56 protein-coding genes and 2 riboswitches (3 of these 58 only partly in view) are annotated in these 57,671 nt (G+C 45.6%); of the genes, 50 read left to right on the plus strand and 6 right to left on the minus strand.

Annotated features, from left to right (window positions below; translation table 11 throughout):
* Positions 1-6, plus strand: partial view of a BMC domain-containing protein gene (locus tag BMW45_RS08420; protein WP_025230277.1) — the 3' end only. 300 nt of this gene lie to the left of the window's left edge; 6 of the gene's 306 nt are visible here — the last part of the coding sequence; its start codon lies beyond the left edge, outside the window; its stop codon occupies positions 4-6.
* A protein-coding gene (locus tag BMW45_RS08425; protein WP_025230276.1) for a EutN/CcmL family microcompartment protein crosses the window boundary here: on the plus strand, positions 1-263 show its 3' portion. The gene continues 1 nt to the left of window position 1, outside the view; the window shows 263 of its 264 coding nt (coding positions 2-264); only part of the start codon is in view: it crosses the left edge, with 2 bases visible at positions 1-2; the stop codon is at positions 261-263. Before BMW45_RS08420 ends, BMW45_RS08425 begins: the two co-directional genes overlap by 7 nt.
* Before the next feature lie 15 nt (positions 264-278).
* Positions 279-908: a cupin domain-containing protein gene (locus BMW45_RS08430; protein WP_092242208.1), complete on the plus strand. Its 630-nt coding sequence runs from the start codon at positions 279-281 to the stop codon at positions 906-908.
* An 11-nt stretch (positions 909-919) separates the two neighbouring features.
* Complete coding sequence (locus BMW45_RS08435) at positions 920-1,525, plus strand: BMC domain-containing protein (RefSeq protein WP_092242209.1); 606 nt, start codon at positions 920-922, stop codon at positions 1,523-1,525.
* Between the two features lie 26 nt (positions 1,526-1,551).
* Positions 1,552-3,099, plus strand: coding sequence for an acetaldehyde dehydrogenase (acetylating) (locus tag BMW45_RS08440; RefSeq protein WP_092242211.1), 1,548 nt, complete (start codon positions 1,552-1,554; stop codon positions 3,097-3,099).
* A gap of 24 nt (positions 3,100-3,123) precedes the next feature.
* Positions 3,124-3,759: a phosphate propanoyltransferase gene (locus tag BMW45_RS08445; protein WP_092242214.1), complete on the plus strand. Its 636-nt coding sequence runs from the start codon at positions 3,124-3,126 to the stop codon at positions 3,757-3,759.
* 42 nt (positions 3,760-3,801) lie between these two features.
* Positions 3,802-4,086 (plus strand): ethanolamine utilization microcompartment protein EutM, encoded by a 285-nt coding sequence (gene eutM, locus BMW45_RS08450; RefSeq protein ID WP_025230271.1) that lies wholly within the window; start codon positions 3,802-3,804, stop codon positions 4,084-4,086.
* Positions 4,087-4,285: 199 nt separating this feature from the next.
* On the plus strand, positions 4,286-4,621 hold the full coding sequence (locus BMW45_RS08455) for an AtpZ/AtpI family protein (RefSeq protein ID WP_025230270.1): 336 nt from the start codon (positions 4,286-4,288) through the stop codon (positions 4,619-4,621).
* 15 nt (positions 4,622-4,636) lie between these two features.
* A complete protein-coding gene (locus BMW45_RS08460) occupies positions 4,637-5,038 on the plus strand; it encodes an ATP synthase subunit I (RefSeq protein ID WP_025230269.1) in 402 nt (133 codons plus the stop codon).
* Positions 5,039-5,086: 48 nt separating this feature from the next.
* A complete protein-coding gene (gene atpB / locus BMW45_RS08465; protein ID WP_092242216.1) occupies positions 5,087-5,788 on the plus strand; it encodes a F0F1 ATP synthase subunit A in 702 nt (233 codons plus the stop codon).
* 35 nt (positions 5,789-5,823) lie between these two features.
* The gene (gene atpE / locus BMW45_RS08470; protein ID WP_013274565.1) at positions 5,824-6,081 is read left to right on the plus strand and encodes an ATP synthase F0 subunit C; all 258 of its coding nucleotides are present in this window, start codon (positions 5,824-5,826) and stop codon (positions 6,079-6,081) included.
* 73 nt (positions 6,082-6,154) lie between these two features.
* Positions 6,155-6,670, plus strand: coding sequence for a F0F1 ATP synthase subunit B (atpF, locus tag BMW45_RS08475; RefSeq protein WP_092242218.1), 516 nt, complete (start codon positions 6,155-6,157; stop codon positions 6,668-6,670).
* Positions 6,658-7,206: an ATP synthase F1 subunit delta gene (gene atpH, locus BMW45_RS08480; RefSeq protein ID WP_092242220.1), complete on the plus strand. Its 549-nt coding sequence runs from the start codon at positions 6,658-6,660 to the stop codon at positions 7,204-7,206. Before atpF ends, atpH begins: the two co-directional genes overlap by 13 nt.
* Before the next feature lie 122 nt (positions 7,207-7,328).
* Positions 7,329-8,831 carry a F0F1 ATP synthase subunit alpha gene (gene atpA / locus BMW45_RS08485; protein ID WP_092242223.1) on the plus strand — a complete coding sequence of 501 codons (1,503 nt, stop codon included), beginning with the start codon at positions 7,329-7,331 and terminating at the stop codon, positions 8,829-8,831.
* A gap of 16 nt (positions 8,832-8,847) precedes the next feature.
* The gene (atpG, locus tag BMW45_RS08490; RefSeq protein WP_092242226.1) at positions 8,848-9,702 is read left to right on the plus strand and encodes an ATP synthase F1 subunit gamma; all 855 of its coding nucleotides are present in this window, start codon (positions 8,848-8,850) and stop codon (positions 9,700-9,702) included.
* Between the two features lie 57 nt (positions 9,703-9,759).
* Complete coding sequence (atpD, locus tag BMW45_RS08495; protein ID WP_092242229.1) at positions 9,760-11,154, plus strand: F0F1 ATP synthase subunit beta; 1,395 nt, start codon at positions 9,760-9,762, stop codon at positions 11,152-11,154.
* Positions 11,155-11,165: 11 nt separating this feature from the next.
* The gene (gene atpC / locus BMW45_RS08500; RefSeq protein ID WP_025230261.1) at positions 11,166-11,564 is read left to right on the plus strand and encodes an ATP synthase F1 subunit epsilon; all 399 of its coding nucleotides are present in this window, start codon (positions 11,166-11,168) and stop codon (positions 11,562-11,564) included.
* A gap of 181 nt (positions 11,565-11,745) precedes the next feature.
* A complete protein-coding gene (locus BMW45_RS08505; protein WP_092242236.1) occupies positions 11,746-12,675 on the plus strand; it encodes a sugar phosphate nucleotidyltransferase in 930 nt (309 codons plus the stop codon).
* Positions 12,676-12,795: 120 nt separating this feature from the next.
* Positions 12,796-13,512: a hypothetical protein gene (locus tag BMW45_RS27425; protein ID WP_143057019.1), complete on the plus strand. Its 717-nt coding sequence runs from the start codon at positions 12,796-12,798 to the stop codon at positions 13,510-13,512.
* 574 nt (positions 13,513-14,086) lie between these two features.
* Positions 14,087-16,564 (plus strand): hypothetical protein, encoded by a 2,478-nt coding sequence (locus BMW45_RS08515; protein ID WP_092242238.1) that lies wholly within the window; start codon positions 14,087-14,089, stop codon positions 16,562-16,564.
* Between the two features lie 107 nt (positions 16,565-16,671).
* Entirely contained in the window at positions 16,672-17,964 is a 1,293-nt protein-coding gene (locus tag BMW45_RS08520) for a UDP-N-acetylglucosamine 1-carboxyvinyltransferase (RefSeq protein ID WP_092242240.1), read from the plus strand.
* 43 nt (positions 17,965-18,007) lie between these two features.
* Here BMW45_RS08520 and BMW45_RS08525 read toward each other — a convergent pair whose 3' ends face one another.
* The gene (locus BMW45_RS08525; RefSeq protein WP_025230255.1) at positions 18,008-18,916 is read right to left on the minus strand and encodes an AraC family transcriptional regulator; all 909 of its coding nucleotides are present in this window, start codon (positions 18,914-18,916) and stop codon (positions 18,008-18,010) included.
* Positions 18,917-19,083: 167 nt separating this feature from the next.
* Between BMW45_RS08525 and BMW45_RS08530 the strand changes: the two genes are divergently transcribed.
* The 5 genes from BMW45_RS08530 (at position 19,084) to BMW45_RS08550 (ending at position 23,728) form a co-directional block, all read left to right on the plus strand.
* Positions 19,084-20,013, plus strand: coding sequence for a nucleotidyltransferase family protein (locus BMW45_RS08530; protein ID WP_092242242.1), 930 nt, complete (start codon positions 19,084-19,086; stop codon positions 20,011-20,013).
* Complete coding sequence (locus BMW45_RS08535) at positions 20,013-21,125, plus strand: phosphotransferase enzyme family protein (RefSeq protein ID WP_092242244.1); 1,113 nt, start codon at positions 20,013-20,015, stop codon at positions 21,123-21,125. Before BMW45_RS08530 ends, BMW45_RS08535 begins: the two co-directional genes overlap by 1 nt.
* A gap of 50 nt (positions 21,126-21,175) precedes the next feature.
* Positions 21,176-22,192, plus strand: coding sequence for a UDP-glucose 4-epimerase GalE (galE, locus tag BMW45_RS08540; RefSeq protein WP_092242246.1), 1,017 nt, complete (start codon positions 21,176-21,178; stop codon positions 22,190-22,192).
* A gap of 164 nt (positions 22,193-22,356) precedes the next feature.
* Positions 22,357-22,716: an acylphosphatase gene (locus BMW45_RS08545; RefSeq protein ID WP_092242249.1), complete on the plus strand. Its 360-nt coding sequence runs from the start codon at positions 22,357-22,359 to the stop codon at positions 22,714-22,716.
* 193 nt (positions 22,717-22,909) lie between these two features.
* Positions 22,910-23,728 carry a hypothetical protein gene (locus tag BMW45_RS08550; protein ID WP_092242252.1) on the plus strand — a complete coding sequence of 273 codons (819 nt, stop codon included), beginning with the start codon at positions 22,910-22,912 and terminating at the stop codon, positions 23,726-23,728.
* 65 nt (positions 23,729-23,793) lie between these two features.
* Here the strand turns inward: BMW45_RS08550 and metF are convergent, their stop codons facing one another.
* Both metF and BMW45_RS08560 read right to left on the minus strand, forming a co-directional pair.
* Entirely contained in the window at positions 23,794-24,657 is an 864-nt protein-coding gene (gene metF / locus BMW45_RS08555) for a methylenetetrahydrofolate reductase [NAD(P)H] (RefSeq protein WP_092242254.1), read from the minus strand.
* Positions 24,658-24,885: 228 nt separating this feature from the next.
* Positions 24,886-25,794, minus strand: a complete 909-nt coding sequence (locus BMW45_RS08560; RefSeq protein WP_092242257.1) for an AraC family transcriptional regulator — start codon at positions 25,792-25,794, stop codon at positions 24,886-24,888.
* 236 nt (positions 25,795-26,030) lie between these two features.
* Between BMW45_RS08560 and BMW45_RS08565 the strand changes: the two genes are divergently transcribed.
* The 3 genes from BMW45_RS08565 to BMW45_RS08575 all read left to right on the plus strand — a co-directional run bounded on the left by BMW45_RS08565 (position 26,031) and on the right by BMW45_RS08575 (position 29,216).
* Positions 26,031-27,341, plus strand: a complete 1,311-nt coding sequence (locus BMW45_RS08565; RefSeq protein WP_092242260.1) for an ABC transporter substrate-binding protein — start codon at positions 26,031-26,033, stop codon at positions 27,339-27,341.
* Between the two features lie 81 nt (positions 27,342-27,422).
* Entirely contained in the window at positions 27,423-28,328 is a 906-nt protein-coding gene (locus tag BMW45_RS08570; RefSeq protein ID WP_025230246.1) for a carbohydrate ABC transporter permease, read from the plus strand.
* A gap of 12 nt (positions 28,329-28,340) precedes the next feature.
* Positions 28,341-29,216, plus strand: coding sequence for a carbohydrate ABC transporter permease (locus tag BMW45_RS08575; protein WP_092242263.1), 876 nt, complete (start codon positions 28,341-28,343; stop codon positions 29,214-29,216).
* A gap of 116 nt (positions 29,217-29,332) precedes the next feature.
* Here the strand turns inward: BMW45_RS08575 and BMW45_RS08580 are convergent, their stop codons facing one another.
* Complete coding sequence (locus BMW45_RS08580; protein WP_092242266.1) at positions 29,333-30,718, minus strand: alanine/glycine:cation symporter family protein; 1,386 nt, start codon at positions 30,716-30,718, stop codon at positions 29,333-29,335.
* A 106-nt stretch (positions 30,719-30,824) separates the two neighbouring features.
* Positions 30,825-30,917: riboswitch (glycine riboswitch) on the minus strand.
* 213 nt (positions 30,918-31,130) lie between these two features.
* Positions 31,131-31,259: riboswitch (SAM riboswitch) on the plus strand.
* Positions 31,260-31,348: 89 nt separating this feature from the next.
* Here BMW45_RS08580 and metK point away from each other — a divergent pair.
* The 10 genes from metK (at position 31,349) to BMW45_RS08630 (ending at position 44,031) form a co-directional block, all read left to right on the plus strand.
* Positions 31,349-32,536, plus strand: a complete 1,188-nt coding sequence (gene metK, locus BMW45_RS08585) for a methionine adenosyltransferase (RefSeq protein ID WP_025230243.1) — start codon at positions 31,349-31,351, stop codon at positions 32,534-32,536.
* Positions 32,537-32,857: 321 nt separating this feature from the next.
* Positions 32,858-34,252 (plus strand): PTS mannitol transporter subunit IIBC, encoded by a 1,395-nt coding sequence (locus BMW45_RS08590; protein WP_092242268.1) that lies wholly within the window; start codon positions 32,858-32,860, stop codon positions 34,250-34,252.
* A 246-nt stretch (positions 34,253-34,498) separates the two neighbouring features.
* Positions 34,499-35,845, plus strand: coding sequence for a PTS sugar transporter subunit IIBC family protein (locus BMW45_RS08595; protein ID WP_092242270.1), 1,347 nt, complete (start codon positions 34,499-34,501; stop codon positions 35,843-35,845).
* Positions 35,832-37,937, plus strand: coding sequence for a BglG family transcription antiterminator (locus BMW45_RS08600; RefSeq protein ID WP_092242272.1), 2,106 nt, complete (start codon positions 35,832-35,834; stop codon positions 37,935-37,937). Before BMW45_RS08595 ends, BMW45_RS08600 begins: the two co-directional genes overlap by 14 nt.
* 164 nt (positions 37,938-38,101) lie before the next feature.
* On the plus strand, positions 38,102-38,572 hold the full coding sequence (locus BMW45_RS08605) for a PTS mannitol transporter subunit IIA (RefSeq protein WP_092242273.1): 471 nt from the start codon (positions 38,102-38,104) through the stop codon (positions 38,570-38,572).
* Entirely contained in the window at positions 38,569-39,504 is a 936-nt protein-coding gene (gene pfkB, locus BMW45_RS08610; RefSeq protein WP_092242274.1) for a 1-phosphofructokinase, read from the plus strand. Before BMW45_RS08605 ends, pfkB begins: the two co-directional genes overlap by 4 nt.
* 29 nt (positions 39,505-39,533) lie before the next feature.
* The gene (locus BMW45_RS08615; protein WP_092242275.1) at positions 39,534-40,808 is read left to right on the plus strand and encodes a zinc-binding dehydrogenase; all 1,275 of its coding nucleotides are present in this window, start codon (positions 39,534-39,536) and stop codon (positions 40,806-40,808) included.
* 261 nt (positions 40,809-41,069) lie between these two features.
* Positions 41,070-42,584 carry a sensor histidine kinase gene (locus BMW45_RS08620; protein WP_207649063.1) on the plus strand — a complete coding sequence of 505 codons (1,515 nt, stop codon included), beginning with the start codon at positions 41,070-41,072 and terminating at the stop codon, positions 42,582-42,584.
* On the plus strand, positions 42,581-43,270 hold the full coding sequence (locus BMW45_RS08625; RefSeq protein WP_025230235.1) for a response regulator transcription factor: 690 nt from the start codon (positions 42,581-42,583) through the stop codon (positions 43,268-43,270). Before BMW45_RS08620 ends, BMW45_RS08625 begins: the two co-directional genes overlap by 4 nt.
* Positions 43,271-43,272: 2 nt before the next feature.
* Complete coding sequence (locus BMW45_RS08630) at positions 43,273-44,031, plus strand: DUF6062 family protein (protein WP_092242281.1); 759 nt, start codon at positions 43,273-43,275, stop codon at positions 44,029-44,031.
* A 2-nt stretch (positions 44,032-44,033) separates the two neighbouring features.
* Here BMW45_RS08630 and BMW45_RS08635 read toward each other — a convergent pair whose 3' ends face one another.
* The gene (locus BMW45_RS08635) at positions 44,034-44,879 is read right to left on the minus strand and encodes an AraC family transcriptional regulator (RefSeq protein WP_092242284.1); all 846 of its coding nucleotides are present in this window, start codon (positions 44,877-44,879) and stop codon (positions 44,034-44,036) included.
* 122 nt (positions 44,880-45,001) lie between these two features.
* On the opposite strand from BMW45_RS08635, the gene BMW45_RS08640 reads away from it, so the two are divergent.
* The 7 genes from BMW45_RS08640 (at position 45,002) to BMW45_RS08665 (ending at position 51,050) form a co-directional block, all read left to right on the plus strand.
* Positions 45,002-46,021 carry a Gfo/Idh/MocA family protein gene (locus BMW45_RS08640; protein WP_092242287.1) on the plus strand — a complete coding sequence of 340 codons (1,020 nt, stop codon included), beginning with the start codon at positions 45,002-45,004 and terminating at the stop codon, positions 46,019-46,021.
* Between the two features lie 3 nt (positions 46,022-46,024).
* Positions 46,025-47,179 carry a Gfo/Idh/MocA family protein gene (locus tag BMW45_RS08645; protein WP_092242290.1) on the plus strand — a complete coding sequence of 385 codons (1,155 nt, stop codon included), beginning with the start codon at positions 46,025-46,027 and terminating at the stop codon, positions 47,177-47,179.
* 76 nt (positions 47,180-47,255) lie between these two features.
* On the plus strand, positions 47,256-48,104 hold the full coding sequence (locus BMW45_RS08650; protein ID WP_092242292.1) for a sugar phosphate isomerase/epimerase family protein: 849 nt from the start codon (positions 47,256-47,258) through the stop codon (positions 48,102-48,104).
* A 113-nt stretch (positions 48,105-48,217) separates the two neighbouring features.
* Complete coding sequence (locus BMW45_RS08655) at positions 48,218-48,907, plus strand: FadR/GntR family transcriptional regulator (protein WP_166433304.1); 690 nt, start codon at positions 48,218-48,220, stop codon at positions 48,905-48,907.
* 116 nt (positions 48,908-49,023) lie between these two features.
* Positions 49,024-49,797 (plus strand): SDR family oxidoreductase, encoded by a 774-nt coding sequence (locus BMW45_RS08660; RefSeq protein ID WP_092242296.1) that lies wholly within the window; start codon positions 49,024-49,026, stop codon positions 49,795-49,797.
* Positions 49,798-49,809: 12 nt separating this feature from the next.
* A complete protein-coding gene (locus tag BMW45_RS27780) occupies positions 49,810-49,965 on the plus strand; it encodes a hypothetical protein (RefSeq protein ID WP_166433305.1) in 156 nt (51 codons plus the stop codon).
* Between the two features lie 2 nt (positions 49,966-49,967).
* The gene (locus BMW45_RS08665) at positions 49,968-51,050 is read left to right on the plus strand and encodes an iron-containing alcohol dehydrogenase family protein (protein ID WP_092242302.1); all 1,083 of its coding nucleotides are present in this window, start codon (positions 49,968-49,970) and stop codon (positions 51,048-51,050) included.
* 133 nt (positions 51,051-51,183) lie between these two features.
* Here the strand turns inward: BMW45_RS08665 and BMW45_RS08670 are convergent, their stop codons facing one another.
* On the minus strand, positions 51,184-51,960 hold the full coding sequence (locus BMW45_RS08670; RefSeq protein ID WP_025230226.1) for a DeoR/GlpR family DNA-binding transcription regulator: 777 nt from the start codon (positions 51,958-51,960) through the stop codon (positions 51,184-51,186).
* Positions 51,961-52,317: 357 nt separating this feature from the next.
* Here BMW45_RS08670 and BMW45_RS08675 point away from each other — a divergent pair, with 357 nt between their 5' ends.
* The 4 genes from BMW45_RS08675 to iolD all read left to right on the plus strand — a co-directional run.
* Positions 52,318-53,166 (plus strand): class II fructose-bisphosphate aldolase, encoded by an 849-nt coding sequence (locus BMW45_RS08675; protein WP_092242305.1) that lies wholly within the window; start codon positions 52,318-52,320, stop codon positions 53,164-53,166.
* 77 nt (positions 53,167-53,243) lie between these two features.
* Positions 53,244-54,767, plus strand: a complete 1,524-nt coding sequence (locus BMW45_RS08680; protein WP_330390715.1) for a CoA-acylating methylmalonate-semialdehyde dehydrogenase — start codon at positions 53,244-53,246, stop codon at positions 54,765-54,767.
* Between the two features lie 117 nt (positions 54,768-54,884).
* Positions 54,885-55,919 carry a 5-dehydro-2-deoxygluconokinase gene (iolC, locus tag BMW45_RS08685; protein WP_092242308.1) on the plus strand — a complete coding sequence of 345 codons (1,035 nt, stop codon included), beginning with the start codon at positions 54,885-54,887 and terminating at the stop codon, positions 55,917-55,919.
* Positions 55,920-55,940: 21 nt separating this feature from the next.
* A protein-coding gene (iolD, locus tag BMW45_RS08690; protein WP_092242311.1) for a 3D-(3,5/4)-trihydroxycyclohexane-1,2-dione acylhydrolase (decyclizing) crosses the window boundary here: on the plus strand, positions 55,941-57,671 show its 5' portion. The gene runs 201 nt beyond the window's last position; the window shows 1,731 of its 1,932 coding nt (coding positions 1-1,731); it begins with the start codon at positions 55,941-55,943; its stop codon lies off the right edge, out of view.

A 57,671-nucleotide genomic window follows, 5' to 3' on the forward strand; every position in this document is an offset into this window, starting at 1 on the left:
TGGTAGCGGCCAGATTGATTGATAACATATGGGCCACCAGAAAAGCGGAGTCCTTAAATGGGTATAAATTTATGCTTGCCGAGATCATTGGAGGCACACGGGAAGGCGAGCGGCTGATTGTAGCAGATATCATCAGCGCGGGAATCGGTGACCGTGTGATCATTTCCACCGGCTCTTCTGCCAGGCGGATGCTGGGAAGCGATGAGATTCCAGTCGATGCCGTAGTAATTGGGATCATTGATGAAGATTGCCAATTTATATAGAAGGGAAGTGATCATATGAAGCAGTTGATTTGTGCAAAAGATGTAGAAAAGTTAAATGCTGAGGGAAAAAAGGTATTTTACGTGGAAACCGGAAGTATCATCACTCCGTCTGCTAAGGATGCAGCAGATTCATTCGGTATCAAATTCTGCGATAAGCCAGAAGAGCAGACACAGGCTCCGGCTGCTTTCGCAGCCATGGATATGGACAGCGAGAAAATTTATATGGTACTGAAGACTTTAATGGAAAAGGGTTTTTTAAATGATATTTTAAAACCCTACGAGTCTGAAAGCCATGGAAACGGTCTCAAAGTGGTTCGTGGAAGTTCTGTGAAAATGGATGTATTTGATACAGGAGATCCATCTGTCAAAGCTTACTACCAGGAGCTGGTAAGCAAAGAGGAATCCCATATCAGTGCAGGTTTCCTTGTGATCGACCATTCCAGCTTTGAATGGGAATTGACCTATGAAGAGATCGACTATGTAATCGAAGGAACCTTAACCGTTACCATTGACGGAAAGACCTATACGGCAAAAGCCGGAGATGTGCTCTTTGTACCGTCAGGCTCCAAGGTAATCTGGGGTTCCCCAGATAAAGCAAGAGTATTTTACGCAACGTATCCGGCAAACTGGGCTGATTTGGTTTAAGGAGGTAAACAATGCAGGCACTTGGCTTTATAGAAACAAAAGGCGTGCTGGTGGCTATTGAGGCGGCAGATGCCATGTTAAAGGCGGCAGACGTGTCTCTTCTGGAAAAGACCAAAGTCGGCGGAGGTCTCGTCGCTGTTACGGTGACCGGCGATGTGGCGGCAGTAAAGGCAGCGGTGGACGCCGGAGCAGCAGCGGTAGAACGCATAAACGATGCTGCTTTAGTAACACGCCATGTTATCGCCAGGCCTCATGATGAGCTGACGGCTGTAATCGGCGGAGGTACTCCTGACGAACCGGAAAAAGAACCAGTTCCGGAAACCGCAGAAGAACCAGCAGCTGAGGTACCTGAAGAGATACCGGCAGAAGAACCAGTCGAAGAATCTTCCAATGAACCGGAAACGGTGGATACCATAAAGCGGGAAACCGTGGACTTGTGGATGAAGCAGGACGGTCTGGAAGAGACCATGAAGATACTTGAAGATATGAAGGTAACAGAGCTTAGGACACTTGCCAGAGAATATCCGGAATTCAGTATAGCTGGACGAGAGATTTCAAAAGCAAATAAAACCCTGCTGCTGGAAGAATTCGGGAAGTATTATGGACAGAATGATTAATATTTTTAGAAAGGGAGAACGGGAACATGGAAAATTTTGATTTTGATTTACGTTCCATCCAGGAAGCAAGGGATTTAGCCAGATGCGGTGAAGCAGCCGCAAAAAAAATTGCCGGATTTACGGCAGAACAAATTGACACCATTCTTAAGAGTATGGCAAAGGCAGGAGAGGAACACGCTCTTTGCCTGGCAGAGATGGCTGTAGAAGAGACAGGCTTTGGAAAGGTCATGGACAAGGCATATAAGAACCATGCTGCTTCCACTCTTTTATATGAAGAAATAAAAGATATGAAGACAAGAGGAATCCTTGCAGAGGATACCGTGAATAAGACCATTGATGTGGCAGAACCGGTAGGACTTGTAATGGGTATCGTTCCATCTACAAATCCAACCTCAACTGTATTTTTTAAATCCATGATCGCCATTAAATCCGGAAACGCAATCGTATTTTCTCCCCATCCTTCTGCTGCAAAATGCACTCTGAAGGCTGCGGAGGTTATGAGGGACGCTGCAATTGCAGCAGGAGCACCGGAGGGAATCATCGGCTGTGTATCCATGCCTTCCATGGGGTCTACCAATGAACTGATGAAGTGTAAGGAAGTCTCCGTTATCATTGCAACCGGCGGCCCGGGTATGGTAAAAGCTGCATACAGCGCAGGAAAGCCAGCCATCGGCGTAGGTGCAGGAAACTCACCGGCTTACATAGAAAAGACGGCAGATGTGAAGCAGGCAGTAAAGACAATCCTTGCCAGCAAGACGTTTGACTATGGTACCATCTGTGCTTCCGAGCAGTCCATTATTTGTGAGGAGAGCAATCACGCAGAAGTTGTAGCAGAGTTAAAAAGCCAGGGCGGTTACTTTATGACAAAGGAAGAAACCGACAAAGTCTGTGCCCTGTTATTTAAAAACGGCCATAACATGAATGCCAAATTTGTTGGCCGTTCTCCTCAGGTGATTGCCCAGGCAGCCGGAATCCAGATTCCGGAAGGGGCCAAGGTCCTCATCGGAAAACAGGAAGGTGTCGGAGAGGGATATCCATTATCCTACGAAAAGCTGACAACTGTACTTGGTTTCTACACAGTAAAGAACTGGGAAGAGGCCTGCGGCTTAAGCATCCGCCTTTTACAGAACGGAATCGGACATACCATGAGCATTCATACCCAGGACAGGGATATGGTTCTTAAGTTCGCTGCAAAGCCTGCTTCCAGAATCCTTGTAAATACAGGCGGAAGCCAGGGTGGAACCGGAATCAGTACAGGCCTTCCGATTTCCTTTACATTAGGATGCGGAACCTGCGGAGGAAGCTCTGTTTCCGAAAACGTGAGCCCGAAACATCTCCTTAATGTGAAAAAGGTTGCTTTTGGTATTAAAGATTGCTCCACTATCGCAGCAGATGATCCAACCTTTACCTGGAAAGACAAAACCCAGGATGCTTCCTTTAGCCCTGCTGATTTCGTAGCTTCTTTTGATAAAAAAGAAGATGTGGCCTCTTCTGCCTGCCAGGGAGGAAACGATGACAATGAGAAGCTGGCAGCTCTTGTAAAAGAGATTGTACTTGCCATGAAAGGCCAGTAAAAACAGCAAGGAAGGAGAACAGGAATGGATAAGTATGAAGCGGTAATCAAACTCTTAATGGAAGCCGTGAAAGCGGAATCCGGAACAGATGAGTTTCGAATACCAGTTGGCGTTTCCAACCGCCATGTACATTTGTCCCAGGAAGACTTGGATGCTCTTTTCGGTAAGGGATACGAACTGACCAAGATGAAGGAGTTATCCCAGCCGGGTCAGTATGCATGCAAGGAAACGGTTACCGTATGCGGCCCTAAGGGAGCCATTGAGAAGGTCCGTATATTAGGTCCGGTCAGAAAACAGACTCAGGTCGAGGTTCTGGCAGCAGACTGTTTTAAGCTTGGAAAGAAATCTGAGCCTAAAATGTCCGGTGAATTAACCGGAACGCCAGGGATCACCCTGGTGGGACCAAAGGGTTCCGTTCAAACAAAAGAGGGCTTAATCATCGCCCAGAGACACATTCATATGACTCCTCAGGATGCCTTGAAGTTCGGCGTTCATGACGGTCAGACAGTTAGTATTCAGACAGAGGGGATCCGCGGCGGTATTTTTCATCATACGGCAATCCGCGTAACCGAAACATCAAGCCTGGAATGCCATCTTGATACGGAAGAAGCAAATGCCATGGGACTTGGCAGCTCTTCTGGCGTAACCATTGTAAAATAAGTGAACCATTAAAAATTAATTATAAATCAGGAGGATTTAAAAATGAAATATGATGCATTAGGAATGATTGAAACAAAAGGTTTAATTGGATCCGTTGAAGCAGCAGATGCTATGGTCAAAGCAGCAAACGTTACCCTGATCGGTAAAGAATTTGTAGGCGGCGGTCTTGTTACTGTTATGGTAAGAGGCGATGTAGGTGCTGTTAAGGCAGCTACCGATGCAGGTGCAGCAGCAGCTCAGCGTGTTGGTGAGCTTGTATCTGTACATGTAATCCCACGTCCACATGCAGAAGTTGAAACAATTCTTCCAGGTACAAAAGAAGCATAATTAATAAATTTGATAAGGTCTGTTTTTTACGGGTTCTTCCTGCAAAAAACAGGCCTTTTTTCAACATTTTTTTTAAAAATGTACAAAAATAGAAAGTTTATTGGAGTGTCAAGTTAAATTTCCGTATATAATAGACAAAATATGTTTTTTTAGGTATAATACCAATTATATGTGCAGGATGCAGAAAGCAGGTGTAATTATGCGACATAAAAAGAGCGTAATGAGAAGTTTCATGATGGTGACCCAACTGGGGATCAGTGTCATGGTACCTGTATTTGTATGTATTCTTGCCGGTTACTATATTGACCGGTATGCTGGGACAAAGCTGATATTATTATTTATGGTTCTGGGGTTTCTGGCTGGGGGATTCAATGCCTATAAGCTGGCAAAGGCTACACTGGCCATGAATGAAAGGGAGGAGTGGGTTGAGGATCAGAAGGAGCGCGTGGAGCGGCAAGCAGAGGCTGGACCCAAGGTGCATAAACCGAAGCAGCCAAGCCGCGTGAAAGGACATGATGATGAGAAACTTTCGTAGACAGGAGGATTTGTAATGGGGAAGGAAACAAAGAATCTGATGCTTGAGGTTTCTGCCGGAATTGTTATTTTCACGGCAGTGGCTATGCTAGGTGCATTATTTATGTATCCAAGTCGTGCTGTTTTTGCAGGACTGATTTTGGGAATGGTGTTAGCTCTGGCCATGTTTTTATCCATGGCTATGGTGCTTGAACGTTCTATGAAGACGGAAGATCCAAAGGCTGTTCAGAAGCAGAGTATTATTAGTTCAGTCCTTCGCTATCTGCTGCTTATTGTCATACTGGTGGCAGTTATTGTCCGGTTTTCGAACTGGTTCAATCCGGTCGCAGTAGTAATCGGAGTCCTCGGACTCAAGGTTGGAGCATTTTCTCAGCCTATTATCCACAAGATCGTGGCCAACAGGACAAAGGGAGAGTAATCTCCTTTGCGGTCAAGTGGGATCTCTTAAGAAAGGAGGCTTAAGCGTATGGTCGTTGCGAGTGCCAATAATGTAGACTTTATGATCAAAGGCGTTACAAAGTTTCAGGCGTTTGGTCAGGAACTTTGGGTTACAACCACGGAAATAGGCCTTAGCATCGTGACAATCGTAATCCTGATTATCGCAGTGATTGCCAACCGAAATATGAAACGGGCAACAGAAGTACCCGGCACCTTCCAGAATATTGTGGAGTTTGTCGTAGAGGCGCTTGATAACATGGTAAACGGTACTATGGGTCATAACGCAAAAAAATTTGTTAATTATATTGGAACAATATTTATTTTCATATTGTTCTGCAATATTGGCGGCTTATTTGGTCTTAGGACGCCAACCGGAGATTTCGGTGTGACATTTATGCTTGGTTTGTTTACCTTCGGCATAGTGCAATACCAGGGTATTAAGAATCACGGGATCGGTCATTTTACAAGTTTATTTCAGCCGTTTCCGGTTTTGTTCCCGATTAACGTAATCGGTGAGATTACAAACCCATTATCCCAGGCGCTTCGTTTGTTCGGCAATATGATGTCAGGCGTAGTTATTATGGGATTGTGGTATGGGATGATGCCTATCTTTGTAAAGATCGGTATCCCATCGTTTTTACATGTATATTGTGATGTATTCTCAGGCTGTATCCAGACATATGTTTTCTGTATGCTGACTATGGTATATGTCAATGATAAGATGGATTAAATTTCAATAATATTAAATTCAGGAGGAATTTTTCTATGAACGGATTTTCAGGACAGGATTTTATCTTAGGCTGCTCAGCAATCGGTGCAGGTCTTGCGATGATCGCAGGTATTGGACCTGGTATTGGACAGGGTATCGCAGCAGGCCATGCTGCAGCTGCAGTAGGACGCAATCCGGGCGCAAAGTCTGATATAACATCTACCATGCTTTTAGGACAGGCCGTTGCCGAGACAACAGGTCTTTATGGTTTCGCTGTTGCTGCTATCCTCATGTTCTTAAAGCCATTCAGCTAAAGATCAGAATGGCGGGAGGCATAAGCCTGCCCTCAGAATGGGGAAAGAATAAAGAGCGAAAGGAGGCGAAACCTTGGATCGATTATTGGGATTTGACCCACAGCTGCTTTTCGATTCGTTTGTAACAGGCATCAATATATTCATCCTGTTTTTTGCGTTATCCTATATGCTGTTCAATCCGGTACGGGAAGTGCTGGAAAAAAGAAGACAGAGGATTGCGGGAGAATTAAAGAACGCTGCCGACGATAAGGAAGCAGCGCGGGCAATGAAGGAAGAATATGAAGCCAGACTTCTTGAAGTTAAGAAAGAGGCAGAAGGAATCTTAGAGGATGCCAGAAAAAGAGCGAAACAGCGTGAGGCAGAGATTATTACAGAAGCCAGGGAAGAAGCGGACCGCATTGTTACGCGGGGCAGCCGTGAGGTGGAACTGGAGAGAAAGAAAGCACTTGATGATATGAAGGATCAGATCATATCCATCGCTTCTGTTATGGCCGGCAAGGTCGTAGCTGCTTCCATTGACACTACGGTGCAGGATGCCCTGATTGACGAGACTTTGAAAGAGATGGGTGAAAGCACATGGCAAAGCTAGTATCAAAGGTATACGGCGATGCATTGTTTGAGGAAGCTCTTAATAAGCAGGAAGTGGACGCTTTGTTTGAGGAAGTGAAGAGCCTGCAGGTGATCTGGCACGAGAATCAGTCATTGGCGGAGCTTCTTAATAATCCGAAGATTGTAAAGGAAGATAAAATCGGCATTATTAAGAATATTTTCGGCGGACGCGTATCGGATGACCTGATGGGTTTTCTGGCAGTCATTGTCGACAAAGGCAGGCAGAAGGAGATTCCGGCAATCTGTGAATACTTCATTAACGCTGTCAAGGAATATAAGAAGATCGGCGTGGCCCATGTGGCCAGCGCTGTTGAATTAAATGAAGGGCAGAAGGCCCGGCTGGTAGAAAAGCTGTTAAATACAACTCAGTACGTAGATTATGAGATGGATTATCAGGTTGACCCGTCAATCATTGGCGGTATGGTAATCAGGATCGGAGACCGGGTGGTGGATTCCAGCATTAAAACGCAGATTTACGAACTGCGCCGCAGCCTGTTAAAGCTGCAATTGACCTGATTTCCACTTTACTGCTCATGTTTTTTACATGAAGGTAAGCCTGAGTTTAGGAAATCAGTTGTCCGGAGAGCCGTTAGGTGAAACGGACACATTATAAACTTAGAAAGAAGGTGCAAACCTTAATGAATTTAAGACCAGAAGAGATCAGTTCTGTCATCAAGGAACAGATTCAAAGATATTCTACGAAACTGGATGTCTCTGATGTTGGTACAGTCATTCAGGTAGCGGATGGTATTGCCCGTATCCATGGCCTTGAGAATGCCATGCAGGGAGAGCTGCTTGAGTTCCCGGGAGAAATCTACGGCATGGTGCTTAACCTGGAAGAGGATAACGTTGGTGCGGTTTTACTTGGTACCGGCGCTATCAGCGAGGGTGATACAGTTAAGACTACCGGACGAGTGGTGGAAGTACCTGTTGGTGATGCATTGACTGGACGTGTTGTTAATGCTTTAGGACAGCCCATCGATGGAAAAGGACCGATCCTGACAGACAAGTTCCGCAAGATTGAGCGTGTGGCTCATGGAGTTATTGACAGAAAATCAGTAGATACTCCCCTTCAGACCGGTATTAAGGCGATTGATGCCATGATTCCTATTGGAAGAGGACAGCGTGAGCTGATCATTGGTGACCGCCAGACCGGAAAGACGGCGATTGCCCTTGATACGATTATTAACCAGAAGGGCCAGGGAGTTAACTGTATATATGTTGCTATTGGACAGAAGGCATCTACGGTAGCCAACATTGTTAAGACACTGGAAGAGTACGGTGCCATGGATTATACCACCATCGTCGTGTCAACGGCATCTGATTTAGCGCCTCTTCAGTATATTGCTCCATATTCCGGATGCGCCATAGGAGAGGAATGGATGGAAAACGGGGAGGATGTATTAGTTGTTTACGATGATTTAAGTAAACATGCAGCCGCTTACCGTACCTTATCCCTGCTGCTTAAGAGACCGCCGGGCCGTGAAGCTTACCCGGGTGATGTTTTCTATCTGCATTCCAGACTGCTGGAGAGAGCCTCAAGGCTTTCAGAAGAGCTGGGAGGAGGTTCTTTAACAGCCCTTCCGATCATTGAAACACAGGCAGGCGACGTATCCGCGTATATTCCGACGAATGTTATTTCTATTACAGACGGGCAGATTTACCTGGAGACAGAGATGTTTAACGCAGGTTTCCGTCCAGCCATCAACGCAGGCCTTTCCGTATCCCGTGTAGGCGGCTCTGCCCAGATCAAGGCTATGAAGAAGATCGCAGCTCCTATCCGCGTGGAACTGGCGCAGTACCGCGAGCTTGCAAGCTTCGCACAGTTTGGTTCCGAGCTTGATAAGGAGACAGCAGAACAGCTTGCCCAGGGCGAGAGGATTAAAGAGGTATTAAAGCAGGGCCAGTATCAGCCGATTCCGGTTGAATACCAGATCATCATAATCTTTGCAGCGACAAAGAAGCTGCTTTTGGATATCCCTACCGGGAAAATCCTTGATTTTGAAAAGGCTTTGACCAGTTTTATTGACACCAAATATTCTGAAATTCCCGCAAGCATCCGCGAGACAAAGCAGATCACGCCTGAGACAGAGGAATTGCTTGTAAAGGCAATTAACGAATGCAAAGCAGGTGTTTTTTAAAGGCAGGTGAACAATCATGGCATCCATTAGGGATATCAAACGAAGAAGAGACAGTATTTCCAGTACCGAACAGATTACGAAAGCCATGAAGCTCATATCTACCGTTAAGCTGCAGAAGTCCAAGGCTAAGGCAGAGGAATCCAAACCCTATTACGAAATGATGTATGATACCATAGGCTCCATGCTGCGCAAATCCGGCAGCATAGACCATAAGTATTTAAAGGCAGGAGATTCTAAGAGAAAGGCAGTCATTGTCATCACTTCAAACCGTGGACTGGCAGGAGGCTATAACAGTAACATTGCCAAGATGGTTCATGGAGATGAGAGGCTTACGCCGGAACTTACGGATGTTTATGCCATTGGGAGGAAAGGGAAGGAAGCACTGGTAAGAAAGGGATATACGATCGCCGAGGATTATTCTGAGGTGATCAATGAACCGATCTACCGCGATGCGGCCGATATTACCATGGAGCTTCTGGATGCATTTGGACAGAACCGGATAGGTGAAATTTATCTGGCTTATACATCTTTTAAGAATACTATGACCCAAGTACCGACTCTTAAAAAGCTTCTCCCGGTTGAAATGGAAAAGGGAAGCGAAAAAACGGATCTGACTTTAATGAACTATGAGCCGGATGAGGATCAGGTATTGGATTCCATTATTCCTAAGTATATGAGCAGCATGATCTATGGCGCTTTGCTGGAAGCCGTTGCAAGTGAAAACGGAGCCAGAATGGCGGCCATGGACTCTGCGACCAATAATGCGGAAGAGATGATAGAAGAACTTGGACTGGCATATAACCGGGCAAGACAGGGGTCTATTACCCAGGAGCTTACCGAGATCATAGCCGGAGCCAATGCGATTTCATAAGGTAATCGAACTTCATTTTAGCAGGAACGAGAGAAATATATAAGAAGGAGAAACAAGATGGCAGGACAAAATATTGGTAAGATCACTCAGATCATCGGTGCCGTACTGGATATCAAGTTCAGCCAGGGCAAGCTGCCCGATATCAATGAAGCCATTGATATCACTGCAAAGGATGGCAGCAGACTGGTTGTAGAAGTATCCCAGCATCTTGGCGATGATACGGTAAGATGTATCGCCATGGGATCCACCGATGGACTGGTACGTGGTATGGACGCGGCGGCTACCGGCGCTCCGATTACCGTACCGGTTGGAGAGGAGACATTGGGACGTATATTTAACGTTCTGGGTGATCCGATCGATAATAAACCGGCACCGGAAGTAAAAGAGCATTTTCCGATTCACAGATCGGCTCCCACCTTTGAGGAGCAGTCCACGGAAACTGAGGTTCTTGAAACCGGTATCAAGGTCGTTGACCTTCTCTGCCCTTACCAAAGGGGGGGTAAGATCGGCCTTTTCGGTGGTGCCGGAGTAGGTAAAACCGTATTAATTCAGGAGCTGATCCGTAACATAGCCACAGAACACGGCGGATATTCCGTATTCACCGGCGTTGGCGAGCGCACCCGTGAAGGAAATGACCTTTATCACGAGATGCAGGAATCAGGCGTTATTAATAAAACAACCATGGTGTTCGGACAGATGAATGAGCCGCCGGGCGCACGTATGAGGGTAGGCCTTACCGGCCTTACCATGGCTGAGTATTTCCGTGACCAGGGCGGAAAAGATGTACTGTTATTCATTGACAACATTTTCCGTTTCACCCAGGCAGGTTCCGAGGTTTCCGCTCTGCTTGGACGTATGCCTTCCGCAGTAGGCTATCAGCCGACGCTGCAGACCGAGATGGGCGCTCTTCAGGAGAGGATCACTTCCACGAAGAATGGTTCCATTACATCGGTTCAGGCAGTTTACGTTCCCGCCGATGACTTAACGGACCCGGCTCCGGCCAACACATTTGCTCATCTGGATGCAACCACGGTTCTTGACCGTTCCATCGTGGAGCTGGGTATTTATCCGGCGGTTGATCCCCTTGGTTCCACATCCAGAATTCTTGATCCCCGTATCGTAGGTGAGGAACACTACCGTGTTGCCCGCGGGGTTCAGGAAGTGCTTCAGAAGTATAAAGAGCTTCAGGATATCATTGCCATGCTGGGTATGGATGAGCTTTCTGAAGAAGATAAGATCACGGTGGCCCGTGCAAGAAAGATCCAGAGATTCTTGTCTCAGCCTTTCTTCGTTGCAGGACAGTTCACCGGACTGGAAGGCCGTTATGTGCCGCTTTCTGATACCATTCAGGGCTTTAAGGAGATTTTGGAAGGTAAGCATGATGACATTCCGGAGAGCTATTTCTTAAATGCAGGCAGCATTGAGGACGTTCTTGCCCGTGTGAAAAAATAGGGGGTGGGAATATGGCTGATTTATTCAAACTGCAGATCATTACTCCGGAACGGAAGTTTTACGAGGGAGAGGCTTCCATGGTGGAGCTTACTACCACGGAAGGGGATATCGGCGTATACCGGAATCATATCCCCATGACTGCCATTGCTGCCCCGGGAGTCTTAAAGATTCACGAGGAGGGCGGAGTGAAGAATGCGGCCCTGATGTCTGGTTTTATTGAGATTTTACCGGAGAAGATCGTCATTATGGCGGAAGTTGTGGAATGGCCGGAAGAAATCGATACAAGCCGTGCAGAGGAGGCTAAGATTCGTGCAGAGCGCCGCTTAAAAGAACAGAGCGGAAAAATTGATAATGCAAGAGCGGAAGCTGCTCTGAGAAGAGCTCTTATAAGGCTTTCACTTACAAAGTAACGAAAAGGGATTTGAACCTATTAAAACAGGTTCAAATCCTTTTTTATTGACCTGCTGGGAAGCGTTATGGTATCATTATTGCAGTTAAAATGCAGGAATTTGGGATAATCCGGCATTTATGGATTAAACCTTTTTTTTGTGGTATACTATTAGGCAGATTATACAAACAGGGGGATAAATTATGAAGAAAACATCATTAGTGATTATGGCGGCGGGCATTGGAAGCCGGTTTGGCGGAGGAATCAAACAGCTGGAACCGGTAGGACCAAGCGGTGAGATTATCATGGACTATTCCATATACGATGCACTGAATGCCGGATTTGACAAAGTTGTGTTCATCATAAGAAAGGATCTGGAACAGGATTTTAAGGAGATCATAGGAAAGAGGATCGAAAAGATTGCTCATGTGGAGTATGCTTATCAGGAACTTGATGACCTTCCAAAAGGTTATACAAAGCCAGCCGAAAGAACAAAGCCATGGGGAACCGGCCAGGCACTTTTATGTGCCAAAACGGTGATTCATGAACCTTTTGTCGTCATCAATGCGGACGATTATTATGGAAAAGAAGGTTTTATAAAGATTCATGAATACCTGGTGAATGAGATGGATCCAATGTCAAAGCCTTTTGATATCTGCATGGGAGGATTTGTTCTTGGCAATACCTTAAGCGAAAATGGAGGAGTAACCCGTGGAGTATGCCAGGTGGATGAAAGAGGAATCTTAAAAGGGGTTACAGAGACGTACGAGATCAGGCAATGCGATGACTGGGCGGAAGGCCGCAGTGAGGAAGGAACCCCGGTGAGGATCCCTTTGAACCAGAATGTTTCCATGAATATGTGGGGGCTTTCCCCTGCGTTTCTTGAGGAACTGGAGGGAGGATTCCCCGGATTTTTGGCCGGTTTAAAAGAAGGGGATGTGAAAACGGAATATCTGCTTCCTAAGATCATCGATAAGCTTGTCGGGGCCCAGAAAGCGCAGGTAACGGTGCTTGAAACAAGAGACCGGTGGTTTGGCGTGACCTATAAAGAGGACAAGCCCGCTGTGGCGGCGGCTATCCGAAACCTGGTTTCCGAAGGTGTATATCCGGAGCGCCTGTTCGATGTGAGGTAATAATAATAAACGGTTTTCTGATCGGTTGTCTATCAGAAAACCGTATTTTCATTTAAGGGGATTTTGCACTTTCCCTTTTTGCTTTGCATATTATAGTGTTGTATAAGCAGAAAGCAGGGAGTGATAACAGCCGTGCCGATTAACCCGGATTATACTTATGGAAACAGATTTCAGGAACTGGAGCCATATATGCTTTATGGCGATAGGAGTGCCGCAGAGCGTTCCTTTGAAAGAAAAGATTCCATTGTACAGGATTTGGAATATTTACAAGGAATGTACCCAGGACATATGAAACGTTTGCAGGAATACGTAGTTTCAGCGTGTGATCATCTGGATTATAAAAACAGTCCCATGTATGACGAATATCCGGATCGTTTGATGATCAACCAGGTCTGCGATTCCATCTGTGACCAAATACGCAGGGATGGTATCCTAATTGATGAACTGGCAGCAGAACCAGTAGACACAGAACAGTCGGCTGCAGAGCAGGAAAGTGCAGAACAAATGGAGTGGGGAGCAGACGAGATGGATGAATCGGATCTGTTGTCTCAGGACCGTGATTCGTCATGGGATCAACCGTGGGGGCCAAGAGGTCCGAGAGGTCCAAGAGGTCCAAGAGGTCCAAGAGGACCGTGGGGGCCAAGAGGGCCATGGGGACCCTGCGGACCATGGGGGCCATGTGGTGGACCGAGAGGACCGTGGGGACCATGGGGGCCATGGGGACCGAGAGGACCTTGGGCCCAGAGTCTCGATGATGGTTGGTTAGATGGCGTTGTTAATGTACTTCTGCTTAATGAAATGCACCGCAGGAGATGCCGCAGCGGACTTTGCACATAGGGAGAAGAGAAGCAGCAGCTAAATCAATGTCAGTAAGTTAAGCTAAAAATCAACGTCATAATAATTTACAAAACAGTTGAAAGATTATAACTAGTTCTTTCAACTGTTTTTTTGCATCTGAATAAGACAGATCAAAAATCTGCTTTATTCATACCGGATCCCCCTAATATTTAACCAAGAAGCATTGGTTTATCTTTTTCTGCAATAATTCTTGCTAGAATAATTGTAAAATATCCCAAATTGTTTATTAAGATTTTTTTAATATTACCACCTAATCCTTATACTCATTTTCATATACAGTAGTCGTAGCACTACCAATAATTCGCACTAACATTATACCACGACAACATTTTAACGAAATATAGTCGTAATTATCGCGTTTTTTTTCTTCCTAAACGTAATTTTTTTTTCATTAGCCACAATTCCCAAGATTATACATTACCTCATATCTATGATTTGCAGCACCGGATGCCCGGCGTTTAACGAATGTTTAAGAAATTTTTCATTGTAGTTTTGGATATTATTGTATACAATAAAGAAGACAAGGTTGAAGAAAAAACAGAGGAAATTCAGGATGAATCGATTAGTTAAAAAAATAGGAATCTTATCTGCGGTTTTTATTGCGGCAATCGCAGTTTATTTTATGTGGAATCAGAAAGATACAGAAAAAAGTGATGTTATGGTGTATACCTCCATGGAGGAGGCGGCTTTGCCTGTGGTATATTCCGATATGTACGGAAGAAAGATGAACCTTCTCCATGGGTACACCCAGGATATGAAGCAGGCAGTTTCCAGGGAAGCCCTTACCGTCCTTCCTGCAGACAGGTCTATGAACATACAGATCTCGGATTATAAAGGCAGCATCCAGGGGATTGAGTATGAAGTCCGAAGTATGGATCTGGGACGTCTGGTGGAACGGACAGAGGTAAATACATGGAACGAGGGAGAGGGAGGTGTCACGGCCACGCTTCCGATTCAGAACCTTTTGACAAAGGATAAGGAATACCTTCTCATCCTGACGCTGGATACCTCCGGGAATGGGAAGCTGCTTTATTATACCCGCATTATATGGACGGACAGCACCAATGCAAAGGATATGATCGATTTTGCAGTTGATTTTACGACCCGGACCTTTGATTATGATCAGGCCCGGCAGCTTACCACTTATCTGGAAACCAGCGAGGGAGAGGATAACAGCTCCCTTGGCCATGTGACCATTCGCTCCAGCTTTTCCCAGCTCACATGGGGAGGGCTTTCCGTGAAACCGGAAGGAGACATAAGGGTTACTCTGAAAGACTTAGATGGAGTCATGTGCAGCGTGAAACTGGACTATGAGGTGACCAGGAACGGAGAAGATGATATTCAGGAGTTTTATGAGGTGGAAGACAGTTTTACCATGAAATGGGACAGCAGGCGTATCTACCTTATGGATTTTGAACGCAATACCAATCAGGTGTTTTCCGGCCAGAAAGGATTGTTCTCCGGTAAACGGATTATGCTTGGGATTACAAACCCGGATGAAATACGAACGGCTAAAAGCCCGTCAGGGGATTGCCTGGCCTATGTGGTAAACCGTGATCTCTGGGCCTTTGACCAGAACCGTGAGCATGCGGTAAAGGTGTTCTCCTTCCGAAGCGGCGAAGACGATGGGCTTCGCAGCGGCTACAACCAGCATGATATTAAGATATTGTCGGTCAAAGATAACGGGGATGTGGATTTTCTGGTTTATGGGTATATGAACCGTGGGATTCACGAGGGAAGCTTAGGTGTCGCCATGTATCAGTACAGCAGTCAGGACAACGCCACCACGGAGCGTTTCTTCACTCCCGTGACCCTGTCCTTTGAGGTACTTAAGGAAGACATCGACCAGCTGGCTCATGTGGGAACCAATGGGATGCTTTATCTGATGTCGGACCGGGCGGTTTACGGTATTGATTTAAACAGCAATGAATATATGGTCCTGGCGGACTCCCTGGTTGAGGGCGGATATGCGGTCAACAGCAGGTCGAGCCGTTTTGCTTGGCAGGAGAGCAGTGAACTTTATGGAGCCGGAGTGGTTCATCTCATGGATCTGGATACCGGAGTGAAAAGAGAGATAACCGGCGGCGAGGATAATATTTACAGGCCCCTTGGATTTGTAGGGGATGATTTCATTTATGGAATTGCCCGAAAAGGCGATGTGTGGGTGCAAAACGGAAGGACAAAGGATGCTCCCATGTACCGGATCGAGATCATGGACCAAAGCGGAAAGATCGTTAAGGAATATGAACATGAGAATGTTTATATTGCAGATGTGTCCGTGGATAACAGCAGGATCCATCTTACTCAGGTATCAAAATCCGGTGATCAGTCTTATGTGGCTTTTAAACAGGATACCATTGTCTGTAATCAGGAACTTGCAGACGGAGAGATGGAAGGCATTGGCTGGTATGCCTCGGAGGACAGGAGAAAGCTGTATTTTGTCCAGCTGGATAAAGACGCGGTGAGCCGGGAAATAAAAATTGCGGTTCCCAAAAAGGTAGCCTATGAAACCACGGAAGTGGTGGAGCTAAAGGGGAATTCCAGAAACCAGGAAAACCTGTTTTATGCCTATGGGGGAGGCCATTATCTCGGAGGCAGCCGAAGCTTTACGGATGCCCTTGCCCTTGCCTATGACAAGATGGGAGTTGTGACCGATAAGAATCAGGAAATCATATGGAGCCGGGTGAACCGTCCGCCGGTCCGCAATATGAAGGAGCCTCTAAAAACAGGAGCAGCCTTTCTGCGGAACCTGGAAGGGTTTAGTGATAACAGCTTCTATGGGGATGGAGTCCTTATGTTAGATGCCAGGGGCTGTACGTTAAGCCAGGTATTGTATTTCATCGGCCATGGATGTCCGGTGGCAGCCTATACTATTCAGGGCGGCTATGTGCTCCTTTCCGGCTATGATTCCTATAATGTTACGGTCTATAATCCAGGAACCGGAGAGAGCCAGAAGATGGGCTTAAATGATGCCTCTGCATACTTTTCCGGCCAGGGGAATGACTTTGTCTGCGGAGTATTTACGGAATAGAAAACGCGTTCTCTTTACAAATTCATAAGATATGTTATAATCATAAAAGGCTAATGGAAAAAATTTAAGAAATTTGTAATAGATAACATGATAATCAGAGGTGTGAAATGGAGCAGTATATTATGAAGGGCGGAAATCCCCTGGTCGGTGAAGTGACCATTGGCGGAGCAAAGAATGCCGCTTTAGGAATTCTGGCAGCAGCGATCATGACAGATGAGGATGTTCTGATCGATAATTTACCTGATGTCAGAGATATAAATGTGTTGCTGGAGGCTATAGAGGAGATCGGTGCCAAGGTAGAGCGGATTGACAGACATACGGTCTGCATCAATGGAAAGACCATCCGGGAAGTTTCGGTAGATGATGATTATATCCGTAAGATCAGGGCTTCCTATTATTTTATAGGAGCCATGCTTGGCAAATACAAAAGCGCCCAGGTTCCCCTTCCGGGAGGCTGTAACATCGGAAGCAGGCCCATTGACCAGCACTTAAAAGGATTTCGCGCTCTTGGAGCTGATGTGAGGATTGAACGGGGGGCCGTAATTGCCCATGCCATTGATTTGGTGGCAAGCCATATCTATCTGGATGTGGTAAGCGTTGGGGCTACCATCAACGTCATGATGGCTGCTACCCTTGCAGAGGGACAAACGATACTGGAAAACGTGGCAAAAGAGCCTCATGTAGTTGATGTGGCAAACTTTTTAAACAGTATGGGTGCTAACATCAAAGGCGCCGGCACGGATACCATCCGTATCCGTGGGGTGAGAAAGCTCCATGGAACCGAATACTCCATCATTCCGGACCAAATTGAAGCAGGTACCTTTATGTGTGCTGCTGCCATCACCCGTGGAGATGTTATGGTAAGAAATGTCATCCCTAAGCATTTAGAGGCCATTTCTGCAAAGCTTTTGGAGATGGGATGTGAGGTTGTAGAGTTTGATGATGCGGTCCGTGTAGTAGGGAAGTCCTATCAGAAACATACCGATATCAAGACACTTCCATATCCGGGATTTCCAACGGATATGCAGCCTCAGATGACAGTGACCCTGGCCCTTGCAAAAGGCACCAGCGTAGTTACAGAGAGTATTTTTGAAAACCGTTTCCGCTATGTAGATGAGCTTTCCCGTATGGGAGCAAATGTCAAAGTAGAAGGAAATGTAGCCGTTATTGACGGTGCAGATGGCTTTACCGGGGCGTTTGTCAACGCTCCTGATCTCCGTGCAGGTGCAGCGCTGGTGATTGCCGGATTAGCTGCGGATGGATATACGGTTGTGGATGAGATCGGATATATCCAGAGGGGCTATGAATGCTTTGAAGAAAAGCTACAGGGCCTTGGCGCCATGATTGAAAAGGTAGATTCTGAACATGAAGTAAAGAAATTTAAATTAAAAGTAGGCTAGGCGGGGATATTTCCCGCCTTTTCCTATCGTTTGAGCCCCGGGGCTATTGCTTTTCCATACCTTTTTCCGAAAGTGACCGTATGGAGGTGGCATATTCCGACGGCGTCATCCCGGTCAGCTTTTTGAACTGCCTGGAAAAATAGTGGACAGAGGTATAACCCAAACGGTCTGCAATTTCAGTAAAGTTCAATTGGTTGCTGCGGATCAACTGCTTGGCTGCGTCGATTTTCATGCCGGTAAAGAAATCGATGACCCCGCAGCCATATGCTTTATGGAAAATTTTCTGCAGCTGCGACCGTCCGGTTAGATTATCCCGGCAGATGGTTTCGATGGTAAGGTGTTCCCCGATATGCTCCTCCATATATCGGATGATGCGGTTATGTGCATCTCCGTGCATGGGACTTGCAGTGACCCGTCCCGTGGAAATCTGCTCCGGATTTGAAAAGTATCTGCGGTAAAGATGGATGATCAGCTCTTCTAAATAATTTCCGATCAGCTGCTCTGCTCCAAAGGACAGGGAAGGCTGCCTTCGCACCAGTTCCTCCTGGTAGGGATTGTCAAGCCTTCCTGAAAAGGCATTCCTTGCCTCAATGATGATTTGCGCCAGCAGAGCCATCTCCGTCTCCTGTACGGACAGGACTTCTCCCTCAAAGGATTTCATGAAGGGAGAGTTGCATTCAAAGCTTACCACCACCAGATTGGGTGCAACAGTTCCGTTGGTCAGGATGTTGTGAAACTCCCCGGGCTTGTGGAAGATGATGTTTCCCCGCTTTAAAGGAATCCGCTTATCTCCGGCCATTACATCGATGACTCCCTTGTCAACGCACACGAACTCCCAGAAGTCATGGCTTTCCCCTGGAAAGGAGAAATCGCTCATGTATTCAAAATAGTGAATGGTTATAACCTTTTTAACAATCGCTGAGGAACGCAGCTGGGTGCTTTTATATACCATGGAAACCTCCTTCCGTCCAGATGTGAATGTGTTATAGACAGTATACCACATTCCATGGTAAAATGGTGAGAAGAGAACGATAATGCAAATTAAATAATAAATAGTGCAAATATCTTTTGGCCTGCATTCATTATACTGAGGTTAATAGAATTTAGGAGGTAACATCGATGAACAAGAAACCGGTTCTGGTAATTATGGCAGCAGGTATGGGAAGCCGCTACGGTGGCTTAAAGCAGATTGATCCTGTAGATGCCCATGGAAACAAGATCATTGATTTTTCTATCTATGATGCAGTTTGGGCTGGATTTGAAAAGGTTGTCTTTATCATTAAGAAAGACATTGAACAGGAATTTAAAGAAAACATCGGGAACCGCATGGCGGCTCATGTGCAGGTAGAATACGTATATCAGGAGCTTGATAAGCTTCCGGAAGGTTATGAGATACCGGAGGGAAGAGTAAAGCCCTGGGGAACAGGACATGCAATTTTATGCTGCAAGGACGTGGTAGACGGACCTTTTGCAGTTATTAATGCAGATGATTACTACGGAAGAAGTGCCTTTGTTTCCATTTATAACCAGCTTAATAAGGTTTCTGACGGGGAGAAATACCAGTACACCATGGTAGGCTACCAGCTTTACAACACCCTGACGGAAAACGGTCATGTGGCAAGAGGTGTGTGCAGCACCGATGAAGCAGGAATGCTCGTTGACATTCATGAGCGGACCAGGATCGAAAAGCATGGCGACATGGCGGAATTTACAGAAGATGACGGGAAAACCTGGACTGAACTTGGAGAGGACACCATCGTGTCCATGAACATGTGGGGATTTACAAGCAGCATATTAAAGGAGCTTGAGGAACGGTTTGCCGCATTTTTAGACAGAGAGCTTCCTGTAAATCCGTTGAAGTGTGAATACTTCCTTCCCTTTGTGGTTGATGAGCTGTTAAAGGAAGACAAGGCAGAGGTTTCAGTACTTAAGAGCGTGGACCGCTGGTACGGAGTCACTTACAAAGAAGACAAAGAGACGGTGGTAAGTGCCATCAAAGAACTGAAAGAAGCTGGCCTGTATCCGGAAAAGCTATGGGAGGAAAAGTAATGGGAGACGCACAGTGCGGAAAAATCAGAGAGGCCATCGGGCTTCTGACCTTTGAGGGAGAGCCGGTTTCATGGAACCGCTATGGTAGCGGTCATATTAATGATACATTTCGTCTGATCTGCAAGACAGAAGAAGGGGAAAAACACTACATCATCCAGAGAATCAACCATGAAGTCTTTAAGGATCCGGTTTCTCTTATGAGAAACATTGCAGGCGTCACTTCCTTTTTGCGGGAAAGGATTCAGGCTCAGGGCGGAGATCCGGCCAGGGAGACGCTTAATATTGTAAAAGCAAAAGATGGTAAGGATTACTGTCAGGACAGTGACGGAAATTATTGGAGAGGCTATCTTTTTATTGGAGGGGCCACCACCTATGATAAGGTAAGACAGCCGGAGGATTTCTACCGGAGCGGTAAGGCATTCGGGCGGTTTAAACGCCTGCTGGCAGAATACCCGGCAGATGAACTGGCGGAAACCATTCCTAATTTCCACAACACCCCGGTTCGTATGGAAGCCTTTAAGGCGGCTGTGAAAGCAGATATCTGCGGCCGTGCCCATCTGGTAGAGGCTGAAATAAAATTCGCCCTTGACCGGGAGAAAGAGGCATCCATTGCCATGGATATGTTAAAGGAAGGCAGGCTTCCTCTCTGTGTTACCCACAATGATACTAAGCTTAATAACATCATGATCGATGATGAAACAGGGGAAGCCCTGTGCGTGATTGACTTGGATACGATTATGCCAGGTCTGTCCATCTTTGATTTTGGCGATTCCATCCGTTTTGGGGCCAATACGGCAGAAGAGGATGAGCCTGATGTGAGCAAGGTATCCTTGTCCCTTCCTCTGTTTGAGACCTATACCAGGGGATATATAGAGGGTTGCAAGGGAAGTCTGACGACAGAGGAAAAGGAGATGCTTCCTATGGGAGCAAAGCTGATGACCTTTGAGTGCGGCGTCCGCTTCCTTACAGATTTCCTTCAGGGAGATACTTATTTCCATACAAGCAGAGAAAATCACAATCTGGACCGTACCAGAACCCAGTTTGCTCTTGTAGCCGACATGGAAAAGAAGTGGAATGAGATGGAAGAAATTGTCCGCAAGAGTGAAAAATAATTCACTTGAGTCATTCGTAAACAAAATATGAAAAAGAAAGAGGAGAGAATATGAGAATATTGGTAACCGGAGGCGCCGGATATATCGGCAGCCATACATGCATTGAGCTTTTGGAACAAGGTCATGAAGTTGTTGTAGTGGATAACCTTTGTAACTCCTCCAGGGTGTCCCTGGAGCGGGTAGAAGGCATTACCGGGAAAACGGTGACCTTCTATGAAGCAGACCTTTTGGACCGGGATGCATTAGATGCGATATTTGATAATGAGAAAATCGATGCTGTCATCCATTTTGCCGGATTAAAGGCTGTGGGAGAGTCCGTTGCCAAACCTTTGGAATATTACCACAATAACATCACCGGAACTCTGATTCTGTGTGATGTTATGAGGGAGCATAAGGTAAAGAACATCATATTCAGCTCCTCAGCAACCGTATACGGAGATCCGGCTTTTGTGCCGATCACGGAAGAATGCCCCAAAGGTGCCATTACCAATCCTTACGGGCAGACAAAAGGCATGCTGGAGCAGATCCTCACAGACCTTCATACCGCTGATCCGGAATGGAGTGTGATCATTCTCCGCTATTTCAATCCTGTTGGCGCTCATAAGAGCGGTTTAATCGGAGAAGATCCTGCGGGAATCCCCAATAACTTAACACCCTACATTACCCAGGTTGCAGTCGGCAAGCTGAAAGAAGTCGGAGTATTTGGAAATGACTATGACACACCTGATGGAACCGGAGTCAGGGATTATATCCATGTGGTAGATCTGGCCCTTGGGCATGTAAAAGCCCTTGAAAAGATGGCCTCCTCAGAGCCATTGGTACGTATCTATAATCTGGGAACCGGGCAGGGCTTTAGCGTGCTTCAGATGATCGAAGCGTTTTCTAAGGCATGCGGAAAAAATATCCCATATTCCATCAAGCCCCGCCGCCTAGGCGATATTGCAGAATGCTATGCAGATGCAGCTCTTGCTAAAAAGGAGCTTGACTGGGAAGCAAAACGCGGAATTGACGAGATGTGTGAGGACTCCTGGAGATGGCAGTCCGGGAATCCTAACGGATACAGGTAAAGGCTAAGGGGCCTTTGCCCTGCATGATGCACCGGCTGGTCTTAATGGTGGCCAGCCGGGAGCAGATTGCTCTATGATTTCTTTTCAACCCATCAAAGAGCTATTATTTCAGATTACCGTTGGACTTTAATACTGATAAAATATGAATTTATTTTGAGGTAAAGATGAAGATAAAAAAGATGTTGAAACAGGTCAGGAATAATTATGTCATTGAACAGGTGAGAAAAATTAATATTCCAGAATTTGAACCGGATAAGATCATGCGGTATCATATTATTTTTTCTGGAAGAGTACAGCGCGTTGGTTTTCGCCTGGAAATAGAGCAGCTGGCATTAAGATTAAAATTAACTGGATGGATAAAGAACCTTGAGAGCGGAAATGTAGAAATGGAAATTCAGGGAATGAAAAATAAAATAGACTACTTATTGGAGTTTATGAATTCGCTGAAACGTATTAAAATAAGCCAAATGCAAAAAGATATAAGAACTGTTTTAAACCAGGAAGATGAGTTTAAAATAATTTAATTACAAGTTTTTTACTATCGTGATAATTAAAACTGATAGTTTCCGTTGTCAAAGTATCTATCCTTAGGATTTTCATTCCATGGACGGGTACTTTTTTCTTTTGTTTGGCTGTCAATTACAAAAGGATTACATCAATTTTAGTAGTAAGAATTAAGAAAGGAACGTATGTCTGTATATTGCATACATAATGAGAATGCAAATTATTGAACAATTCATAGCGTCAAAGTATGGTGATGATGCTTTATGTGAGGATGGGTTATTTATCAATGATAAATTTATTGCTGTAATGGATGGAGTCACTGCCAAAGGGGATATTTTATGGAACAATAAGACCAGCGGATTTCATGCGAAGGAAACTCTGTTGAATGCTATGGAACAATTAAACGGAAGTGAAAGTGCGGTTCAGGTATTGGAATATTTAAATTCCCAGCTTCATAAGCAATACAATGGCAACGATGATTTTTTTCTTAAAAATACAGCGGAGAGAATACGGTCTACCATTGTGATTTACAGCCGCAGATATCAACAGATTTGGTGCTTTGGAGATTGCCAATTCAGCATTAACGGGCAAGTGTTTCAAGAAGAAATGGAAATCGATCTATTGCTGGCGGAAGTGAGATCAGTATATCTTCAATCAGAGCTTATCAGCGGAAAATCAGTAGAAGAACTATGTATTTCCGACCCATCTCATGAAATTATCTTTCCTGTCATAAAAAACCAGCTATACTTTTCCAACTGTGATAAAGGCGGCAAGTATGGATTTAATGTATTGGATGGTTTTTGTGATGATTTTTCAAAGATAATCATCCGTGACGTGGAAGAGGGGGATACGGTCATATTAGCATCTGACGGATACCCCAGATTAGAACCATCATTGTATGAAAGCGAGTTGTATTTAAAGGAACTTAAGGAACATGATCCGTTGTGCATTGAAAATTATAAAGCTGGGTCAGGTTTCACAAACGGAAAAACCGCCATTGATGACAGGACTTATATAAAATTTGTGATATAAAGATATAAGGCGGACAAGTAAGCAAAACAAAGACTTCACCACATACCGGTGAAGTCTTTGTTTTATTACTCCCGAATCAGCTGATGAACCGCTTCGTGTATTTTCTTTGCTATGTAAGGATTGTTCATTGTATAAAGATGAATGCCATTGACTCCGTGCACAACAAGATCAACAATTTGATCAATTGCATAAGCAATGCCTGCATCACGCATTGCATCCGGATTATTTTCGTACCGGTTCATCATCGCAATGAATTTCGAGGGCAGTTCCACATGGCAGAGTGATACCATGCGTTCGATCTGCTTCTTATTGATTACCGGCATAATGCCTGCTTCAATCGGGACATGGATCCCTGCGAGGGAACAGCGTTCCTGAAATCGATAAAGATAGTCATTATGGAAGAAAAGCTGTGTAATTAACTGATCCGCTCCAGAATCCACCTTTCTCTTCAAATTGTGAATGTCTTCAATGAGATTCTTTGATTCCGTATGCCCTTCAGGATAGCAAGCCGCTGTTATGTCAAAATCTCCATGCTCCTTAATAAATGAAATCATATCACTGGCATAGGAAAAGTCACCTCTGGGCTGATTGGGATCTAAAATATCTCCACGGAGCGCAAGGATATTTTCAATTCCATTTTGCTTAAAATTCTCCAGCTGATAAAGCAAATCTTCTTTCGAAAGACCGGCACAAGTTAAATGGGCCAAACTTTCAATATTGTATTGACTCTTAATCGTGGATGCAATTTCACAGGTTGTTTGATCGTTGCCATTGCCGCCTGCTCCATAGGTTACGCTGATAAAGTCGGGATTCAGTTCATGCAAAGCATTAAGTGTATTGTAAATTGTCTGGATAGAATCGGTTCTTTTGGGTGGAAAAACTTCAAAAGATAACGTCGCCTTATTTTTTAAGATATTAGATAGTTTCATTTCTTAACCGCCTTGCTGCCTGAACCATGTATTCAAGACTGGGTTTAGGGCCGGCCTTGTCTTCGCAGCAAAGTCCCTTCTATTTATTTTACAACAAATAATAACACGGGAATGGGGTTATTACGTAATACCAAATAAATATAGATACCTATAGATAAAAACTATGACTCACATTGCTGCAATAAGGCAAACTGGCCAGTAATATTCCCTAAGAATTCAGACAAAAGCCTAATGGCTTGTTTCACGCAGTATATTTTTCTCAGACAGCTTTTTTATGGAGGTGGCATACTCCGAAGGGTTCATTCCGGTCAAATGCTTGAATTGCCTGGAAAAATAGTGTACTGAGGTATATCCTAGCTGATTGGCGATCTGGGTAAAATTAAGCTTCCGGTTCCGGATGAGCTGCTTGGCCGCATCGATTTTCATACTGTTAAAATATTCAATGACGCCGGTGTTCCCCTTTTCTGAGAAAAGCTTTTTTAACTGGGAAGTGCTGATTAAATTATCCCGGCTGATCTGATCAATGGTCAGCTGGCTGCAGATGTTCTTTTCGAAATAACAAAGGATAGTTTCATAGATGTCTTCTGCGGAAGGGGTGTCCTTAAGGAGGGCAGGAGCCTGTTTGGCTGAAAAGGAATGGCGGTACATTTGTATCAGGAACTGTTCCAGATAAATCTTAATCATCTGCTCTGCCGCAAAGGGCCCGTGGTCCTTTCGTACCAGCACTTCCTGATAGGGATTGTCAAGTCTTCCTTCAAAGCACAGGCGCGCCTCTGCAATGATCCGTGCCAGAAGCTCCTGCTCCTCTTGCCCAACCTTAAGTATCTGCTCTTTAAAAAAGGACATATGAGGCGATTGGCAGTCAAATCCTATGACCACAAGGTTGGGAGCAATGACCCCATTGGCTAGAACCCTGTGGAATTCATTTGGCTGATGGAAAATAACCTCTCCTTTTTGAAGCGTCAGCCGTTCATGATCAGCCACCACATCCACTTCTCCCTTATCAACACAAAGCAATTCCCAAAAGTTATGAGATTCCCCCGCAAACGTGAAGTCGCTCATATATTCAAAATAATGGATGCTGATGATCCGGTGTATGGTCACCTCTTCTGTTAATTCCGTATACTTATATTTCATACATTTCCCCCTGGTTTCATAGACTAAATGCTTTTGCCTTTACAAATGCAATATTGTGCAAATAGTATATAATTTACCTGTATTTTAACTTCTAATTATGAAAAAAGCAAATGATAAAAATCTAAATTGTTAAAAATGATGACCTTTTGTACAAAGCATTTTGCCCAAAAGTATAATAATATAGATTCACCAAGAACATCTGACAGAAAAGTCGGATAACATAGGGAGGTAAAATTATGAAAAGACGTTTTATGGGTATTATGCTAAGTGCGGTCATGGCTGCCGGTCTTCTGGCAGGATGCGCAGGAGGGGCCACCACTGCAACCACAGCTGCTGCAGCTGGCGGAGCGGCCACAGATGCACCGAAGGAAACGGCTGCAGGCGGCGGGGAAGGGCTTATTTACTGGTCCATGTGGGAAGCAACAGAGCCTCAGGGCCAGGCGATCCAGATGGCAATTGACAAATTCACTGCAGATACAGGAGTGAAGGTTGATGTTCAGTTTAAGGGACGTACGGGAATCCGTGAAGGTCTGCAGCCGGCTTTGGATGCGGGAACCAACATTGACTTATTTGACGAGGATATTGACCGTGTAAATACCACATGGGGACAGTACTTAATGGATCTGGAGGATTTAGTAAAGACTTCCGGCTATGAAGCCAACGCCAATGCAGGCTTAATGAGTGCTTGCCGGGAAGTGGGAGATGGAACATTAAAATCCATTCCTTACCAGCCCAATGTATTTGCATTTTTCTATAATCAGACTATTTTCGATGAGGCAGGAATCAAGGAGGTGCCAAAGACCTGGGAAGAGCTTGACGCAGCATGCCAGAAGATCAAGGATGCAGGCTACACTCCCATTACCTGTGATGACGCTTACATAACAGCCATGTTTGGCTATCATATGTCCAGACTTTTAGGCGAACCGGGAACAGAGGCTGTTGTAAAGGAAGGCAAGTGGGATGACCCGGCAGTTCTTAAAACAGCTCAGGCTTATGAAGCCTTTGCACAGAAAGGGTATTTTTCAGAAACGATTGCTTCCAACGTATGGCCTGCCGGACAGAACCAGGAACTTGCACTTGGAACAGCAGCCATGTATTTGAACGGCTCCTGGCTTCCAAATGAAGTAAAGGATATGGCAGGAGAAGACTTTAAATGGGGCTGCTTCAGCTATCCGACAGTGGAAGGCGGAAAAGATGGTACCAATGCCTCCAACTACGGTGCTCAGGTTTTGGCGATCAACAAGAATTCCAAAAATGGAGAAAATGCATTTAAGCTGATTGAATACATCACCCAGGGAGAATTTGACAAGAAGATGTCCGAACTGTCTATGGGTATTCCTGCAGATTCCAGAAATTCAGAGTGGCCGGCACAGCTTGCCAGTGTGAAGCCTGTTATGGAGAGCTTAAGCGTGCGTTATCCCTGGGCAGCCGGAGCGGAAGCCAATGCTGACTTAACACCGATTATTAAAGAGAACTTTATGAAGCTTTGCGGAGGTTCCATTACAGCGACTGGGTTCGTGGATGCTCTTAAAGCAGCAGGCAAATAATCCGGATCAATAGAATTTTATGGTGGCACCGCTTTGGCGGTGTCACCCTGTAATTAAGGAAAGCCGGGGGAGGTATTTAACGTGAAGAAGAATAAGACAATGATTGCCGTATTTCTAACACCGGCAGTATTAATGTTTGTCCTTGTATTCCTTTATCCCATTTTTAGGACAATTTTAATGAGCTTCTTTAAAATTGAAGGAATCACGGATTCAATGACCAAGTGGCAGTTTACCGGATTGGCCAATTACAGTAAGCTTGCGTCGACCAGCTTATTCCGCATTTCCATGTGGAATCTGTTCCGCATCTGGTTAATAGGCGGACTGGTTGTTATGTCTCTCGCTCTTTTGTTTGCAGTGATCCTCACCAGCGGGATACGCTTTAAAAGCTTTTTCAGGGCAATGATCTATCTTCCCAACGTAGTCAGTGCGGTCGCCCTTGCGACCATGTGGCTTCAGTATGTATACAGCCCTAAGTTCGGTCTCCTTAAAAATGTATTTTCCGCCATGGGGCTTAAATACTTATCCAAAGTCCAGTGGCTTGATAATGATCATAAATTCATGGCCCTGCTGGTTGCCTACTGTTTTGGCATGGTAGGATATCACATGCTGATATTTGCAAGCGGGATCGAGCGGATCGGAGAGGACTACTATGAGGCAGCCACTCTGGATGGAGCAAATAAGGTAAACCAGTTCCGCTATATCACCCTTCCTCTGTTAAAGGGGGTATTTAAAACCAATATCACCATGTGGAGCGTTACATCGGTGGGCTTTTTCGTCTGGTCCCAGCTGTTTTCAACGGTTACGGCGGATACCCAGACCATTACTCCCATGGTTTATATGTATATGATGATTTTTGGTGCAGGCAACAGCATGACCGAGCGGAATGCAGGCCTGGGTGCGGCAATCGGTGTCCTTTTAAGCATCTGTGTGGTTGCGGTATTCCTGCTATGCAATAAACTGATAAAAGAGGATGATCTGGAATTCTAAGGAGGGGGATCTATGGCTAAAAAGAAAGGGTTTATGGAGCCATTTAACTGGAAAAGAGAGCTTAAGCTTTTTCCGGGATATCTGCTCCTTAGTGTTTGGATATTATTTACCATTGTATTGCTGGGCTGGGTGGTAGCCGCCAGCTTTTCTACGACAAAGGCCATCTTTTCAGGCCATGTTTTGTCCCAGGGAATTCATTTTGAAAACTATGCAAAGGCCTGGACTAATTCCAATGTGTCCGCTATTTTCTTTAATTCCCTGATGTATTCCGTTATTTCATGTACGCTTCTTGTTTTGATCTGTGCGCCTGCCGCGTATGTATTGTCCCGCTTTCGCTTTGCAGGGAATAAGATGATCCAGACCAGCCTTGTGTCTGCCATGGGGGTGCCTGTGGTCATGATCGTTCTTCCCCTGTTCAGCCTGATCGCCGGTATGAACGTGTTAAACAACTACATTGCAAACAAAGCGGTGCTGATATTTCTTTATGTGGGGATCAATGTTCCTTATACAACAATTTTTCTTCTCACATTTTTTGCCAATATCTCCAGAGCCTACGAGGAAGCGGCGGCTATTGACGGCTGTCCGCCCATGAGGGCTTTCTGGCTGATCATGTTTCCCATGGCTCAGTCCGGGATCATAACGGTTACTATTTTTAATTTTATTAATATATGGAATGAGTATTTCATTTCCCTGATTTTTGCCAACTCCGACAGGGTACGGCCGGTTGCGGTAGGGCTATATTCCATGATCAATTCTATGAAATATACAGGAGACTGGTCTGGAATGTTCGCATCCGTTATCATCGTATTTCTTCCTACCTTTATTCTTTATATCTTTTTGTCGGAGAAGATCATTGCCGGCATTACCGGAGGCGGAGTCAAAGGTTAATGGCTTTGCTGGATAAAATGATAAAAAACCTCCTGCTTTACGCGGACTGTACAATAATTCGTTTAAATAGAAGAATTATTTTTTGCAGCCAAGGAAAGGCAGGAGGTTTTTCGTTGTTATTTATCTATGACCGGAATCGGCGTTTCGTCCCTTTCATCTAAGTGGCTCAGATAGTACTTTGTATCCTTTGCCACAACGCCCGATAAAAGCAGAACAGCCACAAGATTGGGAATCGCCATCAGTGCGTTTAGGATGTCTGAAATCGTCCATACCAAATCCAGAGACAGTACAGGACCGACAACTACGATTGATACGAAGATGATTTTATAGGGCAGCATCCCCTTGGTGCCGAATAAGTACTCGCAGCATCGTTCCCCGTAATAAGACCAGCCTAGAATGGTGGAATAAGCAAAAGTAATGATTCCAACTACCAGAATCACCGGCCCAAGCACAGGAATCTGACTGAAAGCAGCGGTGGTCATCTGTCCGCCGTTTTGTATCATATCCATGTTGATGTCCGGGTTTTTCATTATGGTCGAAACAAGGACCAGACCAGTCATAAGGCAGACAACAACCGTATCCCAGAAGGTTCCGGTTGAGGAAACCAGCGCCTGACGCACCGGATTACGTGTCTGCGCAGCCGAAGCTACTAACGGTGCGGAACCCATACCGGACTCATTGGAAAATAAGCCGCGGGCAATGCCGTACTGCATGGCAAGCATAATACCCCGGCCAACCAGCCCGCCTGCAACCGCACCGGGTTTAAAGGCCAGGGTCACAATCGCCTTAAGTGCAGGAAGGATGAAATCAGCATTGATACTAAGAATGATCAGACAGCCTGCCACATAGAAAGCCGCCATAAATGGTACAAGCTTCTCGCACACCGTTGCGATGGACTTGATGCCGCCGATAATAACCACAGCAGTAATAACACCGAAGACAAGGCCGATTGCAATGCGCGGGATCGGCAGCGGTACGTTGTTTTCGATAATCTCAGCGATGGCATTGATCTGAGTCCCGCTTCCAATGCCAAAGGAAGCAAACAGGGCGAATAGTGCAAAGAGTACGCCAAGCCACTTTAAGCCCAATGCACGCTCCAGTGCATACATGGCACCTCCCTGCATTCGTCCATCCTTCGTCTGCACACGATATTTAACTGCAATCAGGGATTCAGAATATTTGGTAGCAATGCCGAATACGCCGGTGAGCCAGCACCAGAGAACAGCACCCGGGCCGCCTAAGAACACCGCCGTGCCAACTCCCACAATATTGCCGGTACCGATGGTAGAAGCAAGGGCAGTAGTCAGCGCCTGAAACTGGCTGACCTCACCTGGTGAATCAGGGTCTTTTGTTACAGACAGCTTAATGGCTGTAAAGGTTTTTCGCTGGATAAAGCCTGTACGCACGGTCAAAAATAAGTGAGTGCCAAACAGCAGTACAATCATGGGTAACCCCCAAATTGCTGAGTCCAGCTTGTTGAAAAATTCATTAATTGCTTGCATTGGTTTTCTACTTCCCTTCCTTCATGTTTTTTGATAAAAAAAGAGCGGGATATACTCCCGCTCACAAAAAAACAGAGATCACGCGATATTCCAAAAAGAAAGGGAAAAATCGCCTCTGTCCTTTTGCCTGAGAGTTTCGCGCCTAAGCGCTTGCCCCTTCGGCCCCTGCATAGCTGCAGATGTCTCCAGAGTGCCATCCGTCCACGGTCTGCGCTGGGCGCATTCCACAGATTTCATTTGGCGAACATTTTAAGAATAGCGTCATTATACATTATGGATTAAATTTTTGCAAGAACTTTATCCATGGATGCATTGGAATAGAATTCCCTTGACAGCCGTTTTTAAATACGATAAAATATACATGCACTAGAAACAACTTACAATTGAATAACAAATGAAAAGTACGTAATATCCCTTATTCAGAGTGATGGAGATACAAAGGATCTGTGAAGTCACGGCAACCCCGACCGAAAATGATGGCCTTGGCCAGAAATGAGCGGCTGGAAGGTGCCAACCTGAGCGAGAAATCGAGCAATAAGAGGATTTGATACATTGTTGAATCAAGTCCGCATTGCTGCGGACTTTTCTTTTTGTTATTCCCCCATGTGATATCAAGGAGGAAATGACAACATGGAAAAATTATTATTTACATCCGAGTCCGTTACAGAAGGACATCCGGATAAAATGTGTGACCAGATCTCTGATGCGATTTTAGACGAGATGTTAAAGCAGGATCCCATGAGCCGTGTGGCTTGTGAAAGCTGCTGTACCACAGGTCTTGTTATGGTTATGGGAGAAATAACGACCCATGCATACGTAGACATACAGAAAGTGGTACGGGAGACCGTAAGGGAAATCGGCTATGACCGTGCAAAATACGGGTTTGACTGCGATACCTGCGGCGTGATCGTAGCTCTGGACGAGCAGTCTGCTGATATTGCCTTAGGCGTTGACCGGGCCCTGGAAGCAAAGGAACATAAGATGTCTGATGAAGAGATCGACGCCATCGGAGCAGGAGACCAGGGGATGATGTTTGGCTTTGCCAGCAATGAAACCGAGGAGTATATGCCATACCCCATCGCCCTTGCTCACAAGCTGGCCCTTCGGCTTACCAAGGTACGCAAGGATGGAACCCTTACTTACCTCCGTCCTGACGGAAAGACCCAGGTAACCGTAGAATATGATGAGAACGGCAATCCTCTCCGCTTGGATGCGGTGGTTTTATCCACTCAGCATGATGAGAACGTGAGCCAGGAGCAGATTCACACGGATATTAAAAAGTATGTATTTGATGAAGTTCTGCCTGCAGAGCTGGTGGATGAGAAGACTAATTTCTTCATTAATCCTACCGGACGCTTTGTAATCGGCGGACCTCACGGAGACAGCGGCCTGACCGGACGTAAGATTATCGTAGATACCTACGGCGGCTATGCACGTCACGGCGGCGGAGCATTCTCCGGAAAGGACTGCACCAAGGTAGACCGTTCCGCTGCTTATGCGGCACGTTATGTTGCAAAGAACATCGTAGCAGCAGGGCTGGCTGACAAGTGTGAGATCCAGCTTTCCTATGCCATCGGTGTGGCACATCCTACTTCCGTTATGGTAGATACTTTTGGAACCGGAAAATTAAGCAATGAAAAGCTTGTGGAGATCATCAGGGAAAACTTTGACCTGCGTCCCGCAGGAATTATTAAGATGCTGGATTTACGCCGCCCGATCTACAAACAGACGGCAGCTTACGGACATTTTGGTAGAAATGACTTAGACCTGCCATGGGAGAAGCTTGATAAAGTTTCACTTTTAAAGAACTATTTATAATCTTCATATATAAGGAAGATGCCGCAAAATCAGCTGGTTTACAGCTGACTAGCGGCATCTTTTTTCAATTGATATATACAGTAAGACTGATTCTCAGGGCATTGTTTTCGCTGAATGCAGGGAGTCTGAGGAAACAATGGGACAGGGGATTCATGCTTTTTAAGGTTTGGCACTAAAACTAGCGCCAAATCCTTGTTTCTTCCAGTTGAAATCTGAAGTTGACATTGATTATAATAAGGCTATCGAAAGGAATTGATTGGCCAATCATACCTGACACGGATCATGCAGCAAATACTATATAATTAAGTGAGGGTATGTAATATGAAAGAGAAGGTACAAGTATTTGGCCGCTTTTTAAGCGGTATGGTAATGCCGAACATCGGTGCATTTATTGCATGGGGACTGATTACGGCATTGTTTATTCCGACCGGCTGGTATCCAAATGAAGCAATTGGTGCCCTGGTCTCCCCTATGGTTTCCATGCTGCTGCCGCTGCTTATTGCTTATACAGGCGGTTCAGTAGTCTACGGACAACGTGGCGGCGTCATCGGTGCAATCACAGCCATGGGCGTGATTGTTGGCTCCAGTATTCCTATGTTTATGGGGGCAATGATCGTGGGACCTGTCAGTGCCTGGGTGATTAAGAAGTTTGACCGAAAGATCGAGAGCAAGATCCCTGCCGGATTTGAGATGCTGGTAAATAACTTTTCCCTCGGCATCATCGGTGCCATCCTGACGGCGATCGCCTTAAAGGGAGTTGCTCCTTTTGTTGAGGTGATGAACCGGGTGATGGAGTCCGGAGTTGGTTTCTTTGTGGATCACAGGCTGCTTCCGCTGGCAAGCGTTTTTATTGAACCTGCCAAGATCTTGTTCCTTAACAATGCCATTAATCATGGAATCCTGTCTCCTATGGGAATCCAGCAGGTGGAGGAAATCGGAAAGTCCATATTCTTTCTTCTTGAGGCGAATCCGGGCCCTGGACTTGGCGTTCTACTGGCTTACTGTCTTGCAGGAAAAGGATCAGCCAAAAGCTCAGCTCCCGGCGCAATTATCATTCACTTTTTAGGCGGAATCCACGAGATCTATTTCCCATACATACTGATGAATCCCCTTTTACTTCTGGCGGTGGTATCAGGCGGAGCCAGTGGAATCTTCGTATTCCAGCTCCTTGGTGTTGGACTGACTTCACCCGCATCTCCTGGAAGCATCCTTGCTGTTCTTGCAATGACACCAAGAGGCGGATACTTTGGAGTATTAGCAGGTGTTACGGTGGCAGCTGTGGTTTCCTTCCTAGTAGCTCTTCCCTTGCTGCGGTTTACCGGAAAAGGCGGGGATTTGGAAGAGTCAACGGAAAAAGTGAAACAAATGAAGCAGGAGTCTAAAGGAAATCAGACCCCAGAAAAGAAAGTTATGCCAGCCGGATCCATTAAAAAAATTGTGTTTGCCTGTGATGCAGGCATGGGCTCCAGCGCTATGGGCGCTACCATATTGAAGAAAAAGCTGGCGGCAGCAGGATTCGGAGATATTGAGGTAGTTCATTCACCCGTATCTTCCATTCCCAAGGATGCTCAGATTGTGGTAACTCATAAAGAACTGAAGGAGCGTGCGTCCCGCAGCAATCCTGAGGCGGAACTGATTTTAATCACTAATTTTATGGCGGCACCGGAATATGATGAGTTGGTGGAAACGTTAAAAAATAAACAAACAGATTTATAAGATGAAATAGACAGCCTTCCTGGTATCCGATTGTGAATCATGGTATAATGTACACGAAAGCAATGAGCAGTGCGAAATAAGACAGATATAAAATTTCGTTGTGCCTGCACATAAGAAATTTTATATCTGTCTTATTTCATAGGGCGAATGCCCGTGAGCTGGTAAAACCTACGGTTTTACCAGCTGCACTGCGGACCTAAGGTACAATAAATTTATGTACACGGATTCAAAAGGGGAATCATATAAATGAAGTTTGCGGGGAGAATACTGAAGTATTACAGCAGAGTAATTGCCGAATGCATACCTTTGTTTGTGACAGCTGGGCTGCTGTCAGTCATATCGGCAGTGATATTCCAGAATAAATACCTGCCTGAAATGTCCAATATTTTATCTTTTCTGGTAATTCCGGTATTTATGGGATACAAAGCAGGCACAATGTGCGGCGGGGATGTCGGCGGTTTAGCCGGTACCCTTGCCGCTTCTGCTGTTGTCATGGCAGAACCTGCTTCTGCCATGATTTTGTCTGCCATAGCAGGCAGCATTGCCGGTTTTTTATCCCGAAAGGGTCTGGACCGGATCAAGCACCGGATTCCGGCAGGGTTTGAGATGCTCTTTAGCAACCTATATATATCAGGGCTTGGTTTATTAGCCGGAGCACTTACCCATTACACGCTGGTACCAGTGGCTGCATGGCTGCTCACCTTTCTGGGAAACGGCTTATCACTAATGATCGCAAAGGGAGTCATCCCTTTCATCAGCTTTGTGGTAGAACCATTAAAAATCATTTTCTTTAATAACTGGATCAATCACGGCTTTTTCCTTCCCCTGGGATTGGAGCAGATGAAAACGCAGGGAAGCTCCATCTTATTTCTCTTAGAGACCAATCCTGGTCCAGGATTTGGAATTCTCCTTGCTTATGCCCTGGTATACCGGAATATGAGAAAGCAAATGCTTTCCAGCCTTATTATTCAGTCCCTGGGCGGCATCCATGAGGTTTACTTTCCTTATGTGCTGTCAGATATCCGGTTATTAGCTGCTGCCATAGCCGGCAGCATTGCGGGAAATTACTGTTTCATGGTCACCGGAAGCGGGCTTCTGGGACCGGCTTCTCCCGGAAGTATCATCACGATCATGATTATGGCAGACAAAAAGCATTGGCTTGGAATCCTTATGGGGATATTTGTATCTGCCGGGGTGACTTGCCTCCTGTCCTGCCTGATTATGTCTGGAAAGAAACTAAAAACTATTGCTGAAGAAGAAATACTACAGAAAGATGAAGGGATGCCAATGAAGAAAATGGAACATGCCAAAATCTATTTTGTTTGCGATGTTGGCATGGGCTCCAGTGCCATGGCCAGCGCGCTGTTTAAGAAAAGGCTGAAGTTAGAAGGCTTAACAGGTATTGAAGTGTTTCATGTATCGGCTGACCGCATTCCGCCTGACGCGGATGCGATTGTATGCCAAAAGGATTTTGCCCGTTCCCTGTCAGGGATTGATAAACCATGCTTTACAGTCAATAATCTCACGGATATGTCTGGCTATAGGGAACTCCTGAACTGGTTAATGGGAGGTGGAGAAGATGGCAGTTCATGATTTTACACCCAGGATGCAGCAGATCGTCCTGGCTCTTCTTAATGAGGACGGGCCAGTTCCCGTTAAGCAGCTCGCGGATCAGATCCATATCAGCAAAAGAACGGTACAAAGGGAGCTGGAGTATATTCCCAGAGTGTTAAAAAAATACGGGCTCACCTTTTGCTCAAAAACGGGAACCGGCATATGGCTGGAGGGAGATAAAGATCAGATGGAAGCCCTAAAGGCTGAACTGGAAGAGGATGATGCTCTTGATGTTTCTGACCGGATTGAACGTCAGAAGCGCCTTACCCTGGAGATTCTAAAGGATAAGACCTTAAAAAAGCTATATTACTACAGTGATTTATTTGGAGTCAGCGAAGCCACTGTCAGTTCGGATTTAGAGGTGGTAAAAGAGTGGTTTCACAAATATCATCTGGAGATAAAGAGAAAACCTGGATATGGTGTGTTTATTGAGGGCAGCGAACGGGATTTCCGCCGTGCCCTGCGCGTGTTTATTGATGAAAACATCCATACAGAGATCATACAGGAGATGTATGAAGACAGGAACCAGTCTGTATTAAATGTGATTCAGAATAAAAGTGAGCGTAATATTTACCGGATCTTGGATGACGATATTGTAAAAAGGGTAACAGCCTGCATCTTAAGAATCCGGGATAAACGCATTCTGAATTTAACCCAGGATTCCTACCTTGGGCTGGTGATCCATGTGGCAATTGCTGTGAACCGGATCCGAAGGCAGGAGATCATTGAGGAAAACCCCCTCATGACGGACAGTTTGCAAAATGATCAGGATTATGATCTGGCAAAGAGAATCACCCAATCCCTGGAAGCTGAATTTAAGATTCAGATCCCGGAAATTGAGTGTGCCTATATTTGTCTGCATATTAAAGGTTCCAAAATCCAGCAGCTGAATATAGATGAGAAGTCAAGAAGTGAAATAGAGGAATCCAGAGAACTGTGGGATGTGGTCAATGAGATGATCGACTGCTATGACGACAGCATTGCCTATCTGCTAAAGCAGGATGAGGAATTTGTAATCCAGGGCTTGATTGCCCATCTTAAACCGACTCTGGTCCGCTTAACCAATGGCATGAAGATCCAGAATCCCTTGCTGGAACAGATTAAGCAGGATTATCCGGTCATATTTGAACGGTGCAGAACCGTTGCAAAGGTGATCGAAGGGCGGTATGGATATGAAGTGCCGGAATCAGAGATTGGGTTTCTTGCCATTCATTTCGGTGCGGCAGAGGTTCGGATGGAAAGCAGGAAGGAAAGCCGGAGAAAGGTGAATATAGGGATCGTCTGCGCCAGCGGGATCGGGATCTCACGGCTTATGTCTTGCAAGGTTGCCAGGGATTTTGCAGACAGGGTGGAGTTATCGGTCTATGGAATGACGGATCTGTCTCCTTACGTGCTGAGCAAGACGGATTTCTTTGTATCCACCATACCCATTAAGGAGGAGGCTGATATCCTGTATGTAAGCCCCCTGCTTCCTGCTGAGGATATGGAGCAGATCGCAGGAAAGGTGCGCCGGTGTGAATTTATGCCTAAAAAACAGGATAATAAGGAGTTCACCATTCAATTAGACCAGGTGAATTTTATTGCCGTTCAGATAAAAAATGTCATTCGACTTATGGAATACCAGAGGGTAAATAATGGGATCACCTTTGAGGAACTGCTGATTGCTGTCAGCGAGAAGCTGGCTGCCTATCCGGAACGGCAGAGCATCATTCAAGAGGATTTAATGAGGAGAGAACGGCTGTGCAGCCAAATATTTCCGGACTTAAGCTTTGCCCTGCTTCATGCCAGGACGGAAGGAGTGGTAAAGCCGGTGTTTTCGGTGTGCCAGACAAAGGATGGAGAGCCATTCAGCGACCCTTATTTTAAGGGAGTATGTGTTGTCTTAATTATGCTGGTGCCAAAGGATGATCATGAAGTGGAAAACAGCGATATTCTGGGCGTGTTAAGCGAGCGGCTGATCGAGGAGGAAGAGTTCTTAGAAGCGGTGAGACATGGAGGAAAAGAGGAGATCAGAGCCTTGGTATCCCAGTATTTAAACCAATATTTCAAACAGTATCTGGATAAGATATAATATAAAAGCAAGGTGAAAGCCGGGCCCAAAAGGGTCCGGCTTTTTCTGTTGATTTCAGATTTGGCGTTATCAGATGGCGCCAAAAGCCATTTTGTTTTCATTGAAAAGGAGGAGATATCACCCCTATAATTTAGTTAGAAAGTTAACACAGGAGGGCAAGAAACGTGTTTGGCTACGGGAAAAAGAATGTAGAGAAGAGTGCAGAGCTTCTGGAACTTGGGAATATCCGTTTAAATTGTAAACCCGGGGAAAAGGAGGCGGTAATAAGGGAGGTAGGGCAGCTGCTTTATCAGTGCGGCTGTGTAGAAGAATCCTACATAGAAGCAATGCTTCAGCGTGAACTGACGTTTTCCACAAATATCGGCAATGGAATTGCACTTCCCCATGGCGTAGAGGCAGCTAAAAAATCGGTTAAGCACTCCGGCATTGCAGTTATGGTATTCCCTGAGGGAACAGACTGGGGGGGAGAAATGGTAAAACTGGTCATAGGGATTGCAGGGGCAGGAGAGGAGCATTTGGAAATACTCTCAATCATCGCAGACTGCCTGGCCGATCCGGCCGATGTGGAACGGATCACCGGGTGCAGTGCAGAAGAAATCCATACCATGTTTACAGGAAAGAGGTGTCCGCAATGATCGTTACAGTCACGATGAATCCGGCCATTGATAAAACCGTAGATATTGACCGGTTTGAACGGGGAGATTTAAACAGAATAAAACGTGTGGAGTTAGATGCCGGAGGAAAAGGCATCAATGTTTCCAAGACCATTAAGGAATTAGGCGGTGAAAGCATTGCCATGGGGTTTTTAGGAGGAACCAGCGGCACCATCATTAAACATGTGCTGGCTGACCAAGGCATTCAGACAGATTTCGTTGAAGTAAAAGGGGAGACGAGAACGAATCTGAAGGTGGTGGAGGAAAATGGAGAAGTAACAGAGCTTAATGAACCTGGACCTGAGGTGTCAAAAGAGCAGTTAGAAGATCTTCTGGAAAGACTGAATGGTTATGCAGGCCCTGATACGCTGTTTGTACTTGCAGGAAGCATACCGGCAGGCATACCAACGGATATATACCGGAGGATCACGGAAGAGGTTCACCGGAAAGGAGCAAAGGTGCTGCTGGATGCAGATGGCCCGCTGTTTGCCGAATCCTTAAAAGCAGCACCGGATATGCTAAAGCCTAACCGTTCCGAGCTGGAGCGTTATTATCAGATGGATTACCGAGCATCGGAACAGGAGCTGGTTTCCATGGGAGAAAAGCTGCTGGACCATGGAACCGGTATGGTAGCGATTTCCCTTGGTCAGATGGGCGCTTTATTTTTAACAGGGGATAAACGGTACCGGTGCCCCGGGCTTCGCGTGAAAGCCCATTCAACCGTGGGAGCCGGAGATGCCCTGGTAGGGGCCATGGCTTACGCCTGGAATGAGAAGCTCCCCCTTGAAACTTGCATCAGATTATGCATGGGAGCCTCGGCAGGTGCGGTTACAAGTATAGGGACTAAGCCGCCTAAGCGCAGTCTGGTAGATGAACTGATGCCGCAGGCTGAATTGCTGGAAATCCTGAAGTAAATTGATAAATAAGGTTGGAGGATAGAAATATGAAAACAAAAGCAGTAAGAATGTATGGCACAGATGACTTAAGGTTGGAAGAGTTTGAACTTCCGCAGATTGCTGAAAATGAGATTCTTGTAAAAATCATGAGTGACAGCATCTGCATGTCTACTTATAAACTGGTAAAACAGGGGAAAAAGCATAAAAGAGCTCCCCAGAATATAGATACCAATCCGGTGATTGTTGGTCATGAATGCTCAGGGCTGATTGTAGAAGTGGGAAAGAAGTGGCAGGAACAGTTTCGGCCGGGACAAAAGTTTTCACTGCAGCCTGCTTTAAATTACATGGGAAAACTGGATTCGCCGGGATATTCTTATGAATTCTGCGGAGGCGCCTGTACATACTGCATCATGCCAAACGAGGTTATGGAACTGGGCTGCCTGCTGGACTACACGGGAGATAGTTTTTTTGAGGCATCTTTGGGGGAACCAATGAGCTGTATCATAGGCGGATTTCATGCCAACTATCATACCAACAAACGGAATTATGATCATGCCATGGGGACCAAAGCGGATGGAAGTATCCTGATCATGGGAGGCTGCGGACCGATGGGTCTGGGAGCGGTCAGCTATGGCCTTCAATTTGAAAATAAGCCGAAGAGGATAGTCGTTACGGATATCAGCGATGAGCGGATCGCCCGGGCCAGGGAAGTGATTTCAGAAGAATCCGCAAAGGAGAGAGGGATCGAACTGCTTTATGTAAATACCGATAAGATGGAGGATCCCATTTCTGATTTATTGGCTATTACAGGCGGCCAGGGCTACGATGACGTGTTTGTATATGTTCCTGTGAAAGAGGTTGCAGAGATGGGAGATAAGCTTCTGGCCTTTGACGGCTGTATGAACTTCTTTGCCGGTCCATCAGACAGCCAGTTTAAGGCAGAAATCAATCTTTATAACTGCCACTATACAAGTACTCATATCATGGGAACCACCGGCGGTAATACGGCTGATCTGATTGAGGCCAATAAGCTCTCGGCAGAAGGAGCCATAGAAGCGGCAGTTATGGTCACCCATGTAGGAGGGATTGACAGCATTGCAGAAGCAACGAAGAATCTGCCTTCCATTCCTGGTGGAAAGAAGCTTGCCTATACACAATTTGATATGCCTTTGACAGCCATTGAAGACTTTGAAGTGCTGGGCAGCACTGATCCGCTGTTTAAGAAACTAAGCGATTCCTGTAAGGCGCACAAGGGATTATGGAATGGGGAAGCAGAAAAGATTCTATTTGATCATTTTGGAATAGATCCAAAGGAATTGTAAATTTTAAATAAAGATTAAAGATCTTGTATGCTGTATCCTTCCATTTATAGGAGGGATACAGCATTTTTAATCAGCTGTAAGGAAATGGCAGGATTAGAGTTTCCCTTTTTTAATCGCCCGGATGTCTTTGTTTCCTGGTAAATTTCGGGAATTATGCAATAATGCCGTAAATTTTAGAATTGTTTTATAAATTCTCTTGTCCATGTGTGTTATAATACCCTAAGAAATATTAATTTTTCGTTATAAATAAAGTTTCAGAGCATGGGAGAGACGAGAATAGTGAAATTAAGATTGAGAACCCGTCTTGTTGTAGCATTTTTGATTATAACGGTGATCCCTCTGATCCTGATCTTTGCAGTGGTGGCAGGGCTTGGCAATTACCAGATGAAGGCGTTCCGCAAAGCCTATGATATAACGGAACAGATCGATCTTCTGTCAAGCAATTCCCTGCAGTTATTTAACCGCCTGACCCGGTCGGAACAAAAGGAAATCGGCCAGATCTTACAAAGTGACCCAGGGCAGTTTCAGGATGCGGATTTTTTGGAAAAGCTTAATGAGAATCTGGCAACAAAGTATGCCTATATGATCGTCCGAAAGGGAGATTCCCTGATTTTTGACGGGAACAGCCATATCACCCAGGGCTTTTATGACCAGCTTCCCAAATATGAGGAAATAGACAGTAACGTTGACGGTGCTATTTATCTGGATGGGGAGACACAGCATCTGGTAAAGCAGATGGATTTTATGTATCCTGATGGGAACAAGGGGAGCGTATTCATTGTTTCCAATGTGAATGGTCTTCTTCCAGAGATCAAGGTCATGATGGCGGAAATGCTGACGGCCATCATTATGATCATCGTATTTACTGATGCGATCCTTATGATGTGGGTATACCGGTCTGTGGTAAGTCCCCTGGGAAGGCTTCAAACAGCCACCAAGAATATACGGGATGGAAATCTGGATTTCTCTCTTGAGGTGGAGAATGACGATGAGATCGGACAGCTTTGCCAGGACTTTGAGGAGATGAGGATCCGCCTTAAGGAATCTGCAGCAGAAAAGGTGGAGTATGATAAGGAAAACAAGGAGCTGATCAGCAATATTTCCCATGATCTAAAGACTCCCATTACTGCCATTAAGGGGTATGTGGAGGGAATCATGGATGGGGTTGCTTCCTCCCCGGAAAAACTGGACCGTTATATCCGGACCATCTACAACAAGGCCAATGACATGGATAAGCTGATTGATGAATTGACCTTTTATTCAAAAATTGACACCAATAAAATCCCTTATACCTTTTCCAAGATCAATGTGGCCGGCTATTTCAGAGACTGCGTCGATGAAGTGGGACTTGAGATGGAAGACCGCAGCATTGAACTGGGATATTTTAATTATGTGGATGAGGATGTGATGGTCATCGCAGACGCAGAGCAGCTGCGCCGGGTCATTAATAATATTGTCAGCAATTCTGTAAAATATATGGACAAGAGGAGCGGGATCATCAACATCCGGATTAAGGATGTGGGAGACTTTATCCAGGTGGAAATTGAGGACAACGGTAAAGGTATTCCGGCAAAGGATCTGCCCAGTATTTTTGACCGGTTTTACCGCACTGATTCATCCAGGAATTCCTCTCAGGGCGGAAGCGGAATCGGTCTGTCCATTGTTAAAAAGATCATTGAGGATCATGGAGGCCGGATCTGGGCTACCAGCAAGGAAGGCATTGGAACGGAGATACATTTTGTTTTGAGAAAATACCAGGAGGTCATACAGGAATGAGCAGAATTCTGATAGTAGAAGATGAAGAAAGCATTGCAGAGCTGGAGAAAGATTATCTGGAGCTGAGCGGATTTGAGGTTGAGATTGAGAATAACGGAGAAGCAGGACTTCATAAGGCCCTTCATGAGGACTTTGATCTGCTGATCCTGGATCTGATGCTGCCGGGAGTGGATGGCTTTGAAATATGCAGAAAGGTCAGAGAAGTAAAAAACACCCCGATCATCATGGTTTCCGCTAAAAAAGAGGACATTGATAAAATCCGGGGCCTGGGGCTGGGAGCCGATGACTACATCACAAAACCCTTTAGCCCAAGTGAGATGGTTGCCCGTGTAAAAGCCCATCTGGCCCGTTATGAAAGGCTGATCGGAAGCGGAGTGCCGGACAACGAGATCGTTGAAATCCGGGGCCTTAAAGTCGATAAGACAGCCAGACGGGTATGGATCAATGGAGAGGAAAAGAATTTTACCACAAAGGAATTTGACTTATTAACCTTCCTTGCCCAGAATCCAAACCATGTATTTACGAAGGAAGAACTGTTTAATAAAATATGGGATATGGAATCCATCGGTGATATCGCTACAGTTACCGTCCACATCAAAAAGATCAGGGAAAAAATCGAATTCAATACGGCTAAGCCCCAGTATATCGAGACGATCTGGGGAGTCGGTTACCGGTTTAAGGTATAAAAATGAAGGAAAAATTATACGAGATACCTTTAAATGATGCCATAGATGCAGACGAAGAGTGCCTGTTCTGCTTTCTTGAGAAAAAAGCGGAACAGGAGCTTATGGATTTTGTATTAGGTTCCTGCGCTTCCTATATGGAAAGCGATACGAGAGAAGCCACAGACCGGTCAGGCTTTTGCCGGATCCATCAAAAGAAAATGTTTGATTACGGCAATGCCCTGGGAAATGGCTGGATCTTAAAAACCTATTATAAGAAACTGATAAAGGAAATGAAGGAAGAATTTAAGGAGTATGCTCCCGGAAAAACCTCCTTAAAGGACCGCCTTACGGGAAAGACAGGAAACGGAAATTCCATGGCTGCCTGGATCGAGGGGAAGGAAAAGACCTGCTATATCTGCGACCGGTTTTCTGAAAGCTATGAACGGTATGTGGCAACCTTTTTCCACCTTTATAAAAAGGATTCTGTTTTTCGGGAAAAGCTTGAAAAAAGCAAGGGATTCTGCCTTCACCACTTTGCAGATCTGTGCAGCGGAGCGGATAAATATTTAAATGACAAGGAGCGGAAGGAATTTTATCCTGTCATTTTTCAGATCATGGAACAAAATATGGAGCGGATATCCGGTGATGTCGACTGGTTCATTGAGAAATTTGATTATTTAAACAAGGATGCGGATTGGAAGCAGTCAAAGGACGCCGTTCAGCGTGGGATGCAAAAACTGCGGGGCGGATACCCGGCAGATCCTGCCTATAAGCAGCGGTAAGCTTACCGGCTAAGACGCTTAAACTGTCCGGGCGTATAGCCTGTGGTCTGGCGGAAGGTGCGGATGAAGTTGGAATAATCATGAAAGCCTGATAAATGGCAGGCTTCTAAAACCGTATGTCCCTGGGATAGCAGCTCCTTTGCCAGAGCCACCCGCTTTACCACGATATACTGGAATATGCTGCTTTCTGTTTCAGATTTAAATAAGTGGCTGATATAATATTTATCAAGGGAAAGAGCCTGGGAGATAGAATCCAGGGTCATGGGCGTTGTTAAGTTTTTATCAATATAACTCATGATTGCCTGGGCCCTATGGGGCTTAGGGGCTGTTCCTCCGGGGCTTGTCTTTTGCCAGGCCCTGTTAATAAGAATAAGAATCTGGAGCAATGTGGTCATTGCTGTTAAGTCGCCGCCGTAGGAGCTGCGATTTTTTTTTGCCTCATGAAGACACTGGGCCATGGAAACCAGGTTCTCGTATTCCTCTTTTGAAAGCAGGACTAAGTTGCCTATGGCAGGTTCCCGGTGGAAACATTCTAACAGGTTGGTGTCAGGGGTACAGTAAGGGCGGATAAAGGCGGGGTTCACATGAATGACCAGGCGGGTGAAGGCTTCGCTTGTGGTGTTGATGGCCTTGTGGATCTCCCGGTTGGAAAACAGGATTAAATTTCCCGGGTTCATATCATAGCATGCATTTTCCACAAAATACTGGATATGGCCGTCCATGAGCAGATAGATTTCATGGCTGTTGTGCATGTGAAAATCCACGTTTCCGGCAATCTGGCTGGTGGTAAAATCACAGCTGAAAGGCTCGGTAAATTCGCTGTAATGGTAAAGGCTCTCCTTTTTCATGGCTTCCTCCTGAAATAGACAATTTATGCATGCTTCTAGTCAATCTACGCAAACAAATTGCGTCAAGAACAGTATATAATAAATCTATCATAGAAAGAAGAAAAAGAAAAGAGGAGGTAGTCATGGTTCGGGTTGGGATAATCGGCTGCGGAAACATCGGGGGAGTTCATACCATGGTACTGAATGAAATAAAACAGGTTAAGCTCTGCGCTCTGGCAGATATCCGCCTGGAACGGGCAGAGGAATACTCGGCCCGTTTTACGGATGGAAAGGCGAGGGCTTATGATTCCATGGAGGAAATGCTTGAGAAGGAAGCGCTTGACGTGGTCCATATCTGCACGCCCCACTACTGCCATGTGCCTATGGCAGTAAAGGCCTTAAAGAAAGGGCTTCATGTATTTATGGAAAAGCCGCCTGCCATAAGCAGGGAGCAATTCGATGAGCTTTTGGAGGCTTCCGGCCAGAGCGGGGGCAGGTTAGGCATCTGTTTCCAGAACCGGTATAATGAAACAACAAAAAAGGTAAATGAGCTTTTGGCACAGGGGACCCTCGGGAGGATAAAAGGCGGAAGGGCCTTTGTTACCTGGCACAGGGATGCTCCTTATTACACAGAGAGCGGCTGGAGGGGAAAGCTTGAGACAGAGGGTGGTGGTGCGTTGATCAACCAATCCATTCACGCCTTGGATCTGCTTCTTTCCTGGCTCGGAAAACCAGTGAGAACAGAAGCTTCCATGAGCAATCACCATCTGAAAGAAATTGTGGAGGTGGAGGACACCCTGGAAGCCTATATGACTTTTACGGATGGAACGGATCCGGTAAGCGCCAGTTTTTATGCCACTACGGCTTACGCCATGGATGCACCGGTTTTCTTAGAGATTGCCTGTGAAAATGGGTTTGTCCGTCTGGAAGGAAACTCTGTCTGGTATCAGATAAAAGGGCAGGAGGAGCCGGTGGTTTGGCAGGCGAAAAAATCTTCTCTGCTGGGAAAGACCTATTGGGGCAGCGGGCACGAAGCCTGCATCAGAGATTTTTATGATTGTCTAGAAACCGGGAAGGCCTATTTCAATGACCTTGCCTCGGTTCAGAATACATTTTACACCATGATGGATATTTATGATTCTGCAAGAAATGAGGGGAGATAGGACATGGATAAGGTAAGACTTGGTATTATCGGAATTGGAAACATGGGAAGCGGGCACTTAAAGAATATTCTTGAAGGAAAGGTCCCGGAGATGGAAGTGACTGCGGTAGCGGACCGCCAGGAAGGCAGAAGGGCCTGGGCTAAGGAGCATTTACCGGAGTCGGTTGTTGTTTTTGAAGAAGGAAAGGATTTAATCGCAGCAGGCGTATGCGACGGAGTCTTAATTGCAGTGCCTCATTACCAGCACCCCGAACTGACCATTGATGCCATGAACCACGGACTGCATGTAATGTGTGAAAAGCCTGCGGGAGTTTACACCAAGCAGGTACGGGAAATGAACGAGGCAGCTAAAAAATGCGATCGGGTCTTTGGCATGATGTTCAACCAGAGGACCAACTGTATTTACCGGAAAATGCATGAACTTGTAACCGGCGGGGAACTGGGAGCCATCAAGCGGGTCAACTGGATCGTAACGGACTGGTACCGCACCCAGTCCTATTATGACTCAGGAAGCTGGAGAGCTACCTGGGATGGAGAAGGCGGCGGCGTACTGTTAAACCAGTGTCCTCACAACATGGATTTAATCCAGTGGATCTGTGGAATGCCAAGCAAGGTACAGGCATTCTGCCACAACGGAAAATGGCATGATATTGAAGTGGAAGATGATGTAACAGCTTATTTGGAATATCCAAACGGGGCCACGGGTGTTTTTGTCACCACAACCGCAGATGCACCGGGAACAAACCGGTTTGAGATCACTTTGGAGATGGGGAAACTGGTCTGCGAAAATGGCAAGCTCATGCTTCATAAGCTGGCTGAAAACGAGCGTACCTTCTGCAAAACGGCAAAGGGCGGATTTGATACTCCGGAATGCACGGTGACAGAGGTTGAAACGGACGGGGAGAATGAACAGCATGTTGGAGTTTTAAAGGCATTTGCAGGCAGAATCCTTCACGGCACGCCCCTTATTGCGGAAGGCGTGGAAGGAATTAACGGTCTGACCTTATCAAATGCCATGCATTTATCCAGCTGGTTAAAGAAAGAAGTGGAGATTCCCTTTGATGAAGATTTATTCTTAGAAGAGCTTAATAAGTGCCGCAGTGAATCCAGGAAAAAAGAAGGAACCGGCGTGGTATTTAACACAGAAGGAAGCTATTAAGAAACACCCTTCGGGTATCCCTTTATGCCTAAAGTGCATGGGCAGCAAATAGGAAATGGAAAAAGGAGAAACGATTATGTGGGATGGTATTCTATTATCTGGTTTTGCAGATGAAATCGATATGGATTTAGGAAAACAGATTGAAGTATTAAAGAAGCTTGATATTCATCATGTAGAGATGCGGGGCGTTAACGGCAAGGGCCTGGTCGAGTATTCGATCAATGAAGCAAAGGAAATCAAAAAGCAGCTTGATGAGGCAGGCATCCGTTTATCTTCCGTTGGTTCTCCTATTGGAAAAATAAAAATTACCGATGATTTTGCCCCTCACATGGAGCTTTACAAGCATACGGTGGAAATCGCCCATTTGATGGATGTTACATACATCCGTATGTTCAGCTTCTTCATGCCAGAAAATGAAAGCTATACTCCTTACCGGGGAAAGGTCATGGATCAGCTGGGACAGTTTGTTGATTACGCAAAGACCAGCCAGGCCGTGCTTCTTCATGAGAATGAAAAGGATATTTACGGAGATGTGGCAGACCGCTGCCTGAAAATCATGAAGGAATTCTATGGGGATCATTTTAAGGCAGTCTTTGACTTTGCAAATTTTGTTCAGTGCAAGCAGGATACTCTGGAAGCTTATGAGATGTTAAAGCCCTACATTGCCTATATCCATGTAAAGGATGCCCTGTGGTCTGATGCCAGTGTGGTTCCGGCAGGCATGGGAGACGGACATGTGGAAGAAATCTTAAAAATGCTCAAAAACTGTGGATATAAGGGATATTTATCTCTGGAACCTCATTTAAGCGATTTTGCAGGATTCAGCGCTTTGGAGCAGAATGCAGCAAATAAGAAAAAATTGAGCGGAGAAGAGGCCTACACCATGGCCTATGAGTCACTTAAGAAAATACTTGAATCAATTTAACGATATCCCATATTCCTGCCGACTGGCTTATAAATGCAAGAGTGAGAAAAGAAAATGTCACTTGTAATTTGTCTGACAAGCTGTTATAATGCATCTCAAGGAGATTAATGCTTATGAAGATTCAAAAATCGAATGTAACAGCTCAGATTATTGAATATATGAAATCCAACATTGAAAACGGCATCTGGAGAGCCGGTGAGATGATTCCGTCGGAGCATGTTCTTACTGAGGAGCTTTCCGTATCTCGGGCAAGTATCCGTACGGCGATTCAGCAGTTCATTGCATTGGGACTGATGGAGAGCCATCATGGAAAGGGAACTTATCTTATTTCAAATGATATGTCCGTCTTTCGGAAAACCGGCAGAAAAGATCATTACTATAGCATGGAAGACATTGTCCAGTCTCTTCAGTATCGAATTATCGTAGAGAAGGGGACGGCCCAGTTGGCAGCGGAGCATATCACTCCGGAGGGGTTAAAGCGGCTGGAAGCTTATCTTGATGAGATGAAACGAAGTGTGGGAGATTCGGATGGGTTTGTGCGCAGCGATATGATGTTTCATCAGGAGATTTCAGAAGCCTCCGGTAATCTGCTGCTTAAGCACGGTTTGTGTGAAGTGCTTACAAACACGAGAGAGTACCATCATCAGCTGAATGAGCTGGTTGGATATAAAAACGGCATCTATTATCATACGATGATTCTGGAAGCGCTTAAGAATCGGGATGGGAAAAAGGCAGGACTGCTGATGGAAGAGCATCTGCAGACTTCCATGAAAGATGCGCTGGACTCAGAAACTGAATCATAGTTCATTATATTTTAGCCCCGGCATGACGAGCCGGGGCATAAGATAGAAGATACTTGTCAGACGACTAACAAGATGAAAAGCAAGTTAAGGTATTGGAGGAAAAGGAGAACAAAGGGATGGAAATTAAAAATTACACAGATTTAACCGGGAAAAAGGCAATCGTAACAGGTGCGGCACAGGGATTGTGTCATGGAATGGCGGAAGGCCTTTTGGAAGCAGGAGCAGAAGTCTGCATCATTGATATCAGCCCAAAGACTCTGGAGGCAGCGAGAGAGTTTTGTGACAGAGGTTACATTTGCCACGGCGTGATTGCGGATCTGGGAGATGATGATGACCTGGAGAACGGCTTCCATGCTGCAATCACCGGCATGGGTGGGCATCTGGATATTCTGGTCAATGGTGCAGGTGTGCAGAAGCGTCATAAGTCAGAAGAATTTCCCATTGAGGATTGGAATTTTGTAATCAATATAAACTTGAATGCCGTGTTCAAGCTCTGCAAGCTTGCCGGGCAGCAGTTCTTAAAACAGCAGAGCAAAGGAAAAATTATCAACATTGCTTCTATGTTGTCCTTTTTTGGTGGTTATACCGTGCCTGCATATGCGGCATCCAAGGGAGGCGTGTCACAGCTTACAAAAGCTCTGTGCAATGAGTGGGCAGCTGCGGGTATCAATGTCAATGCACTGGCACCTGGTTACATGGATACGGAAATGAACGCTTCACTGACAGAACCGGATAACCCAAGATACAACGAGATAACGGACCGTATCCCGGCACATGTATGGGGGACTCCGGAAGATATGAAGGGACCATGCGTTTTTCTGGCATCAGCAGCCTCCGATTATTTGAATGGTGCGGTTATTCCAGTAGACGGCGGATATCTGGTCCGGTAAGGAGGCTTTCCTATGATAGCTGGAAAGTTTACAAAAGAACGAATGGAAGGCTGGAGATATATTTCTGCAAAAGACAGAGGACTGCATGAGGTAATTTCACAGGGGGATACAGATTCGGCCATGACAGAATGTAACTGGATTAAAAGGTTGGAAAGGAATGGACAGTGATCATGAAAAGACGAACATCGATTTATTTGCCGCAGTTTACGGTTGGTGAGGAGGCGTTTTCAGCATTCGGTGATGAGATGAGAAAATACGGAACCAGAGTGGCAGTGGTTTATGGCGAAAAGGCATGGGATGCATCGAAATCTTATGTTTTGCCTGCATTGCAGGCAGCAGGACTTATCGTAACGGCAGAAATGCTTTACGGCAAGGACACAACCTTTGAAAATGTGGAACGAATCCTTGCAATACTCAGCAGTCAGGAAATCCATATGATTCTTGCCGTTGGAGGGGGAAAATGCATTGATACGGGTAAGGTAATTGGGGATAGAATGGGAAAGGCTGTGTTTACGGTTCCATCCATCGCATCAAACTGTTCTCCGGTAACAAAAATCAGCATTATGTATCATAAGGATGGTTCCTTCCGTGAGATCGTAAAACTGAAGTCCGTGCCGTCTCATTGTTTTATCGATCCACGTATCATATTGGCGGCTCCGACAAAATTTCTCTGGGCAGGGATTGGTGATGCGATGGCGAAAAATGTGGAATCCGAGTGGTCTGCCAAATCAGGCGAACATCTGGACTTTGGCAGCGAGTTTGGCATCACAGCCGGTAATATGTGCTTTTTTCCGATGGTTCGGGAAGGAAAGCAGGCACTGGAGGATGCGAAAGCAGGAAAGGTAAGCGAGGCATTGGTAAATACGATTTTAAATGTCGTAGTAGCTCCTGGTGTCACTTCGGTATCGGTTCAACCGGATTATAACGGCGGGGTCGCACATGCGTTATTTTATGGACTGACAAAGCGTAAAAGTATCGAAAAGAATCATCTGCATGGTGAGGTTGTGTCCTATGGCACCCTGGTAAACCTGATTCTCGATCAGAACTGGGATAAGTTTAAGAAGGCTTATGAACTGAATCGTTCCATCGGTCTTCCGGTCTGTCTCGCAGATCTGGAGCTGGACCGCAGTGATTCGCTTGAGGATGTATTGGAGGCAACGCTGGCAAATCAGGAACTGACCCATACACCTTATCCGGTTACAAAAGAAATGATATACCACGCAATTCAGGAGTTGGAAGATTATAAAAGTTAAACCACTTATAATAGACACAGGGAATGCCAAATAGCAACAGCAGCACCTGTGTCTTTCTTTTATTTTCCGCCGGTTATCATATTAACATAAGAGTTGGGAGATTCTCTCCACACCGAATAGATAAAGCTTTCATCTACGATTCGGGAGCGATTTGGATGGCACAGTCCTGATCTTTGCAGTAAGAACTGAATTCATCATCAGGCATCTGTTCCGTCAATATACAATCAAACTGACCGATCTCTCCGAAGGTCATAAGAGAGGTACGCCCAAACTTTGAGGAATCTGCCAGAAGATAATGCTTCTGGCTCTTTTTTAACGCCGTTTTCTTAATGATGTATTCCTCTGTGGAGGCGTTGCAAACTCCGGCCTGAAGGGAAATTGCGGTGCAGGCCATAAATGCCCGGACAATGTTATAATCCTCCAGGTATTCCACGCAGGAGCTGCCCACTAATGAAGCAGTATCCCTTTTTAGGGATCCTGGCAGGACGATTAAATTGATGTTGGGATAATTCATGGATTTATTGATGACCTGGAGGCTGTTGGTAATGACAGTGACCGTACTTAAATGGGCCAGGTGATCCACAATGCCCATGGTGGTGGTCCCGCTGTCAATAAATATGATATCCCTCTCCCGTACAAAGGAAGCGGCCAGTGCAGCAATCCTCTGTTTACTTTGGGCATTTCTTCCGGCACGCTCATGGAAGGTGACCAGATTCGGGATAGGGGACGCATTTTCGCATGCAATGACGCCGCCGTAGACTTTTTCCACGGTGCCGCGGGCGACAAGGATCTCTAAGTCCCGGCGAAGGGTGTTTTTTGAAATTTTAAATTCTTCACACAGAGTATCAATGGAAGCCGTTCTGTGCTCCAGTATATATTGCTCCAATTGGTCGATTCGGGAAATTCTCATAGGTGTACTCCTTGCTCAGCTGCCTCTCTGGCATACTGTTATAGAAAGATTATAGCAGATGTACAAAAAAATATCAAGAAGTAACCAACACTTAACCATTATTTATAAAATAATAGAGGAATGTCTTGACTGGCATCGAAATAAGTGCTAAAATATGACCATAACATTACATGAATGAAATCAAAATATAACCATAAAGAGAAAGGGAGAGGAAAAATCTTATTGTCATTGATGAAATGGTGGTGGGACAGGAAATGTGATTTTCTCCTTCCATGCCAGAAAAGAGATGATTAGGGATGTTGCGGCGGAGATTTTCCACAGTCAGTGGGATGGAAGCCCGGATAAAGGAGAAGAAGTATGGGATTAGTAAAAATGAAGGAATTGCTGAATCAGGCCTCAGAAAAAAACAGGGCGGTTGGAGCCTTCAGTGTGGGAAACCTTGAGATGGTGAAGGGAGCTGTGAGGGCAGCTGAAGATATGAGTACCTCCATTATCTTACAGATTGCGGAAGTGCGTCTTCCTCATTCCCCGCTGACTCTGATGGGGCCCATGATGGTGGAGGCAGCGAAGAATGCAAAGGTCGATATCGCAGTTCATCTGGATCACGGCAAGACCATTCAAGTGTTAAGACAGGCTTTGGATTATGGGTTCACCTCCGTGATGATGGATGGTTCTAACCTTCCCTTTGAAGAGAATATGGCAAAGACCCTAGAGGCAGTCAATCTCGCCAGGGTATATAGAGCGACTGTAGAAGCAGAGCTTGGCCTGGTGGGCGGAAGCGAGGATGGGAGTACGGATGAGGGAATCCGATGTACCAATCCTGACGATGCCAGAACATTTTGCATGAGGACCGGTGTGGATGCACTGGCAGTAGCAATCGGTAATGCTCACGGCAATTATCCGGTGGCTCCCAGACTGGCTTTTGATGTACTGGAAGCCATTGATCAGAAGACTGATGTTCCTCTGGTTCTTCACGGCGGGACCGGAATTACTCCAGAGGACTTCCGGAAAGCCATAGGCCTTGGAATCCGGAAGATCAACATTGCAACAGCCAGCTTTGACAGTCTTACATATGAAGCTGCAAAATATCTGGAATCTGAAGGAAAGCATGATTATTTCGGACTGAATGAAGCGATGGTCCGGGGAGTGTATGAGAATGTAAAGCAGCATATCCGGATCTTTAACTGTGTGGAGCCGCTTACATAAATCAGTATGATATCATTAAAAACCGCTTAAACAAGCCGTTTTTCATAACGCTTTGTATGTTAAGCGAAGAGAAAGGAATGGACATAAAAATGGGAGAAGTAAAAAAATTAATGTTTCTTGTAAATGGTCAATGGAAGGAATCGAAGACAGAAAAGTATTCTAATGCGTACGATCCCAGTACCGGTGAAGTAATTGCCAAGGTGCCTTGCTGTACTCCTGCAGAAGTGGAAGAAGCCGTGGAGGCAGCCAAAGCGGCGTTTCCATCCTGGTCATCTACCCCTGTGATTAAAAGAGTTCAGGTACTTTATAAGCTCAGGGATCTGCTCATCGAGCATATGGATGAACTGACCATGCTGGTAGCAAAAGAAAACGGCAAAAACTGGGAAGAGGCTCAGGGCGATGTACTGAAAGCCAAAGAAGGAACCGAACAGGCCATAAGTGCTCCGTCACTGATGATGGGAGACAGCCTGATGGACGCTTCCAGCGGATTTGATACGGTTCTGTACCGTATGCCTCTTGGAGTATTTGCCGGCATCGTGCCATTTAATTTCCCGGCAATGATACCTATGGGCTGGATGACCCCTATGTGCATCGCCTGCGGAAATACCATTGTACTGAAAGCCGCATCCTTTACCCCTCAGTCTTGTATGCGTATAGCAGAATTGTATAAAGAAGCAGGACTGCCGGACGGCGTTATTAATATTGTCACCTGCTCCAGAAACGAAGCAGAGATTCTTCTCACTCATCCCGACATCAAAGGGATCAGCTTCGTAGGTTCCACATCTGTGGGTATGCATATCTACTCGACTGCTGCGGCCACGGGTAAGAGAGTTCAGGCTCTCTGCGAAGCAAAGAACCATGCTCTGGTTTTAAATGATGCACCGGTCAAGAGGGTAGCGGCTGGAATCATTAATTCCTCTTTCGGATGTGCAGGAGAAAGATGTATGGCTCTCCCTGTTGTGGTAGTACAGGAGGGAATTGCCGATGCTCTTGTGGCGGAAATAATCGCTCAGGCCAAGACTCTTAAAGTGGGTCCGGCGTATGATAAGAGTTCGAAACTCGGTCCGGTGGTAAATCAGGCTCATAAAGATTCTATTGTGAAGTGGATCGAGACAGGAATAGAAGAAGGCGCAGAGCTTGTACTTGATGGACGGGACATTGTTGTTGAAGGTTATGAAAGCGGCTTTTATTTAGGGCCGACGATATTTGATCATGTGGCTCCCGGCATGAGTGTAGGGGAAAAAGAAATCTTCGGACCGGTGCTGTGCATCAAGAGAGTAAAGACTTTTGAAGAGGGATTAGAGATCATGAATGCCAATCCATATGCAAATGGTTCTGTTATCTTTACGCAGAACGGTCACTATGCCAGAGAGTTCGCCAGACACACCGACGGTGGTATGATCGGTATCAATGTGGGAATTCCGGTTCCAGTTGGAATGTTTCCTTTCAACGGCAAGAAGCTGTCATTTATCGGAGATCTGCACTGCTTAGGCAAAGATGGATACAGATTCTTCACAGAAAATAAAGTTGTCACCACCAGGTGGTTCGACGAAGAGACCGGAGAATCCACAAACGTAAATACCTGGGATGGTACAATCTAAAAGAAGCCGGCCAATGATAGAAAAAACGCCCTGCAAGGCGGATTAAGACCTTGCAGTGTGTTTTTTCGTTCCAAAAAATGGTTGCCGCATGCAAAACGGGATGGGAGAGATGTAACGATGGAATATGTAAAATTTGACGAAACCAGAGAAATGGACATAATTCTTCTTGGAAGGGTGGCAATTGATTTTAATCCGGCTTACAATGAGTATGTGAAAGAAGAATTCAAACCGTTAAAGAAAGTGCACATGTTTGAAAAGTTTGTAGGCGGTTCTCCGGCTAACATCGCCGTGGGTGTAACAAGACATGGCATGAGGGCGGGATTCATCGGAAAAGTATCGGATGACCAGTTCGGTGAATTTGTTGTGGATTATTTTAATGAACAGGGGATCGATACCTCTCATATTACAAAGTGTAAAAATGGAGAAAAGCTGGGACTGACTTTTACAGAGATGCTCTCTTCCAGTGACAGCAATATCCTGATGTACCGGAACTGCATTGCTGACTTGCAGCTGGATGTAGAAGACATAGACGAAGCATATATCAAAAAGGCAAAAGCAATTCTCATATCAGGTACGGCACTTGCACAAAGCCCGTCAAGAGAAGCAGCCCTTAAAGCGGTCATGCTGGCGAAGAGAAACGATGTCAGAATTATCTTTGATATCGATTACAGAGCCTATAACTGGAAAAATGAGGATGAAATCTCCATATACTACTCTGCAGTTGCCAAAGAAGCTGACATAATCATGGGCTCAAGAGAAGAATTCAACTTAACGGAGAAACTGATCAGACCAGGCATGACAGACGAGGAAAGTGCGGCTCTTTGGCAGGGATATCGTGCCAGGATCGTGGTCATTAAGCATGGAATGAAGGGGTCTACGGCTTATACTTATGACGGACAGTCATTTTCCATCAAACCGTTCCCGGTGGAAGCCAGAAAGGGATTTGGCGGCGGCGACGGTTATGGTTCCGGGTTCCTCTACGGCCTGTATCAGGGCTGGGTTATCATAGACTGTCTGGAGTTTGGTTCGGCAGAGGCCTCCATGATGGTAAAGAGCAATAACTGTTCGGATTCCCTTCCGACTCCGGAGGAGGTACATGCATTTATAAAAGAAGAAAAGGAAAAGTTTGGTGAAATGATTGCCCGTGTATAAAAATATAAAGGAGAGCGGAACATGTCAAAAACAATAAGAATGACAACAGCACAGGCACTGGTGAAGTTCCTGGATAACCAGTATGTTTCTGTCGATGGAGTGGAAACAAAGTTCGTTGAAGGTATTTTTACTATTTTCGGTCATGGAATCGCGGTTGGTTTAGGAGAGGCTCTGGATACGGACCCCGGTCAGCTTAAGGTGCTTCAGGGAAGAAATGAGCAGGGGATGTGCCATACGGCCATTGCCTTTTCAAAACAGAATAACCGGAAGAAAATCATTCCGTGTGCCTCATCCGTGGGACCGGGTGCGGCTAATATGGTAACAGCTTGTGCAACCGCAACGGTAAACAACATTCCGCTGCTGGTATTTCCGGCCGATACCTTTGCCTCCAGGCAGCCTGATCCGGTATTGCAGCAGCTGGAACAAAGCAGCAGTCTTGCGATCTCAACCAATGATGCGTTTAAACCAGTGTGCAAATACTGGGACCGGATCACCAGACCGGAGATGATCATGAGCGCTTTGATTAGTGCCATGCGTGTGCTTACAGATCCGGCAGAAACCGGAGCATGCTGCATTGCCATTTGCCAGGATGTAGAGGGAGAATCCTATGATTATCCGGATTATTTCTTTAAGAAGCGGGTCCACAGGATTACCAGGCCTCTTGCGGTAGAAGAAGAACTGGATGAGATCGCAGATATCCTTTCAGAGGCAAAGAAGCCGTTTGTTATCGTAGGCGGAGGAGTCCGCTACTCTGATGCAGGAGAAACTGTAGAAAAATTCTGTGAAGAATTTAACATACCCTTTGGAGAAACCCAGGGAGGAAAGAGTGCCTGTAAATCAAGCCATCCCTATTGTCTGGGCGGCATCGGAGTCACAGGTACCTATGCCTCCAATGTAATTGCAAAGGATGCAGATGTGGTGATCGCCATAGGAAGCAGGCTGAGTGATTTTACAACAAGCTCAAAGTGGCTGTTTAAAAGAGATGACGTCAGATTTATTACCATCAATAACAGCAGGTTCCATGCATACAAGATGGATGCAGTCAAGGCAGTGGGAGATGCGAAGGTTACCGTTCAGGCGCTGGCGGAAAAGCTTAGGGAAAAACAGTATGTGTCTCAGTACAAAGACGAGATCGCCGATGCGAAAAGAAAATGGGATGAAGAGATGGTGCGTTTGGGAAGCATTGAATACACCGGAGATGATTTTGAACCCAACATAAAAGCAAGGGATCCCAGGACGATCCCGGAGTTTGTCCGGTTAACCAATGGAAGGCTCACCCAAACCGCTGCACTTGCAGCAATCAGAAGGGTCATCGATGAAGATGCTACCATCATCACGGCAGGGGGCTCCCTTCCAAGCTGTATGCAGCGTATGTGGACGACTGATAAACGGGGCGGATACCATGCAGAGTACGGATACTCCTGTATGGGGTATGAAGTGGCAGCCACCCTGGGTGTTAAATTTGCGGAGCCGGAAACGGAAGTTTACTGTGTTGTCGGCGATTCCAGCTTCCAGATGTTACATAGTGAAATTATGACCATTATGCAGGAACGGCAGAAGGTCAATATTCTGATATTTGATAACTGCGGCTTTGGCTGCATCAATAATCTGGAGATGAACCATGGGATCGGAAGCCTTGCCACGGAATTCCGCTATACGGACGGGAAGAAGCCTTCAGGGGATTTAATTCCAGTTGATTATGCCAAAATCGGGGAGGGGTATGGTCTGAAAGCTTATACCTGCAGAACCACC

The organism is Lacrimispora sphenoides, from assembly GCF_900105215.1.
GTDB classification, from domain to species: Bacteria; Bacillota; Clostridia; order Lachnospirales; family Lachnospiraceae; genus Lacrimispora; species Lacrimispora sphenoides_A.

Bases quoted from the DNA above. Each gene is read 5' to 3' on its own strand.
- BMW45_RS08430 (WP_092242208.1), top strand. From the start codon at position 279: ATGAAGCAGTTGATTTGTGCAAAAGATGTAGAAAAGTTAAATGCTGAG.
- BMW45_RS08435 (WP_092242209.1), top strand. From the start codon at position 920: ATGCAGGCACTTGGCTTTATAGAAACAAAAGGCGTGCTGGTGGCTATT.
- BMW45_RS08440 (WP_092242211.1), top strand. From the start codon at position 1,552: ATGGAAAATTTTGATTTTGATTTACGTTCCATCCAGGAAGCAAGGGAT.
- BMW45_RS08445 (WP_092242214.1), top strand. From the start codon at position 3,124: ATGGATAAGTATGAAGCGGTAATCAAACTCTTAATGGAAGCCGTGAAA.
- eutM (WP_025230271.1), top strand. From the start codon at position 3,802: ATGAAATATGATGCATTAGGAATGATTGAAACAAAAGGTTTAATTGGA.
- BMW45_RS08455 (WP_025230270.1), top strand. From the start codon at position 4,286: ATGCGACATAAAAAGAGCGTAATGAGAAGTTTCATGATGGTGACCCAA.
- BMW45_RS08460 (WP_025230269.1), top strand. From the start codon at position 4,637: ATGGGGAAGGAAACAAAGAATCTGATGCTTGAGGTTTCTGCCGGAATT.
- atpB (WP_092242216.1), top strand. From the start codon at position 5,087: ATGGTCGTTGCGAGTGCCAATAATGTAGACTTTATGATCAAAGGCGTT.
- atpE (WP_013274565.1), top strand. From the start codon at position 5,824: ATGAACGGATTTTCAGGACAGGATTTTATCTTAGGCTGCTCAGCAATC.
- atpH (WP_092242220.1), top strand. From the start codon at position 6,658: ATGGCAAAGCTAGTATCAAAGGTATACGGCGATGCATTGTTTGAGGAA.
- atpA (WP_092242223.1), top strand. From the start codon at position 7,329: ATGAATTTAAGACCAGAAGAGATCAGTTCTGTCATCAAGGAACAGATT.
- atpG (WP_092242226.1), top strand. From the start codon at position 8,848: ATGGCATCCATTAGGGATATCAAACGAAGAAGAGACAGTATTTCCAGT.
- atpD (WP_092242229.1), top strand. From the start codon at position 9,760: ATGGCAGGACAAAATATTGGTAAGATCACTCAGATCATCGGTGCCGTA.
- atpC (WP_025230261.1), top strand. From the start codon at position 11,166: ATGGCTGATTTATTCAAACTGCAGATCATTACTCCGGAACGGAAGTTT.
- BMW45_RS08505 (WP_092242236.1), top strand. From the start codon at position 11,746: ATGAAGAAAACATCATTAGTGATTATGGCGGCGGGCATTGGAAGCCGG.
- BMW45_RS08515 (WP_092242238.1), top strand. From the start codon at position 14,087: ATGAATCGATTAGTTAAAAAAATAGGAATCTTATCTGCGGTTTTTATT.
- BMW45_RS08520 (WP_092242240.1), top strand. From the start codon at position 16,672: ATGGAGCAGTATATTATGAAGGGCGGAAATCCCCTGGTCGGTGAAGTG.
- BMW45_RS08525 (WP_025230255.1), bottom strand. From the start codon at position 18,916: ATGGTATATAAAAGCACCCAGCTGCGTTCCTCAGCGATTGTTAAAAAG.
- BMW45_RS08530 (WP_092242242.1), top strand. From the start codon at position 19,084: ATGAACAAGAAACCGGTTCTGGTAATTATGGCAGCAGGTATGGGAAGC.
- BMW45_RS08535 (WP_092242244.1), top strand. From the start codon at position 20,013: ATGGGAGACGCACAGTGCGGAAAAATCAGAGAGGCCATCGGGCTTCTG.
- galE (WP_092242246.1), top strand. From the start codon at position 21,176: ATGAGAATATTGGTAACCGGAGGCGCCGGATATATCGGCAGCCATACA.
- BMW45_RS08545 (WP_092242249.1), top strand. From the start codon at position 22,357: ATGAAGATAAAAAAGATGTTGAAACAGGTCAGGAATAATTATGTCATT.
- BMW45_RS08550 (WP_092242252.1), top strand. From the start codon at position 22,910: ATGCAAATTATTGAACAATTCATAGCGTCAAAGTATGGTGATGATGCT.
- metF (WP_092242254.1), bottom strand. From the start codon at position 24,657: ATGAAACTATCTAATATCTTAAAAAATAAGGCGACGTTATCTTTTGAA.
- BMW45_RS08560 (WP_092242257.1), bottom strand. From the start codon at position 25,794: ATGAAATATAAGTATACGGAATTAACAGAAGAGGTGACCATACACCGG.
- BMW45_RS08565 (WP_092242260.1), top strand. From the start codon at position 26,031: ATGAAAAGACGTTTTATGGGTATTATGCTAAGTGCGGTCATGGCTGCC.
- BMW45_RS08575 (WP_092242263.1), top strand. From the start codon at position 28,341: ATGGCTAAAAAGAAAGGGTTTATGGAGCCATTTAACTGGAAAAGAGAG.
- BMW45_RS08580 (WP_092242266.1), bottom strand. From the start codon at position 30,718: ATGCAAGCAATTAATGAATTTTTCAACAAGCTGGACTCAGCAATTTGG.
- metK (WP_025230243.1), top strand. From the start codon at position 31,349: ATGGAAAAATTATTATTTACATCCGAGTCCGTTACAGAAGGACATCCG.
- BMW45_RS08590 (WP_092242268.1), top strand. From the start codon at position 32,858: ATGAAAGAGAAGGTACAAGTATTTGGCCGCTTTTTAAGCGGTATGGTA.
- BMW45_RS08595 (WP_092242270.1), top strand. From the start codon at position 34,499: ATGAAGTTTGCGGGGAGAATACTGAAGTATTACAGCAGAGTAATTGCC.
- BMW45_RS08600 (WP_092242272.1), top strand. From the start codon at position 35,832: ATGGCAGTTCATGATTTTACACCCAGGATGCAGCAGATCGTCCTGGCT.
- pfkB (WP_092242274.1), top strand. From the start codon at position 38,569: ATGATCGTTACAGTCACGATGAATCCGGCCATTGATAAAACCGTAGAT.
- BMW45_RS08615 (WP_092242275.1), top strand. From the start codon at position 39,534: ATGAAAACAAAAGCAGTAAGAATGTATGGCACAGATGACTTAAGGTTG.
- BMW45_RS08620 (WP_207649063.1), top strand. From the start codon at position 41,070: ATGGGAGAGACGAGAATAGTGAAATTAAGATTGAGAACCCGTCTTGTT.
- BMW45_RS08625 (WP_025230235.1), top strand. From the start codon at position 42,581: ATGAGCAGAATTCTGATAGTAGAAGATGAAGAAAGCATTGCAGAGCTG.
- BMW45_RS08630 (WP_092242281.1), top strand. From the start codon at position 43,273: ATGAAGGAAAAATTATACGAGATACCTTTAAATGATGCCATAGATGCA.
- BMW45_RS08635 (WP_092242284.1), bottom strand. From the start codon at position 44,879: ATGAAAAAGGAGAGCCTTTACCATTACAGCGAATTTACCGAGCCTTTC.
- BMW45_RS08640 (WP_092242287.1), top strand. From the start codon at position 45,002: ATGGTTCGGGTTGGGATAATCGGCTGCGGAAACATCGGGGGAGTTCAT.
- BMW45_RS08645 (WP_092242290.1), top strand. From the start codon at position 46,025: ATGGATAAGGTAAGACTTGGTATTATCGGAATTGGAAACATGGGAAGC.
- BMW45_RS08650 (WP_092242292.1), top strand. From the start codon at position 47,256: ATGTGGGATGGTATTCTATTATCTGGTTTTGCAGATGAAATCGATATG.
- BMW45_RS08655 (WP_166433304.1), top strand. From the start codon at position 48,218: ATGAAGATTCAAAAATCGAATGTAACAGCTCAGATTATTGAATATATG.
- BMW45_RS08660 (WP_092242296.1), top strand. From the start codon at position 49,024: ATGGAAATTAAAAATTACACAGATTTAACCGGGAAAAAGGCAATCGTA.
- BMW45_RS27780 (WP_166433305.1), top strand. From the start codon at position 49,810: ATGATAGCTGGAAAGTTTACAAAAGAACGAATGGAAGGCTGGAGATAT.
- BMW45_RS08665 (WP_092242302.1), top strand. From the start codon at position 49,968: ATGAAAAGACGAACATCGATTTATTTGCCGCAGTTTACGGTTGGTGAG.
- BMW45_RS08670 (WP_025230226.1), bottom strand. From the start codon at position 51,960: ATGAGAATTTCCCGAATCGACCAATTGGAGCAATATATACTGGAGCAC.
- BMW45_RS08675 (WP_092242305.1), top strand. From the start codon at position 52,318: ATGGGATTAGTAAAAATGAAGGAATTGCTGAATCAGGCCTCAGAAAAA.
- BMW45_RS08680 (WP_330390715.1), top strand. From the start codon at position 53,244: ATGGACATAAAAATGGGAGAAGTAAAAAAATTAATGTTTCTTGTAAAT.
- iolC (WP_092242308.1), top strand. From the start codon at position 54,885: ATGGAATATGTAAAATTTGACGAAACCAGAGAAATGGACATAATTCTT.